Consider the following 56666-nt stretch of genomic DNA (forward strand, 5'->3'; position numbering starts at 1 on the left):
CTTCAGCACGCTTTTGCAATGCGGCAAAGGCCTCGATCAGTTCTTCGTCTTTGAGCTTCTGTTCTTTCTTGCCGACGGCATCTTCGATGCCCAGGGCCACGGCTTTGGAATCCAGGTCATCCATGCCTTCCTGGGCCAAGCTCTTGCCCATGTTCAGGCCGATGCCGTAGGAAGCTTTCTGAGCTGGGGTTTTCAGCTCTACGCTGGTCTGCGAGTCACAACCGGCGAGTACCAGGCTAACCAGGGCCACCGCCGCCGCCAACCGATGCTGTTTCATGCTATTTCCTTGTTCATGCGCCTAAAGGGCAATCGAATAAAGCCGCGAGCTTATCAGGCGGCCACGACCAATGGCTACCGGCATAAGAGCAGTAAACCGCTGATAAGTTCACGTCTTCAAACGCATTTCGTGGTGTGGGATATGCCCCGTCCGGATACATCGCGAGGCGTGTGAAAGAGCGCGAATAACCATAGCGCAAGTAATGGCTACTTGCCGCGTCAGATGCGCTCAGGCATAAGGAAGCGAAATTCGACAAGGAAGTACATCTTGCGCCTCATCTACCGTGTATTGCTGTTGATTGCCGTGCTGATCGGCATCGCCCTGGCCGTGGTCGCCTACTACACCGCCAATCCGAAGCTTCCCGACTATGTACCTGCCGAAAAAGTGCACTACCTGGACCAATGGGATGCAAAGGATCGCCAGGCGTATTACTTCACGCCCCAGGGCACCCAGGTCAAGGGCCTGCGCTATGACTGGTTCGTCGCCCTGGAACTGCCCTTTTCCGAGCAGTCCTTCGCCAATCCCGAATACCTGGCACGCTTCGGCTTCCTGGTGGAGCCTGGGCAAAAAGCCACGGCACAAAACCCCGGCAACCTGCCAGTAGGGTTCGCCCGCCACCAGAACCCGGGCAACCAGGAACAATACCTGGACATTACCTGCTCGGCCTGCCACACCGGCGAGCTGCGCTTCAATCACCAGGCCCTGCGGATCGACGGAGGCCCGGCCCAGCATGTGCTGCCATCGAGCGTGCCGACCCTGCGCGGCGGCAGCTTCGGCCAGGCCCTGGTGGCCAGCCTGGCGCTGACCTACTACAACCCGTGGAAATTCGAACGCTTCGCCCGCAAGGTGCTGGGGCCGGACTACGAGCAGCGGCACGAACAGTTGCGCAAGGACTTCAAGGTATCGCTGGACACCTTCCTGCGCACGGCCTGGAACGACACCCATCGCGGCCTCTACCCCACCGAGGAAGGCCCTGGCCGCACGGACGCGTTCGGTCGTATCGCCAACGCCAGCTTCGGTGATGCAATCTCCCCGACCAACTACCGGATCGCCAACGCTCCGGTGGACTATCCACAACTCTGGGATATCTGGACCTTCGACTGGGTGCAATGGAACGGTTCGGCGCAGCAACCCATGGCCCGTAACATCGGCGAAGCCCTGGGCGTGGGCGCGACCCTGAATCTGTTCGATGCCAACGGCCAGCCATTGACCGGTGAGGCGCGCTACCCCTCCAGCGTGCGCGTGCGCGATCTCAACCAGATCGAGGAAACCCTGCAACGCCTCAAGCCACCTGTGTGGCCGGAAGCCTTGCTGGGCAATATCGACAAACCCCTGGCCGCCAGGGGCCGTACCCTGTTCGCCAGCCACTGCGCCGGCTGCCATGTGCCCGCAGTCAGCGAGAACGACGGCCGACCGGTGCAACAGTTGAAGATGCTGCCGGTCTCGGTGATCGGCACCGACCCCAACTCGGCCAGCAACATCGCCGACCTGCGTTATGACCTGAGCGCCCTGCAATGGGACACCGCCGAGCTGGCCAAATCAAACGTCGAGCTGCATCCGGCCCCCACCGAGCCCCTGGACCTGCGGCAGATGTCGGCCGCCAAGGGCCTGGCATACATCACTGCTTTCGTCGAGGAGCGCGCCTATCGCGATGCCCAGGTCACGCCCGAGGAACGCCCAAGGCTGGATGGCTACGGCCTGCCGATCGGTGTACGCGAACTGCGTGCCTACAAGGCCCGTCCGCTGGCCGGAGTCTGGGCGACACCGCCCTACCTGCACAACGGTTCGGTGCCCAACCTCTATCAACTCCTGTCACCCCAGTCGGAACGCGCAACGACCTTCTACCGCGGGACCTTCGAGTACGACCCCAAGCACCTGGGCTATCGCCCGGAAGCGTTCAAGAACGGCTTCGAATTCGATACCCGAATCAGCGGCAACCACAACAGTGGCCACGAATTCCGCGCTGGCCAGCGGGGCAATGGAGTCATAGGCCCGCTATTGCAGCCTGAGGAGCGCTGGGCGCTGCTGGAATACCTGAAAGTGCTGGGCGGACCGCTGGAGTCGCAACTGCCATGAAACTCGATCTTGCAAGCAAACGCCCTTCCCTGCCGGGCCGGCTCTGGCTGCGCCTGGGCGCGCTACTGGGCAAGCTGCTGTTGCTGTCGTTGGTGCTCGGCCTCTCGGGCTGGGCCCTGGCCAGTATCTGGTTCGCCTGGCAGCACCGCGGCCCGGTCGCCGCACAGGAACAGATTCCCGCAGACGAGGCGGCGCGCACCCAGGACATCATCCAGACCGCCGTGCGTATCGTCGACCAGCATCGCGAGGGCACTCGCTACCTGCGCGACGCCCATGCCAAGGCCCATGGCTGCGTGAGGGCCGAAGTCCAGGTGCTCAAGGACCTGGCCCCGGAACTACGCCAGGGGGTCTTCGCCAACCCGGGGCAAACCTGGCAGGCCACGGTGCGCCTGTCCAATGGCAATGCCTACCCGCAGTTCGACAGCATTCGCGATGCGCGAGGCATGGCGCTCAAGCTGCACGAGGTCCCCGGACGGCAGTTGATGGCTTCGGAGGCAGCGCGCCAGGAACAGGATTTCGTGATGTTCAACCATCCGAACTTCTTCGTCAGCGACGTGGCCGAGTACCAGCAGAACATCGCGGCCCAGGCCGACGGCAAGAAAGTCGGCGCCTTCTTCCCCGCCTGGGACCCGCGCACCTGGCAGGTCCGCCATTTGTTCATCGCCCTGGCGACCCTGGCGCCAGCACCGGCCAGCCCGACCCAGACCACCTACTTCTCGGTCTCGCCCTACAAGTTCGGCAAGGCCAACGCGAAGTTCCGGGTGATGCCGGACCCAGATAGCTGCCCGACCTACAATTTGCCGGCACAGAACCAGGACCTGCCCAACTTCCTGCGCAGCGCCCTGGTCCAGCAACTGTCCACGGACCGCGCCCCTGCATGCTTCGTCCTGCAGATCCAGCGTCAGGATCCGAACCGTTTCATGCCGATCGAAGACACCAGTATCGAATGGAAGGAAGCGGACGCGCCCTTCGAAACCGTGGCGCGAGTGACGATTCCCGCCCAGGATTTCGACACTCCGGCGCAGAACCTCGCCTGCGACAACCAATCGTTCAACCCTTGGTTCGGCGTGGAAGCCCATCGCCCCATCGGCGGCATCAACCGCCTGCGCAAGTCGGTGTACGAGGCCGTCAGCGACTACCGCCATAGTCGCAACGCCGAGCAGTAGGCGCACAAACGAAAAAAGCGGCCCCAAGGGCCGCTTTTTTCATTCAAGCACTGGGTAAACCCCAGACAGCAAAAAGCCCGCGTTGAGCGGGCTTTTCGTGGTGACCTGGCGTTCAGTGTTCCAGGTTACCGAATATGGCGCAGCGGACGGGACTCGAACCCGCGACCCCCGGCGTGACAGGCCGGTATTCTAACCGACTGAACTACCGCTGCGCGTAGCGTTGAAAGTAAGTGGTGGGTGATGACGGGATCGAACCGCCGACATTCTGCTTGTAAGGCAGACGCTCTCCCAGCTGAGCTAATCACCCTTTACCTTCGTTGCGGGGCGCATTATGCCACAGAAATTCATAAAGTGTTGATTTAATTGATATTTTTATCAAAAAAATCTGAATCCCCATGGTTTGCCGCACTACCCGCAAAACCTCTTACAGCAAAAAGCCCGCGTTAGCGGGCTTTCCGTGGTGACCTGGCGTTCAGTGTTCCAGGTTACCTAATATGGCGCAGCGGACGGGACTCGAACCCGCGACCCCCGGCGTGACAGGCCGGTATTCTAACCGACTGAACTACCGCTGCGCGTAACACTATCGAACGAATGGTGGGTGATGACGGGATCGAACCGCCGACCCTCTGCTTGTAAGGCAGATGCTCTCCCGGCTGAGCTAATCACCCTTCTCGTTCGGTGTGGCGCGCATTCTACGGAGCAGCCTGCACTCTGGCAAGCACTTTTTATAATAATTTTTTCAGCCCTTCCAAAGGCTTAGCGAAGGGTTGGCCTGAGCGGCAGCGAAGAGAATAATGCCCTCCTTTGTATAAAGGAGAGATTCACCCCATGTGGTTCAAAAACCTGTTGATCTATCGCCTGACCCAAGATCTGCCCGTTGATGCTGAGGCGCTGGAAACTGCACTGGCGACCAAACTGGCGCGTCCCTGTGCAAGCCAGGAGTTGACCACTTACGGTTTCGTCGCCCCTTTCGGCAAGGGCGAGGATGCTCCTCTGGTGCACGTCAGCCAGGACTTCATGCTGGTGGCGGCACGCAAGGAAGAACGCATCCTGCCCGGCAGCGTGGTCCGCGACGCGGTCAAGGAGAAGGTCGAGGAGATCGAGGCCGAACAGATGCGCAAGGTCTACAAGAAGGAGCGCGACCAGATCAAGGATGAAATCATCCAGGCCTTCCTCCCCCGCGCTTTCATCCGCCGTTCTTCGACCTTCGCCGCCATCGCGCCGAAACAGGGCCTGATCCTGGTGAACTCGGCCAGCCCCAAGCGTGCCGAAGACTTGCTCTCCACCCTGCGCGAAGTACTCGGCACCCTGCCGGTCCGGCCGCTGACGGTGAAGACCGCGCCGACCGCGATCATGACCGACTGGGTCAAGACCCAGCAGGCCGCCGACGACTTCTTCGTCCTCGACGAATGCGAACTGCGCGATACCCACGAAGACGGCGGCATCGTGCGCTGCAAGCGCCAGGACCTGACCAGCGAGGAAATCCAGCTGCACCTGAGCACCGGCAAGGTGGTCACCCAACTGTCCCTGGCCTGGCAGGACAAACTCTCCTTCGTGCTGGACGACAAGATGGTGGTCAAGCGCCTGAAGTTCGAAGACCTGCTGCAAACCCAGGCCGAGGAAGATGGTGGCGACGAGGCCCTGGGCCAACTCGATGCCAGCTTCACCCTGATGATGCTGACCTTCGGCGAGTTCCTCCCGGCGCTGTTCGAGGCCCTGGGCGGCGAAGAGATCCCGCAGGGCATCTGACGCCCTGACCGGACAGCCCATCGCACCAGACGCCACCGCCTTCGGTGGCGTTTTCATATATATGAGGAACAGGCCATGCGCGCACTGGCTGCACTGAGTCGCTTCGTCGGCAACACCTTCGCCTACTGGGTGCTGGTCTTCGCGGTACTGGCGTTTTTCCAGCCGACCTGGTTCATCGACCTCAAGGCCGCCATCGTGCCGCTGTTAGGCGTGGTGATGTTCGGCATGGGCCTGACCCTGAAGCTCGAGGACTTCGCCGAAGTCGCCCGCCATCCCTGGCGAGTGGCCCTGGGGGTGGTGGCGCATTTCGTCATCATGCCCGGAGTGGCCTGGGCGCTTTGCCAGGTATTCGAGCTGCCACCCGAGATCGCCGTCGGGGTGATCCTGGTCGGCTGCTGCCCGAGCGGCACTGCGTCCAACGTCATGACCTGGCTGGCCCGGGGCGACCTGGCCCTATCGGTGGCCATCGCCGCCGTGACCACCCTGCTCGCGCCATTGCTGACGCCTGCCTTGATCTGGCTGCTGGCTTCGGCCTGGCTGCCGGTGTCCTTCATGGAGCTATTCTGGTCGATCCTGCAAGTGGTGTTGCTGCCGATCATGCTCGGCGTCATGGCCCAGCGCTTGCTGGGCCAGCGGGTACGGCATGCGGTGGAGGTGCTGCCGCTGGTGTCGGTGGTGAGCATCGTCATCATCGTCGCCGCGGTGGTCGCCGCCAGCCAGGCGAAGATCGCCGAGTCCGGACTGCTGATCATGGCCGTGGTGATGCTGCATAACAGCTTCGGTTTCCTGCTGGGCTATTTCACCGGGCGCCTGTTCAAGCTGCCGCTGGCCCAGCGCAAATCCCTGGCGCTGGAGGTCGGCATGCAGAACTCCGGTCTCGGAGCCGCCCTGGCCAGTGCGCACTTCTCGCCATTGGCAGCGGTGCCCAGCGCCCTGTTCAGCGTCTGGCACAACATTTCCGGCGCGTTGCTCGCGACCTTCCTGCGCCGCATGGACGAACCCGGCGACACCAAGGAGCAAGCACCAAACGCCAGTGCCTGAAAAACCTCCGCTACCCTGGTTGATTTGCGCAGTATAATGCGCAACGCGGGGACGACCCTGCAGCTCGAGTCGAGTGAGTATTTCCGGGGACGACCCCATCAACCAATGAGGTCAGCATGTCCTGGATCATTCTGTTTTTCGCCGGCCTGTTCGAAGTGGGTTGGGCGGTTGGCCTGAAGTACACCGATGGCTTCAGCCGCCCACTGCCCACCGCCCTGACCATCCTCGCCATGGCCATCAGCCTGGGCCTGCTGGGCCTGGCCGTGAAGGAGCTGCCGCTGGGCACCGCCTATGCCATCTGGACCGGCGTCGGTGCGGTGGGAACGGTGATCGCCGGCATCATCCTGTTCGGCGAGTCCATGGCCCTGGTGCGCCTGGTCAGCGTGGCCTTGATCATCCTTGGCCTGGTGGGCCTGAAAGTCAGCGCCGCCTGACAACCCCCGCACACAAACAACAACGCCCGCGACATCGCGGGCGTTGTTTTATCCACCGATCACTCAGCGTCGCGTGCCCCGCAGCTCGCCCACCACCGCCTGCAACTGGGCCGGTTCCGCCGCCTCCACCGTAACCGGCGAGCCAGCCACCAGGGTGATCCGCGACCAGAAACGATGGAAGAACCCCTTGTTCGGGTCGCGGCTGAAGAAGCTCCCCCACAGCCCCTGCAAGGCCAAGGGAATCACCGGCACCGGGGTTTCCTCGAGAATCCGCGTCAAACCACCCTTGAACTCGTTGATCTGGCCATCGGCGGTCAGCTTGCCCTCCGGAAAGATGCACACCAGCTCACCATCGCGCAGGTACTCGGCAATCTTCTTGAAGGCCTTTTCGTAGATCTCCAGGTCCTCATGGCGACCGGCAATGGGAATAGTCCCGGCAGTGCGGAAGATGAAGTTCAGCACGGGCAGGTTGTAGATCTTGTAGTACATCACGAAGCGAATCGGCCGACGCACCGCGCCCCCAATCAGCAGTGCATCGACGAAAGACACATGATTGCACACCAGCAACGCTGCGCCCTCATCGGGGATCTGCTCCAGGTTGCGATGCTCCACACGGTACATGGAATGGCTGAGCAGCCAGATCATGAAACGCATGCTGAACTCGGGCACCACTTTGAAGATGTAGACGTTGACCGCGATGTTGAGCAGCGACACCACCAGGAACAGATGGGGAATGCTCAGCTTGAGCATGCTCAGCAAGACGATGGAAACCAGCGCCGAGACCACCATGAACAGCGCATTGAGGATGTTGTTGGCGGCAATCACCCGCGCCCGCTCGTGCTCCGGAGTCCGCGACTGGATCAGGGCGTACAGCGGCACGATGTAGAAGCCACCGAAGATCCCCAGGCCCAGGACATCCAGCAATACCCACCAGGCATGGGCGAAGCCCAGGACCTCGAGCCAGCCATGGCCGGTGGCGCTCTCTGGAATACCGCCGGAATGCCACCACAGCAACAGGCCGAACACCGTCAGCCCCAGGGAACCGAACGGCACCAGGCCGATCTCGACCTTGCGCCCCGAGAGCTTCTCGCAAAGCATCGAGCCCACCGCGATGCCCACCGAGAACACGGTGAGGATCAGGGTCACCACCGTCTCGTCGCCGTGCATCCATTCCTTGGCATAAGCCGGGATCTGGGTCAGGTAGATGGCCCCGACGAACCAGAACCAGGAGTTGCCGACGATCGAGCGCGACACCGCCGGCGTCTGGCCCAAGCCCAGGCGCAAGGTCGCCCAGGACTGGCTGAAGATGTTCCAGTCAAGGCGCAGTTGCGCAGAGGCCGCGGCCGCCCGGGGAATGGCCCGACTGGCCAGGTAACCCAGCACCGCGACGCCGATCATGGCAGCCGAGACGATCGCCGCGTAATGCTCCGAGGACATCATGATCCCGGCGCTTATGGTGCCCGCCAGGATCGCCAGGAAAGTCCCCATCTCCACCAGGCCGTTGCCGCCCACCAGCTCTTCTTCACGCAGGGCCTGGGGCAGGATCGAATACTTGACCGGGCCGAACAGCGCCGAGTGAGTTCCCATGGCGAACAGCGCCAGCAGCATCAACGACAGGTGATCGAAGGCGAACCCCACGGCCCCCACCACCATGATCACGATCTCCCCCAGCTTGATCAGGCGGATCAACGCATCCTTGGCGAACTTCTCGCCGAACTGCCCGGCCAGCGCCGAAAACAGGAAGAACGGCAGGATGAACAGCAGTGCGCAGAGGTTGACCCAGATCGAGCGGTCGCCCTCGATGCTCAGCTTGTAGAGGATGGCCAGGATCAGCGACTGCTTGAAGATATTGTCGTTGAAGGCGCCGAGGGACTGGGTGATGAAAAACGGCAGGAAACGCCGCTTGCGAAGCAAGGTGAACTGCGAGGGGTGACTCATCTTCCGTGTTCCTGAGTGGCGAGGATACTGTTATTGGAATGCCGAACATCGATCCAGGCCACACCTTACCTGTGTTTGCCGATTATTTATGTAGGCCGGCAATGCATGGCGAGACAAATAGCTCTCCTTTATAGGCTCCCTGCAGCGTGCGCTTGGCGACGATCAGCCACATCACCGCCAGGGCCGCCACCAGCACCGCCCCCACCACATTGAAGAAACCCAGGTGCAAAGTGCTGCCCAGCTTGAGGGTCGCCAGCGAGTACACACCCAACGGGAAGGTGAAACCCCACCAGCCGAGGTTGAAGGGAATGCCTTCGTTCAGGTAGCGCCGGGTGATCAGCACTGCCATCAGCATCCACCACAGGCCGAAGCCCCACAGGGTCAAGCCAGCCACCAGCCCCAGTCCGGCGGCGATCTCACCGATGCCTGGCAAGCCATTGGCGGCGAAGATCGCCGGGGCGTCCGCACCCAGCACCAGCATGCCCAGGGCGCCGGTACCGATCGGGCCCAGGGCCAGCCAGCTGGAGGCGGCCATGCTTTCATGGGGCAGCTTGTGCAGTGCCATGCGCAGCAACAGGATGGTCAGGATGCTGAACGCCACCGGCAGCGAGAAGGCCCACAGTACATAGCTGGTGCTCAACATCACCAATTGCGCGTGGGTATCGGCCAGATGCGGAGCCAGCAACCCGCCGCTGGCCGCAGCCACCTCGGCCGCCACCACGGGCAGCAGCCAGACTGCGGTCATCTGGTCGATGCTGTGCTCCTGGCGGGTGAACATCATGTAAGGGATCAGCACTCCGCAAGCCAGGGACATGGCCACATCCAGCCACCAGAGCACTTGGGCCGGCAGCAGCACCGCATCGCCCCAATGGCCACGACCGAACAGCAACAAACCGTTGATGATGGTCGCCAGCCCCATGGGAATGGTGCCGAAGAACATCGAGACCGTGGAGTGTCCGAATATCCGCCGTGCCTCATCGAAGAACATCACCCAGCGTGCGGTGTACATCGCGCTGAACAACAGGAACAGGGCAATGGTCAGCCACCAGAAGCCCTCCGCCACCAGGCGCAGCCCAGGGACCTGGGCAGGCCATTGGGCCAGGGCCAGGGCCAGGACGCCGGTGCCCATGGTGGCGGCGAACCAGTTGGGGGTGAATTGGCGAATGGCTTCGCGGGGGTGTTGCAGATGGCTCAACGGCCGGCGGCCGGCCTTGACGCTTTGGCTACATGTCACGATGGGGTCTCCTGTCCTCGGAAGAGGTTGAGCCCATGGTAGAACCTAATCGAATATCTATATAACGGGTAATTTCTCTATCTGTTATCTATTTTATAGATATAGACCCTAGACGCTGCCTTCGGATTCGATCACCAGCACCCGAGCGACACCCTGAGGATGAGCCACGTGCTCAGTTCCCACACAGGCATGGAAGATATCGCCCACCTCCAGCAATACCGCCTGTTCCAGACCATTGTCGCGATAGCGCATCTGCACCCGGCCATCCAGCACCACGAAAACCTCCTCCCCCGCATTGACGTGCCAGCGGTAGGGCTGGTCGGTCCAGTGCAGGCGCGTACTGATGCCATTCATGCAGGCGATATCCAGGGCCGCCCAGGCGCGCTCGCCGACAAAGTCGACACTGCGAATGACCTTCATGAGCGGCCCTCCACACAAGCGGCGAAGCCCAGTCCGGGGCAATGCGAAAAGCAAAAGATCCAGGCCATGCCGGCCTCCTCGAGAGCAGGAAACGAGTGCCAATGCTGAGCCAGGGCAATGCGACAAAGTAGTGGCCCAATAGCCACGCTTCGATAGAATCAGGCCAATTTTTCCGAGCACCTGCGACATGCACAAGCCCATCCGCATTGCGGTGATCGCCTTTGACGGCATCAGCCCGTTTCACCTCTCGGTACCGTTGCTGGTGTTCGCAGAACAAAACCAGCAACTCGAGCTGCCGAGCTTCCAGGTGCGGGTCTGCGCATTTGAACAGCCGCCGCTGCGCACTTCGGCCGGCTTCGATATCACTGCCCACCATGATCTGGATGAACTGCACGAGGCCGATGTGATTGTCATGCCGTCCTGGCGCGATAGCCTCGAGCGACCGCCACAGGAGTTGCTCGACGCCCTGTACCACGCCCACGGGCGCGGGGCCCGGTTGCTGGGGTTGTGCCTGGGAGCCTTCGTCCTGGCGGAGACCGGTCTGCTGGACGGCCAGCCGGCCACGACCCACTGGCGCTGGGCGCCGGTCTTCGCCCAAAGGTATCCCCGGGTAGCCCTGGATGCCGATGTGCTGTACGCCGAAGCCGGCAACCTGCTGACATCCGCCGGCACTGTCGCCGGCCTGGATTGCTGTCTCTACCTGCTGCAACAGCTCTGTGGGGCGCAGACCACCCACAAGCTGGCCCGGCACCTGGTGATCGCCCCGCATCGCTCCGGCGGCCAGGCGCAGTTCATCGAACGCGCCATGCCCAAGGGTGGCGAACGGGATCGCATGGCGCCGCTACTGCAATGGCTGGAACAACACTTTGCCCAAGAGCACTCCCTTAACGACCTGGCCGCACGGGTGGCCATGAGCCGGCGCTCGTTCACCCGACACTTTCGCCAGCTGACCGGCACCACAGTCGGCCGCTGGCTACTCGGACGACGCCTGAGCCATGCCCAACGCCTGCTGGAAACCAGCCAGCAGGGCATCGAGGCCATCGCCCTGACTTCGGGTTTTACCAGCGCCCTGTCGATGCGCCAGCACTTCACGAGTGTGTTGCAGCTTTCTCCTTCGGCCTACCGGGCGCAATTTCGCCGCTCTTGAAATGCCGGGCTCATCACCCTGGTTCGCCACAAGCCACCACCGGGCGCTGGCGCAGCAAAACCAGCAAGGCCCCCAGGGACAAAAGGATCAGCACCGCGCCGTAACCATCGGTGGTGGCGACCAGGCCGAAGCTGCGGGCCAGCCCTCCAGCCAGCAATGCCGGCAGGCAGAACGCCAGGTAGCTCAGGACATAGAACGCCGACAGCAGCCCGGCTCGCTCGTGGGGCAAGGCCAGGGGCACCACACTGCGCAGAGCGCCGAGGAAACCGCCACCGAAACCGCTGCCCAGCACCAGGGTGCCGAAGAAGAACAGCGGCAGGCTGGCGCTGTGCACCGCCGCCAGGATCAGCGCCATGCCCAGGGCCAGCAACCCGGCCCCCAGGCGCAGGACCCCAGCGGGATGCCGTTCGCGCAGGGTGTAGATCATCACCGCACCGCTGAGCGTCAGCACGGCGACCAGGCCGCCGCCGATCAGGTTCGAGGTGGAACCGGTGGCGGCCCGCACCAGGGACGGCGCCAGGGATAGATAGAAGCCACCCACCGCCCAGACCGCCACATCCACCGGTAGCGCCAGCCATAGCGCGCGCCGCGCCTGCACCGGCACATGCAGGGTCGGGCGTAGCGAGGCCCAGGCTCCGGGTTGCGCGCTGACACTTTCCGGCAGGCGCCAGAGGTACAAGGCCTGCGCCACGAACAAGCCCAGGAGCAGCCAATAGCTCAATTGCAACGGCAGCGGCGCGAACTCCACCAGCACGCTGGCGCCCATGGCTCCGCAGGCCATGCCCAGCAACGGCGCAATGCTGTTGACCAAGGGGCCCTGCCGGCGATCGGTATCCAGCAGCGCGGCCCCCAGGGCACTGGTGGCCATGCCGGTAGCGAAACCCTGGACCATGCGTGCGGCGATCAGCCAGTACACGCTGCTTTCATTGATGAACAGCAGCATCGCCAGGATATTGAGCAGCAGGCCGGCAAAAATCACCGGCCGGCGCCCCAGGTAGTCCGATAACGAACCTACCGTCAGCAACGCCGCCAAAAGGCTCATGGCATAGACGCCGAAGACCAGCGTCAGCATCGCCGGAGAAAAATGCAGGCGTTGCTGGTACAGGTGGTACAAGGGAGTCGGCACGCTGGACGCAGCCAGGAAACCGAGCAGGGTCACGGCCAGGAACAACAGGCTGCAACGATTGGACACGCGAGTGTCGATAGCACCAGGCATAAGGCACGCTCCACTAAAGCTAATATTTTGCTTTTGCGGAGTGTGCTACTGCCAGGCGCTTAAAGCAAATTCTTTGTGTTAAGGTTCGACCCCATGGCTATCAAAGAAGGTTTACGCCCAGGCGGCCGCAGCGCCCGGGTCCAGGAATCCATCCACCGGGCAGTGCGCGAGCTTCTTGAAGAACAAGAACGCTCGACCCTGACCGTCCCGCAGATCGCCGCTCGCGCCGGCGTCACCCCCTCGACCATCTACCGACGCTGGGGCGACCTGGCAACCTTGCTCGCCGACGTTGCCCTGGCCCACATGCGCCCGGACAGCGAGCCGGCAAATACCGGCAGTTTGCGTGGCGACCTGCTGGCCTGGGCCGAACAGTACCTGGATGAAATGAGCTCCGAGCCCGGACGCAACATGATGCGCGACGTCCAATGCAGCGCCACCCCGGGTTATTGCGCGACCATCCTCGGCGGCCAGCTGCAGATCATCCTCGACCGTTATCGAACCAGCGCAGGCAAACTGCCGGACGTGGATCGGCTGCTGAACCTGATCGTGGCGCCCACGGTGTTCCGCATCCTGTTCGCCGCCGCGCCCCTCCAGGCCCAGGAGCTTCAAGAGCTGGTCGATATCGCCCTGGGTCCGGCTTGCGAAACCCGCTCCCAGCCAGGCTGAACCGCCCCTGCGACATCAGGCCGCGCTGATACCTTGGTCGACACTGACGACGACTCGACATCGTGCCAGACTGTCTGGCCGGGCTGACGTGCCCGGAGCATCTGTTTCGGAGTTCCCATGTCGTTGTCCAGCGGGCTGATTGCAGCCGTTGCCCTGGCCTATATGGCCATCATGTTCGCCATCGCCTTCTACGGCGACCGCCGCAGTGCGCCCCTTCCGCCGCGCGTGCGGGCCTGGGTGTACAGCCTGTCGCTGGCGGTGTATTGCACCAGCTGGACCTTCTTCGGCGCCGTGGGCCAGGCCACCGAACAACTCTGGGCTTTCCTGCCGATCTACCTGGGACCGATCCTGCTGCTGGTATTCGCCCCCTGGGTACTGCAGAAGATGGTGATGATCAGCAAGCAGGAGAACATCACCTCCATCGCCGACTTCATCGCCGCCCGCTACGGTAAATCCCAGTCCCTGGCAGTGGTGGTGGCGCTGATCTGCCTGGTGGGGGTGCTGCCCTACATCGCCCTGCAACTCAAAGGCATCGTGCTCGGGGTCAACCTGTTGATCGGCGCCGGCGCCGATACCATGGGCACCCGCGCCCAGGACACGGCGCTGATCGTGTCGCTGATCCTGGCCCTGTTCACCATCGTCTTCGGCACTCGCAACCTGGACGCCACCGAGCACCACCGGGGCATGGTGCTGGCGATCGCCTTCGAATCCCTGGTCAAGCTGTTCGCCTTCCTCGCGGTGGGAGTGTTCGTCACCTACGGCCTGTACGACGGTTTCGACGATCTGTTCAGCCAGGCCATGCTGGCCCCGCGCCTGGAGCAGTATTGGGAAGAAACCGTCAACTGGCCGTCGATGGTGGTGCAGACCGGAGTGGCGATGATGGCGATCATCTGCCTGCCCCGGCAGTTCCACGTCACCGTGGTGGAAAACATCGAGCCCCAGGACCTGCGCCTGGCCAAATGGGTTTTCCCGGCCTACCTGGCCCTGGCCGCGCTGTTCGTGGTGCCCATTGCCCTGGCTGGGCAGATGCTCTTGCCCAGCAGCGTGTTGCCGGACTCCTTCGTCATCAGCCTGCCCTTGGCCCAGGCCCATCCGGCCCTGGCTCTGCTGGCCTTCATCGGCGGCGCCTCGGCGGCCACCGGCATGGTGATCGTCGCCAGCGTGGCGCTGTCGACCATGGTCTCCAACGACATGCTGCTGCCCTGGCTGCTGCGGCACAACAATGCCGAACGTCCGTTCGAAGTGTTCCGCCACTGGATGCTCTCGGTACGCCGGGTGAGCATCGTCGTCATCCTGCTGCTGGCCTACGTCAGCTACCGCCTGCTGGGCTCCACCGCGAGCCTGGCCACCATCGGCCAGATCGCCTTCGCCGCCGTGACCCAGCTGGCGCCAGCCATGGTCGGCGCGCTGTACTGGAAACAGGCCAACCGCCGTGGCGTGTTCGCCGGCCTGGCCGCCGGCACCTTCATCTGGTTCTACACCCTGGTACTGCCGCTGGCGGCCCATAGCCTGGGCTGGTCGCTGAACAGCTTCCCGGGCCTGGCCTGGTTGCACAGCAACCCGCTGAACCTGCCGATCACGCCGCTGACCCAGGGCGTGGTGCTGTCCATGGCCGGCAACTTCACCCTGTTCGCCTGGGTTTCGGTCCTGTCGCGCACCCGGGTTTCCGAGCATTGGCAAGCCGGGCGCTTCATCGGCCAGGAAATCAGCGGTCGCCTGAGTTCGCGCTCGATGCTGGCGGTGCAGATCGACGACCTGCTAAAGCTGGCCGCGCGCTTCGTCGGCGAAGAACGCGCCCGCCAGAGCTTCATTCGTTTCGCCTACCGCCAGGGCAAGGGCTTCAACCCGAACCAGAACGCCGACGGCGAATGGATCGCCCACACCGAACGCCTGCTGGCGGGCGTACTGGGGGCTTCATCGACCCGGGCGGTGGTCAAGGCAGCCATCGAAGGCCGGGACATGCAGCTCGAGGACGTGGTACGCATCGCCGACGAAGCCTCCGAGGTCTTGCAGTTCAACCGTGCCCTGCTGCAAGGCGCGATCGAGAACATCAGCCAGGGCATCAGCGTGGTGGATCAGTCCCTCAAGCTGGTGGCCTGGAACCGGCGCTACCTGGAGCTGTTCAACTATCCCGAGGGGCTGATCAGCGTCGGCCGGCCGATCGCCGACATCATCCGCCACAATGCCGAGCGCGGCCTGTGCGGCCCCGGCGAAGCGGAAGTGCACGTGGCCAGGCGCCTGCACTGGATGCGCCAGGGCCGCGCCCACACTTCCGAGCGATTGTTCCCCAATGGCCGGGTGATCGAGCTGATCGGCAACCCCATGCCCGGCGGCGGCTTCGTCATGAGCTTCACCGACATCACCCCGTTTCGCGAGGCCGAACAGGCCCTGACCGAAGCCAACGAAGGCCTGGAACAACGGGTGGCGGAACGTACCCATGAACTGTCGCAACTCAACGCCGCGCTGATCGAGGCCAAGGGCACTGCCGAATCGGCCAACCAGTCCAAGACCCGTTTCCTGGCCGCGGTCAGCCATGACTTGATGCAACCGCTGAACGCCGCGCGACTGTTTTCCGCCGCCCTCTCCCATCAGGAAGACGGCCTGTCCGCCGAGGCCCAGCAACTGGTGCAGCACCTGGACAGTTCGCTGCGTTCGGCCGAAGACCTGATCAGCGACCTGCTGGACATCTCGCGCCTAGAGAACGGCAAGATCACTCCGGAACGCAAACCCTTCGCCCTCAACGAACTGTTCGACACCCTGGGCACGGAGTTCAAGGTCCTGGCCCAGGAACAGGGCTTGCAATTCCGGGTGCGCGGCAGCCATCTGCGCATCGACAGCGACAGCAAGCTGCTGCGCCGGGTGCTGCAGAACTTCCTGACCAATGCCTTCCGCTACGCCAAGGGTCCGGTCCTGCTGGGCGTGCGCCGCCGTGGCGACTCGTTGAGCCTGGAAGTCTGGGACCGCGGGCCCGGCATTCCGCAGGACAAGCAGCAGGTGATCTTCGAGGAGTTCAAGCGCCTGGACAGCCACCAGACCCGCGCCGAAAAAGGCCTGGGGCTGGGCCTGGCGATCGCCGACGGCCTGTGCAGGGTGCTGGGGCATCCGCTACAGGTGCGCTCCTGGCCCGGCAAGGGCAGCGTATTCAGTGTCAGCGTGCCCCTGGCGCGCAGCGGCACCGTGGCTCCGGGCAAGGTTGCGGAGATCAAAGGGCAGTCGCTCAACGGCGGGCAAGTGCTCTGCCTGGATAATGAAGACAGCATCCTGATCGGCATGAACAGCCTGCTGACCCGCTGGGGCTGCCAGGTCTGGACCGCCCGCAACCGCGAGGAGTGCGCTGCGCTGCTCAAGGAAGGCATCCGCCCGCAACTGGCCCTGGTGGACTACCACCTGGACGATGGCGAAACCGGCACCGAGGTCATGGCCTGGCTGCGCACTCAATTGGGCGAACCGGTACCCGGCGTGGTGATCAGCGCCGATGGCCGCCCGGAGATGGTCGCCCAGGTGCATGCGGCAGGCTTGGACTACCTGGCCAAGCCGGTGAAGCCCGCGGCCTTGCGCGCCCTGCTCAGCCGGCACCTGCCCCTGGGCTGAAGCGCGCCGGACGACTCAGTCCGGCAGTTCCAGCTCGCGGCCATCGGCATCGGTCATGGCCCGCTCCAGCAGGTCCGCCGGCAAGCTCTTGCTGGCACGCGCGCCGAGCAGCTTGAGCTGCTCGCTGCGGCTGATCAGGTTGCCGCGGCCCTCGGTCAGCTTGTTGCGTGCCGCCGCGTAGGCCTTGTCCAACTGCTGCAAACGATTGCCGACCTCATCCAGGTCCTGGATGAACAGCACGAACTTGTCGTACAGCCAGCCCGCCCGCTCGGCGATTTCCCGCGCGTTCTGACTCTGGCGCTCCTGTTTCCACAGGCTGTCGATCACCCGCAAGGTAGCGAGCAAGGTGGTCGGGCTGACGATCACGATATGCCGGTCGAAGGCTTCCTGGAACAGATTGGGCTCGGCCTGCAATGCCGCGGAAAAAGCGCCTTCGACCGGTACGAACAACAGCACGAAATCCAGGCTGTGCAAGCCTTCCAGGCGCTTGTAGTCCTTGCCGGCCAAGCCCTTGACGTGATTGCGCAGGGACAGCACGTGCTGCTTCAGGGCGGCCTGGGTGACCTGTGGGTCGTCACAGCCCACATACTGCTGATAGGCCGTGAGGCTGACCTTGGAATCCACCACCACCTGCTTGTCGCCGGGCAGCATGATCAGCACATCGGGCTGGAATCGCTCGCCATCCGGGCCCTTGAGGCTGACCTGGGTCTGGTATTCGCGGCCCTTTTCCAGGCCGGCATGCTCCAGCACCCGCTCGAGGATCAGTTCGCCCCAGTTGCCCTGGGTTTTCTGGCCCTTGAGGGCGCGGGTCAGGTTGGTGGCCTCATCGCTCAAGCGCAGGTTCAACTGCTGCAGGCGCTCCAGCTCCTTGGCCAGGGAAAACCGCTCGCGGGCCTCGGACTGATAACTCTCCTCCACGCGCTTCTCGAAGGCCTGGATACGATCCTTCAGCGGATCCAGCAACTGCCCCAGGCGCTGTTGGCTGGTTTCGGCGAAGCGCTGTTCACGCTCATCGAAGATCTTGCCCGCCAGCTCGGCGAACTGGGCGCGCAGTTCGTCGCGGGAGCCCTGCAGATCCGTGAGACGTTGTTGATGGCTGTCCTGCTGCTCGCGCAGCTCAGCGGCCAGCGATGCCGCCTGGGCATCCAGCCGGCGCAATTCGTGTTCCTTGGCAGCGCGCTCCAGGCTCCAGGCGTGGGCCGCATCACGGGCGTTGTCACGCTCGATCTGCAACAGCTCCACCTCACGGCCCAGAGCCGCCAGGTCCGCCTGCTTGAGGGCGTTGGCCTGGCTCAGATCGCTGACTTCATCGCGACTGGCATCCAGTTGCGCCATCAGCCCTTCCTGGGCCATCTGGGCAGTGGCCAGGCGTTCTTCCAGCAGGGACAGGTCGGCTTGGCTGGAACTGGCACGCCGCTGCAGTTGCCAGGCCAATGCCAGCAATGGCACCGCAGCCGCCGCCAGGCCAAGCAAGATGCTGGTCAAGTCCATAGCCATAGCGAGTCCTGACATCCAGAAAAGAAATGAAGGTTAACCAAGCCGCCAGGGGTTGGACAGCTCAGTCTTCGATCCGACCCAGCTCTTGCTGGGCGCTACGGTCGCCGGCGCGAGCCGCCTGGCGCAGCAGGTCATGACCGATACGGCGGTCCCGGGCATTACCGCATTCGCGGCACATCAACTGACCCAGCCGGCTCTGCGCGGCGACTACGCCTTGGCGGGCCGGCTGCTTGAGCAGGCGTCCGGCAAAGTGCTTGACGCTGGAGCTATGTCCAAGACGCGGATTGTCCAGCAACCACAGGGCAACCCGCAGGGAGAAACGCTTGGGTTCGGTAACACTTTCAGAGGTTGCGGTAACAGAGGGTGATACTGAGCGAAACTTCATAAAGCACTGTGGGGGCAGATCGGAAGGCGCGCCACTCTACTCCTTTTTTCGCCCGGGTAAAGCCCAAAAGACCCAGCACGCCCGTCCTAGAGCAAGCGCTTGGGACAATCCACAGAAGCTGTGGATAACTCAGTGGACAACCCCTCTTCAACCCTCGCAAAGCCCCATGAGACGGGCCTTCCAGTCAAACTGACGATTTTTTCACCAGCAAAAAAAAGCGATGTTTTTCATTGACTTAAATTCTCGAGACAGGCTAAGGGGCTAACTTCAGGCAAGGTGACAAGCGGGTGACAGGCTGCGCGATAAGTGTGCACAACCGTGCTGAAATTGACGCTGGCGGCGCACTCTTTTCGCACACGCCCCAAGCTGGGGGTTACACCGCCGGTTTCCCGACTCTCGATAAAAATTCACCTAGCACACTTGCGTTCCGCTCTTCAACTCAATACAATGCGCGCCGTTAGTACCAAGCTGAAAGTCAATTCTGGTCGAACAAGTCCCGTCGGCAGCACCTCGAAACGAGCAGCAAGCCAACATCCAGGACCGACCATCTCGCTGGTTTCCAGGTAAAACTCACCACTGCAGCGTCCTTGGAAAATTCTCCAGGCCGCGAGTGAGCTCCTTACTCTGACCGAACCAACCTGCAAATTGATCAGGATCTTCACCCTGGGCCCAGAACCTCTGCCCTTGTTGTGCTGCCTGACCTCCTAAGTACCTACCTGCCAGCCTTAGCGCAACTGTAATCAAAGCGCTGCAAACTGGCTGCTTTGTTCCAGACAGGTTCTTCGCCCGGCCCTTGGCGGCCAGCGTTACTGGAACGTTTTAACGTTGCACGGTTCTTATCCGTGTCATTTGTAGGAACAATAATTATGTCTAGTCAAATCCAGACTCAAAATGCCATTCGTACCCTGACCAACGCTTTTGCACCACTGAACTGCCTGATCATGGCAACCCGCAAAAACGGTTTCAGCTTCACCCTGGTCAACGAACATGGAATCGCCCGTCACAGCGAACGCTTGTATCCCGACCAGTACTCCAGCGCCGAGCCGCTGCAGGCCGTGATCGAGCGCACGCGCCAGGCCCTGGTGGCCTGATCCGGCAACCGCCGAAAAGCCCGAAGCCCCGCCACTATGCGGGGCTTTTTTATGACTTGTGATTTATCGGCGGCCTCGAGCGATCAAAGTACCAATCGATATAAGGTTTATAACAAGAGAACGGAAATATTTTAAAAACAGGCCTTTACAGCACAGATATGACACTACACTTCAACTCAAGCGGCCTGAACCGCTTCCGGCAAACCTGATCTTTCATTAGCTGCCAAGCGCCTTCAGGTTTCGCCGGCCATTTTCAATCCTCGAGGGCTTTATGGGTATCGCCGCCAGCGAGTTGTGCCGCTATGTGATACGCCCAACGCTGATGTACCTGGGTAGCCATAGCAAAACCGCTGAAGCCTTGTTATTGGGCATCGCCGCCAGCCAGTCAGAGCTGGGTTCGGCGCTGCACGATCGCCGTGGCCATGGGCTGTACCGCATCACCGAACCACGTCACCGGGCCCTCTGGGACCATTACCTGGCGCTGGACCCGGAACGAGCTAGTCTGGTTCGCGGATTGGCCAGCCAACATGCGTTTCTCAGCGGACCGCACCTGGAACTGACCGTCAACCTGCGCTACGCCACGGCGATCGCCTGGTTGCTGGTGGAAGAACAGCACACCGCGCTACCCGCTGCCGACGACTTGCTCGGCATGGCCCGTATCTGGAGGAAGACCTTTCAACCACAAGGACGCTTAAGAGACTTCACCTATGCCTGGCAAACCTGTGTTTCACCACTGAGCCAGGTGGCCTGCTGACGACGACTTTTACAAGATCAGAGAAAAAGCCTGATTTTGGTCGGATTGTCCTACAAAACCGCTCTAAATCAACTATTGCAGCCTATAGCGCCGGGGCAGAAATGTTGGTAGTTTTCGCCTCGGTGATCATCAGGAGTTCTAATAATGAAAAAAGTAATGCTCAAATCCACCATTGGCCTCGCCGTTGCGGTGGCGTCCAGCCAGATCTTCGCAAGCGGCTTCGCCCTTAACGAACAAAGCATCAGTGGCATGGGTACCGGTTTTGCCGGCCGTTCGTCTGCCGCCGATGACGCAAGCACTGTATTTGGCAACCCTGCCGGTATGTCCCGCCTAAAGAAGCAGCAGGTAACCGTGGGTGTGGCTGCGATCGACGCCTCCACTGACCTCAAGGACACCAGCGGCACTCAGAAAGGCAGCAACAAAGGTGACATGGTTCCTTTCACTGCCGTTCCGATGGGCTTCTACGTCAATCCAATCGATGAGCACTGGGCGTTCGGTCTGGGGGTCTACGCACCGTTCGGCCTCGTGACTAACTACGAGAGCAACTTCCAGGGCCGCAACTTCGGCAGCAAGAGTGAAGTCAAGGTCATCACCGTCCAGCCAACTGTCAGCTACGCCTTCAACGACAAAGTGTCGATTGGTTTCGGTCCTACCATCAACCGTATTTCCGGCGTACTGGAATCGGCCCTGACCACCCCTGTCTCCCCGTATGACGGCAACGTCAAGATCAAGGGCGACGACGTGGGCTACGGCTTCAACATCGGTGTCCTGGTGCAGGCAACCGACACCACCCGCGTGGGCCTGACCTATCACTCGAAAGTGAACTACAAGCTGGACGGCCATACAGAAGTCACTGCCGCTCCGGGTAGCCCAGCCCCATTCCTGAAAAGCAACCGCTATGACGCCTCGCTGAAGATCGAAACCCCAGAATCCTACGACCTGTCGGTCACTCAGGATCTGAACGACGCCTGGAAGCTCTATGCCGGTACAACCTGGACTCGCTGGAGCCGCCTGAAAGACATCACCGTCAACAATGATGGCGTTACTGCCGCAGCAGGTGGCGCGCTTTCGCCAATGCTGGGCCTGGGCACCATCAAGGAAGATCAAAACTGGCACGACACCTGGGCTTACGCCATCGGTACCTCCTACCAGTTGAACAAGGAATGGGTACTGCGTACCGGCCTGACCTTCGACCAAGCTCCGACCAACAACAAAGACCGCTCGCCACGTATTCCTACCGGCGACCGGACCATCTTCAGCATTGGCGCAGGCTGGACTCCAATCGAAGAGCTGACCATCGACGTCGCTTACTCCTACCTCAAGGAAGAGAAAGTCAACGTCAACCGCAGCAACGCACTTGGCCAGACTTACAACGCCAAGTATGAAAACAGTGCGAATGGTTTCGGCGTAGGCGCTACCTACCGCTTCTAAGCCTCGAAGCCAGGCAACACGCCCCACTGAAAAGCCCCGGCATCCTCACGGATCCGGGGCTTTCTACTTTGCCGAACGGCTAATCAAGACCCCGACGCCAATGCCTTCTCCACCGCCTCGAGCAACTCCGGGTCATCCGGCTTGGTCAAGCTGGAGAAATTGGCGACTACCTTGCCCTGGCGATCCACCACGTACTTGTAGAAATTCCACTTCGGCGCGCTGCTCTGCTGCGCCAACACCTTGAACAGGTGCACCGCATCCGCGCCCTTGACCTTCTGTGGCTCGGTCATGGTGAAGGTCACGCCGTAATTGACATAGCAGACCTTGGCGGTTTCGGCGCCGTCCTTGGACTCTTGCTTGAAGTCGTTGGACGGCACTCCCACTACCTCCAATCCCTGGTCCTTGTAGCGCTGGTACAAGGCCTCGAGCCCCTTGAACTGTGGGGCGAACCCACAAAAGCTCGCCGTGTTGACCACCACCAGCGGCTTGCCAGCGAACCGCTGGCACAGATCGATGGATTCCTTGGCGCGCAACTTGGGCAACGAGCCCTGCAACAATGCCGGACAATCGGCGGCCCAGGTGGAGCCGGCAAAGGCCGCGAGCAAAACTGGAACGGCAAACCAGCGCATAGCCATGTCAGGTGTCCTTGAAAAGTCGTCAGGCCTCGACGTTACTCGCCCCTGTCGGCGCCTAGCAAGCGCCCATGCCCAATTGCATCAGCGCCATTCCACTGCGCTGCCAGCCCCACCAGGCCAGCAGCAATGACAAGGCGACCAAGCCCAGGCCGACCCACCATCCAATGCGCGCCTTCATGCGGCGCTGGCCTGCAGGCGCGCCACCGGGCGCTCACGTACCGGCCAGTTGAGCGCCGCGGCCAGCAAGCTGAGGAGGATCGCCACCTGCCAGATCAAGTCGTAGCTGCCGGTCCGGTCGTACACCACGCCGCCCAGCCAACCACCTAAGAACGAACCCAGCTGGTGGAACAGGAACACGATCCCGCCAAGCATCGACAGGTTTCGCACCCCGAACAGGGTCGCCACCGTACCGTTGGTCAAAGGCACCGTGGACAGCCAGAGAAACCCCATGGCCATGCCGAACAGGTAGGCGCTGGCCTGGGTCACCGGCACCCACAAAAACAGCATGATCACCACCGCTCGCAGCAGGTACAGGCCCGTGAGCAAACGTGGCTTGGAGAGGCGCCCACCCAACCAGCCAGCGGTGTAGGTCCCGAAGATATTGAACAGGCCGATCAGCGCCAGCACCGTGGTGCCCACGGTAGCCGGCAAATGCTGGTCCACCAGGTAGGCCGGCAAATGCACACCGATGAACACCACCTGGAAACCACAGACGAAAAAGCCGAAGGCCAGCAACCAGAACCCTGAGTGGGAACAAGCCTCGCGCAATGCCTCCATCAGGCTCTGCTCATGCCCATGGGCGGGCAGAGGTTTGTCCTTGAGCATGCTCACCAGCGGCACGATCAGCGCCACCAGCACACCCAGCACCAGCAGCGCCGCCGACCAGCCCAGCCAGCCGATCAGGCCCAGGGTGCCCGGCAGCATGGCGAACTGGCCGAAGGAACCGGCAGCGCTGGCCAGGCCCATGCCCATGCTGCGCTTCTCAGGCGGCAGCGCGCGGCCAACCACACCCAGGATCACCGAGAACGAAGTACCGGACAGGCCAATACCGATCAGCAGCCCGGCGCTCAGGGACAGCGACAAGGGCGAGTCCGCCATCCCCATGCACGCCAGGCCCACGGCGTACAGCACGCCGCCGATAAGTACTACCTTCGCCGCACCGAAGCGATCGGCCAGGGCCCCGGTGAATGGCTGGGCCAGGCCCCAGATCAGGTTCTGCAAGGCAATGGCGAAGGCGAAGACCTCGCGCCCCCAACCGAACTGCGCACTCATGGGCGGCAGGAACAGGCCGAAGCCATGCCTGATCCCCAGCGACAGGGCCAGGATCAACGCGCTGCCAAGAAGTACCCAACTGCTGGTACGCCACATCGATGACATTTTTATTCTCCGTCTACGGGTATATACCCGCTTATGTTCGAACGAACCGACCTCAGGCCAGTTCATTCAGCAAGGCCAACAGGGTTTCACGCTTTTCCACCCCCAGGCGATCGATCAGTCGCTGCTGGGCCGCTTCCCAAGCCGGCAAGGCCGCAGCCAGGCATTCATGCCCCGCCTCGGTCAGTTGCACCAGGCGATTGCGCTGATCGTCACCCTCGATCAGGCGCACCAGGCCCGAGGCCTCCAATACCCGAACATTACGCCCCAGGGTGCTGCGATCCAGGCCCATGGCCTCGGCCAGGCTGGAGATACTCGGCTGCTCGAGGCGCAGCAGGTTGTTCAGCAAGGAATACTGGGCGACGTTGATCCCGAAGCCATCGAGGGCGCCGTCGTAGAACCTGCTGACGCCACGCGCGGCGCGACGCAGGTTGGTGCACAAACATTGGGAGGGAAGCATGATGCGTGTATATACCCGCGAAAATTCCAGGACAACTGTTTTCAATAAAAATGCTGCTCGGCGCTCGCCTCAGGATAGCGCCAGGGCCAGCAGTACCGCGGTCTCCAGCAACTCCAGCAAGGCGCCGGCGGTATCCCCGGTGGTACCGCCCAAGCGCTGCAGCATCAGTTGACGCAACCAGCAGAACACCACGAGGGCCAGCAACAGCGCCAACAAGCCGTGGTATCCCCCCAGCAACAGGCAACCCAGGACACTCAGGGCCAGCACTTGCCTGCCCGCCAGGCGCGGCAAATGATCGGCCAGGGCCTGGCCCAGACCGCCGGCACGCACATAGGGCGTACTGAGGAACAGGCCAAGCAAGGCCGCGCGTCCGATCAACGGCGCCAGTAGCAGTGCCACAGCTTGTTGCTGCTCGATCAGGGCCACCAGCGCCGCGAACTTGAGCAGCAGGACCAGGGCCAGGGTAACCACGGCAATCGGCCCGCTGCGCGGATCCTTCATGATGCTCAGGGTGCGCTCGCGATCACCGAAGCCGCCCAACCAGGCGTCGGCGCTATCGGCCAGGCCATCCAGGTGCAATCCGCCGCTGAGCAAGACCCAGGCAGCCAGCAACAAGGCTGCATGCAGTAGCGGCGCAGCGCCACTGAGCAAGGCATTCAGTGCCCACAGCAAGACACCGAACAACAACCCCACCAGCGGATAGAACAACAACGAGCGCCCCAGTTGCTCGGGCTGCGGCATGCCCGGCAGGCGGATCGGCAAGCTGCTGAGGAACTGCAAGGCAATCCAGAACGGCAGCATCTCAGCCCTCCTCGCTCATCCGTCCCGCAGCCACTGTCAGGCCGAACCAGGCACCATGGCCCACTTCGACATTCAGCAACTGCTCACGGGGCAGCCCGCGGGCCCTGGCCAACAACAAGCGCATCACACCGCCATGGCTGATCAGCAGCACCCTCCGCCCGGCATGGGCCTGGTACAGGCTGTCGATCGCTGCCAGCACCCGTTGTGAGAAGCGCTCTACCGGCTCGCCTCCAGGCGGGGTGAAACCATAGGGGTCGGACCAGAAACGCCCCAGGCCCTCGGCGTCGGTTTGCATCAGGGCTGCCGTGCTCCGCCCTTCCCAGTCGCCGAAATGCAGCTCCTTGAGACCCGGTTCCAGCACCAGCGGCAGTTGCAGGCGCGCCGTCAATTGCTCGGCAAAACTTGCGCAACGCTGCAACGGCGAGCTGACCACCAGGTCCCAGGGGCCGCGCCCCTCAACTCCGGCATGCATCTGCTGCCAGCCCCGCTGGGTCAAGGCGTCGTCCAGGCTGCCACGCAAGCCGCCACCAGACTCGGTCTCACCGTGGCGCAGAAGGCCCAGGCGCAAGGTCATGCCGGACGATCCGCCACGGCCGCTTCGGCGAAAGTCGCCATCTGCCCGTGCAGGTCGCAGGCCAGGCGCAGCAAGGGCACCGCCAGCGCCGCACCACTGCCTTCTCCAAGGCGCAGGCCCAGGTCCAGTAACGGATCGGCCTCGAGCACTTGCAGCACATGCCGGTGCCCAGGTTCGGCTCCCTGATGGGCGAACAGCAACCAGGGGCGGCAGCCTGGATTCAAACGCACCGCTACCAGTGCCGCGACACTGCAAATGAAGCCGTCCACCAGCACCGCGATGCCCTCCTGGGCACAGGCCAGGTAGGCGCCGGCCAAGGCCGCGATCTCGAAACCGCCAAGGTCTTGCAGCGCTTGCCAGGCATCACCGCGCGCCCCCTGGTGCAAGGCAAGGGCTCGTTCGATGACCTGAGCCTTGTGGCTGACGCCCGCGGCGTTCAGCCCGGTACCTGGCCCGGCCAGCTGCGTTACCGGAATGTCCAGCAAGGCGCAGGCGATGGCGCTGGCGGCCGTGGTATTGCCGATCCCCATTTCCCCACCGATGAACAACTGGGCGCCCTGCCCACGGGCACGTAGCGCACTATCACGACCGGCCTGCAGCGCCTGCTCGAGCTGGGCCCGGGTCATGGCCGGGCCCTGGAGGAAGTTCGCCGTGCCCAGCCCCAGGTTCAGGTGGCGCACTCCAGGCAGCTCCAGGTTCGGCGTCACAGTACCCAGGTCCACCACTTCCAGCTGCGCCGCCAACTGGCGGGCCAGGACGCTGATCGCGGCGCCACCATTGACGAAGTTCAGCAGCATCTGGCCGGTCACTTCCTGCGGATAGGCCGACACACCTTCGGCCACCACCCCGTGATCACCGGCGAAGATGGTGATCCACAACTGCTCGATGGCGGGCTTGAGCCGGCCTTGCAAGCCCGCCAGGCGCACGGCCAGCGGCTCCAACTGGCCCAGCGAGCCGGCCGGCTTGGTCAGCTGCTGCTGCCGTGCCAGGGCCTGCTCCACCACTTGGCTAGCGATGGACTTGCACGGGTTCTGCCACCAGGAATTGCTCATAACGCGGGTCCTTTCAAAGTCAGGGGCAGGCCAGCCACCGTCAGCACCACTCGCTGACAGCGCTCGGCCAGGGCTTGATGCAGCCAACCGGCTTCATCCACATAGCGGCGAGTCAATTCGCCCAGCGGCACGACACCCATTCCGGTCTCGTTGCTGACAAAGATAATGTCTCCCGGCAGCTCGGCCACGCATTGCAGCAAGGCCTCGCGCTCGGCAGAAAGGCGCTGCTGGTCTTCGAGCATCAGCAGGTTGGTCAGCCACAGGGTCAGGCAGTCCACCAACAGGCAGCGCCCCGGACTGGCCGCCTGGCGCAGTACCCGGGCCAGCTCCAGGGGCTCTTCGACCAGCCCCCAATGCGCCGGACGGCGTTCGCGATGATGGGCGATACGCTGGTTCATCTCGCCGTCCAACGGTTGGCTGGTGGCGATATAGGTCACTTCCAGCGCACTGTCGTTGGCCAGTTTCTCGGCCAGGCGGCTCTTGCCGGAGCGAGCACCACCGAGGATCAGTTGCAACATGCTTGGGCACCTCTGAAAAGAAAACCGCACACGGCTGCGTGCCTACAGACCACAAAGCCGGCGCAATGCGGCGGTATCCAGGTGGCGCTCCACCAGGTCCGCCAGGCGTTCGATATCGCGCTCGCGCAGGCCGTGGTAATCCACCTGCTGGACATCTTCCAGGCCGGCCCAGCGCAACAGCGCGCCGCAGGCCGCTGGCGTCTCGAACAGGCCGTGCAGGTAGGTGGCGAGGATCTGCCCGTCGGCACTGCGGGCGCCGTCGCTGCGACCATCGTCCAGGCGCACTGCCGCCTGTTCCAGGGCTGGGCCACGACTGACTCCGGCATGGATCTCGTAGCCGCTGACCGCAGCGTCTTCCAGGGTCAGGCGTCCACTGACGTTACGCAGCTGCTTTTGCGCCTCCAGCACGGTTTCGAAAGCCAACAGGCCAAGGCCCGGGCTGGAGCCCGCTGCACCTTCCAGGCCCAGTGGATCGTGCAATTGCTCGCCGAGCATCTGCAGGCCGCCGCAGATACCCAGGAGCTTGCCGCCGTAGCGCAGGTGCCGGGCGATGGCCTGCTCCCAGCCATTGACGCGCAGGTAGGCGAGATCGCCGCGCACGCTTTTCGAACCGGGGAGAATGATCAGGTCGGCGGCGGGTATCGCCTGCCCGGGCCCGATGAATTGCAGGTCTACCTGGGGATGCAGGCGCAGCGGATCGAAGTCCGTATGGTTGCTGATGCGCGGCAGCACCGGCACCACCACCTTGAGCAGCTGCTCGACCTTGCCGGCCTGGCGCTGGTCGATGCCGTCCTCGGCCTCCAGGTGCAGGTCCATGACATAGGGCAACACCCCGAGTACCGGCTTGCCGGTGCGCTGCTCCAGCCAATCCAGGCCCGGTTGCAGCAGGGCGATATCGCCGCGAAAGCGGTTGATGATGAAGCCCTTGACCCGCGCCTGCTCGCTGGGTGAAAGCAGCTCCAGGGTGCCCACCAGGTGGGCGAACACCCCGCCACGATTGATGTCGGCGATCAGCAGCACCGGACAATCCACCGCCTCGGCAAACCCCATGTTGGCGATGTCGCCGGCCCGCAGGTTGATCTCGGCCGGGGAGCCGGCGCCCTCGACCATCACCACCTGGTACGCCTGGCGCAGGCGCTGGTGGGAAGCCAGCACCGCCTGCATGGCGATAGCCTTGTAGTCGTGATAGGCCACGGCATTCATGGTGGTCACCGCACGGCCATGGATGATCACCTGGGAGCCCGTATCGCTGTTGGGCTTGAGCAGCACCGGGTTCATGTCGGTATGGGGCGCGAGGTTGGCGGCCTGGGCCTGGACCGCCTGGGCCCGGCCGATCTCGCCGCCATCGGCGGTCACCGCGCTGTTGAGCGCCATGTTCTGCGGCTTGAACGGCACCACGCTGATCCCCTGGCGCAACAGCCAGCGGCACAGCGCGGTCACCAGGGTGCTCTTGCCCGCGTCCGATGTGGTGCCCTGCACCATCAGCGTGGTCATGGGTAGTCCTTGCGATAAGCCAACAAGGCCTGTTCCAGGCGAGCGCACTCGGCCTCGTCGGCAGGCAGGCCGAAACGCAGGCTGCTGTTGTGGGCGAACAGGCGCAGGAGAATCCCGCGCCGGGCCATGAAGTGATAGAGCCGCTCAGCCTCGTCGGTGATCAGCCATTGGAACAACGCGCAACCGCCCTGGGGCTTGAAGCCGTAACGCTGCAGCACCTCCACCAACTGCTGGCTGGCGGCCTCGCTGCGCTGGCGCTGGCGGGCATGGCCGGCGACATCCCGCAGGCAAGCCTGCCCCAGGACCCGGGTCGGGCCACTGACAGCCCAGGGCCCCACCTGCTCGGCCAACAGCCGCAACAGCCGATGCTCGGCCAGGACGAATCCCAGGCGCACCCCGGCCAGGCCGAAGAACTTGCCGAACGAACGCAGGACGATCAACCCCACCTGGTGGGCATGGCTGGCCAGGCTCAGCTCAGGCGTGTTGTCCATGAAGGCTTCATCCACCACCAGCCAGCCACCGCGCTGGACCAGGCGTGCGTGCCACTCCAGCAGGCGCTCGGGGCTCAGGCTCAGGCCCGTGGGATTGTTGGGATTGACCACCACCAGCACATCGAGACTGTCGAGAAAGAAGTCGACTTCCTGCTCCAACACCTCGCGTACCCGATAGCCACTGCGCCGCCAGGCTTCGGCGTGCTCGGCATAACAGGGCGACAGCACCCCGACCTTGCCGGTGCGACGCAAACGCGGCAGCAGTTGGATCGCCGCCTGGGAACCGGCTACCGGCAATACTTCATTGGCGCCGTAATAGGCACAGGCCGCCTGCTCCAGGCCGTCGTCGGTTTCCGGCAGGCGGGCCCAGGCACGCAGCGGAATCTGCGGCAACGCGAAAGGCCAGGGGGCCAGGCCGCTGGACAGATCCAGCCAGTCCTCTTCGGCGATGCCATGTTCCTGGGCCGCCCTGCGCAAACGCCCACCGTGCTCAAGCATAGAATTGCGCCCCCAGGCAAAGAATCAGCAACCACAGCCATACCCCACGCTGCACCAGCTGCCAGCCACCATCGATGGACCCGGCGCTGGCCGCTTCCCCCTCGCCCAATTGCGGGCGCTGGTGCAGTTCGCCGTGATAGATCGCCGGGCCGCCCAGCTCTACCCCGAGGGCTCCAGCACCGGCGGCCATCACCGGACCGGCATTGGGGCTGTCCCAGGTCGGCCCCTGGCGATACCAGCATTTGAAGGCCAACCGGGTCTTGCCCAGCAAGGCATAGGTCAGGGCCACCAGGCGCGCCGGAATATAGTTGAGCAGATCATCGATCCGCGCGGCAGCCCAGCCGAAACGCTCGAAGCGCTCGTTGCGGTAACCCCACATCGCATCCAGGGTGTTGCTCAGACGATAGAGCACCACCCCTGGCGCACCGGCCACGGCGAACCAGAACAAGGCGGCGAATACCGCGTCGCTGCCGTTCTCCAGCACCGACTCGGTGGCCGCGCGCGCCACGGCGGGGGCATCCAGCTCGCTGGTCTGGCGGCTCACCAGGAACCCCACCCGCCGCCGCGCCTCATCCAGGTCATCGCTACGCAGGGCCTGGGCCACCGGCTCGACATGCTCGCCAAGGCTGCGCAGCCCCAAAGCGCAATACAGCGCCAGGACTTCCACCAGCCAGCCGATATAGGGGAACCAGGACAAGGCCGTGGCCAACAGGGTGAGGGGCAGGACCGCCAGCACCCAGGCCGTGACGCCATGACTGCGCCAACCCCGCCCGCCGGCGTTGAAACGTTGCTCGATGCGATCCGCCAAACGCCCGAAGGCCACCAGTGGATGCCAGCGCTTGGGCTCGCCCAGCAGCGCATCCAGCGCCACCCCGGCGACACTCAGCAACGCCACGCTCATTGACTCACTCCCCAGTAATTTTCATACAGCAATTCATTCAATGGCCGGGGCTGGGCCCAGCCCTCCAGCGCGAGCATCGGCGCCGCATAGAACTCGGTGACCGGCCCCAGGCACAGCACGGCCAGGGGCTTGGCACCTTCGGGCAAGCCCAGGAGATTGGCCAGGGCCTGGGGCTCGAACAGCGATACCCAACCCATGCCCAACCCTTCGCTGCGCGCCGCCAGCCAGAGGTTCTGGATCGCGCAGGACAGGGATGCGAGGTCCATTTCCGGCAGGGTCCGGCGACCGAAGACATGCCGTTCCCGGCCGTCCATCAACGCGGCCACCAGCAGTTCGGCGCACTCGTTGATGCCTTCGACCTTGAGCTTCATGAACTCGTCGGAACGCTCCCCCAGCGCCTCGGCGGTACGTACCCGCTCTTCTTCCACCAACTGCCGGATGTTGTCCCGCAGCGCACGGTCACTGATGCGGATAAACCGCCAGGGCTGCATCAGGCCAACGCTGGGGGCCTGGTGCGCGGCCTCCAGCAGGCGCTGCAACAACTCGGGGGCAACGCTGCCGCCGGCGAAATGACGCATGTCACGACGCTCGGCAATAGCGCGATAGACCGCCTCGCGCTCGGCCGCGGAAAACGCCTGTTCAGTCACACGCCAGGCCCTCGGCAACCCCTGGCCGGGGCGCGAACAACGCCGCCACCGCCACAGGATTGGATGGGAAGTAGAAGTGCACATAGGAGGCGGTCATGCGCCCGTCGCGATACACCGCCTCGGCACCCCGGCCACCATTGGGGCTCGCCCCCCGGGCGATGGGCGCAAGCTCGGTACTGGTCAGGGAATGATGGTAGGTATGCCCGCGCAGACTGCCCTCCGGCAGGTCCACCGCCTGCAAGGCCAGGGCCGCCAGGCGCTTCTGCATTACAGCCTCGCCGGGCAACAGCCCCAGGAGTTCGGCACGCTGGCCTTCGACATCGGTCAGGGCATCGAGCAGGTACAGCATCCCGCCGCATTCGGCGAGCAGCGGCTTGCCGGCGGCGTGATGGGCGCGGATGGCCGCGAGCATGCCGCTATTGCTGGCGAGTGCCTGATGGTGCAGCTCGGGGTAACCCCCGGGCAGGTACAGACTGTCGGCCACCGGCAACTCACTATCGTGGATCGGCGAGAAGAAACTCAGTTGCGCACCCATGGCCCGCAGCAGGTCGAGGCTGGCGCCGTAGGTGAAGGCGAATGCCTCATCCCGCGCCACGGCGATCCGCACGCCCTCCAGCAGCGGCTCGCAGGCCACCGGGGCCGGCGCGGCAAACCCCACCGCTGGCGGCAGCGCCACCTGGCAACTGCTGGCCAGGGCCTCGGCAGCGGCATCCAGACGCAGATCCAGGTCATTGAGTTCATTGGCCTGGACCAGGCCCAGATGGCGGCTGGGCAGCTCGATCGAGGTTTCCCGGGACAAGGCTCCATACCAGCGCAACCCCTCGGTCAGGCTGCCTTCGAGCAGTTGCGCATGGCGCAAGGTCCCCACCCGGTTGGCCAACACGCCGGCGAACGGCAGGTCCGGCTGGTAGCGCGCCAGACCCAGGGCCAGGGCGCCGAAAGTCTGGGCCATGGCGGCGCCATCGATCACCCCCAGCACCGGCACGCCGAAATGCCGTGCCAGGTCCGCGCTCGATGGCGTGCCATCGAACAATCCCATGACGCCCTCGATCAGGATCAGGTCGGCCTCGCCGGCGGCCTCCCACAGCAGGCGGCGACTTTCCTGCTCGCCCACCATCCACATGTCCAGCTGGTACACCGGGGCACCGCTGGCATGCTCGAGAATCATCGGATCGAGAAAGTCCGGACCGCACTTGAACACCCGCACCTTGCGCCCCTGGTTACGGTGCAGGCGCGCCAGGGCGGCGGTCACGGTGGTCTTGCCCTGGCCGGATGCCGGAGCGGCGATCAATACCGCCGGGCAATGACGAACATCATTCATGGGTTCACGCTCACAGCTCGATGCCCTTCTGCGCCTTGATACCGGCCTGGAAGGCGTGCTTGACCATGCCCATTTCGGTGACGGTGTCGGCCAGTTCGAGCATTTCCGGCTTGGCCCCGCGCCCGGTCACCACCACGTGCTGCATCGGCGGACGGGCCTGCAGGTCGCTGAGCACCTGATCCAGGTCCAGGTAACCATGCTTGAGGGCGATGTTCAGCTCATCGAGTACCACCAGGCCGATCTGCGGATCGCGCAACAGCTCCCGGGAAACCGCCCAGGCGGCCTCGGCGGCGGCGATGTCACGCTGGCGATCCTGGGTCTCCCAGGTGAAGCCCTCGCCCATCACATGGAACCGCACCTGCTCGGGAAAGCGCCGGAAGAACAGCTCTTCGCCGGTGCTTTCGCGGCCCTTGATGAACTGCACCACGCCACAATGCATGCCATGGCCCATGGACCGTGCCAGCATGCCGAAGGCCGAACTGCTCTTGCCTTTGCCGTTGCCGGTCAGGACCAGCAACAGCCCGCATTCATTGGGCGAGTTGGCGATACGCTCGTCGATCACCGCTTTTTTGCGCAGCATGCGCGCCAGATGACGTTCGTCACGCTCGAGGGATTCACTCATGGAGCAGCTCTCCGTTGGGGCTTGGGGAACGGGGGGCAGGAATGGAAATGGACGGCGCAAGCCTGGCATCGCCCTCCGTGATGCCGTTGGATGAATCAGGCCGGTCTCCGGGCTCGTGAGCGGCACCACTGCCGGACTGCGCGCCTTCCCATGCCTGCTTCGACACAGTGGCACTTGCGCAATCTTGACTCACCTACCGTTGCGGGGGCAGCGCCGGAATCGTCGCCGGCTCCATCGCTGGAACGGGCCCTGACCGGCTTCCCTGTTTCACTCTGTCGACCCGGGAGTCACAGAGCACCTGAAACAAGTCGCGAAGGTTAGAGGGTTGGGAATGGAGCGTCAATGAAGCGGCCCGCCGCACCCAACGGAAAACTGCACTGCATCAACAAACTGACGCCAATCTTGTGCCACACTGAAAGCAGTGATATCAAATAGCCACTTTCAGGACATGACGTCCCGTCACAACAATAAGGGGTGAGTTCGATGCAAGGCATGATCATCAGCAATCCAAGACTGGAATTCCTGCGACCGATGCTGGAGCGCTGGTTCGATTGCATTGACCGCTACAACGCGATTCGCGGCGATAACGAAACCCCTTACTGGTTCGACGAACAGGCCAACCTGGGACTGCTTTCGGCCGCGGCCTGGATGGCCGAGATGGTGACCCTGGAACACAGCCCCAGCAAGAAGCAGCTCGAAGAAGGTGCGCGCAATGCCCGTACCGACCTGTACCTGGCCACCAAGGAAGAACGCACCTACATCCAGGCCACCCAGCGCTGGCCACGGGTCAACAACCTGGCCCTGACCCAGGCCCTGCAGGATATCGCCAATGCAGCGAAGACCATCAGCCACGCCAGCGACCTGAAGCTTGGCTGCCTGTTCGTCGCACCTCAAAAGGCCCAGCACAGCGCGACTCCCGAGGAACTGCAAGACATGCTCGACGACCTACAGAAGGAACACTGCTGTGCCGTGGCCTGGTACTTCCCGTATGCCTACCGCAAGCTGCACAACGAAGCCGGCCACTACCACCCCGGAGTGGCGGTATTGTTCAAGGAAGCTCGCTGAACACAAGGAACCCCAGGGCGCCCATGCTTCTCTATGATTGAACGTTCGCGCACTCATAGGGATATCAGCATGCTCAAGCCTCGCCATACCTTGCTCATCGCCATCGCCGCCGGCCTCGCCGCCTGCGGCGAAACCTCCAGCCTGCAGGTTGCGGACGGCACCGGCCCGAACCCCAAGCTGCCGGAACCCAACCCCACCCTGATCCCCACGCTGAACATCGCTCCGGCCATCGGGTGGCCCGAGGGAGCGAAACCGCTGGCCGCCAGCGGAACCCAGGTCAGTGCCTTCGCCGAGAATCTCGATCATCCACGCTGGCTCTATGTACTGCCTAACGGGGACGTGCTGGTGGCGGAAACCAACGCCCCGCCCAAACCGGACGACAGCCGGGGCATCCGCGGCTGGGTAGCCGGCAAGGTGATGGGGCGCGCCGGGGCCACGGTTCCCAGCGCCAACCGCATCACCCTGTTGCGCGATGCCGACCACGACGGCGTGGCGGAGACTCGCAGCGTCTTCCTGGAGAACCTCAACTCCCCCTTCGGCATGACCCTGGTGGGCAACGATCTGTATGTAGCCGATACCGACAAGCTGCTGCGCTTCCCCTACCAGAGCGGTGACACCAGGATCAGCGCCGGAGCCACCAAGGTAGTGGACCTGCCCGGCGGCACGCTGAATCACCACTGGACCAAGAATGTCATCGCCAGCAAGGATGGCAGCAAGCTGTACGTCACCGTCGGCTCAAACAGCAATGTCGGCGAAAACGGCCTGGACAAGGAAGAAGGCCGGGCAGCGATCTGGGAAGTGGACCGTGCCAGCGGCCAGCATCGCTTGTTCGCCACTGGGCTGCGCAACCCCAACGGCCTGGCCTGGGAGCCAGTCAGCGGAGCCCTCTGGACAGCGGTGAACGAACGGGACGAGATCGGCAGCGACCTGGTGCCCGACTACATCACATCGGTCAAGGATGGCGCTTTCTACGGCTGGCCCTTCAGCTACTACGGCCAGCACGTGGACGTACGGGTCAAACCCCAGGATCCGGCACTGGTGGCCAAGGCAATTGCCCCGGATTACGCCGTGGGACCGCACACGGCCTCGCTGGGCCTGGCGTTCGCCACTGGCAGCAAGCTGCCCGCGCCCTTCACCGAAGGCGCGTTCATCGGCCAGCACGGCTCCTGGAACCGCAAGCCCCACAGTGGCTACAAGGTGCTCTTCGTGCCATTCAGCGGCGGCAAGCCCCAAGGACAGCCGATCGACCTGCTCAGCGGCTTTCTAGATGCCGACAAGAACGCCATGGGGCGCCCGGTGGGAGTGGTGATCGACCAGCAAGGGGCCCTGCTGGTCGCCGATGACGTCGGCAACAAGATCTGGCGTGTGAGCGCTGCCAAGAAGCCCTGAGTTCAGCGCTTGCGGCACAGGGTCAGGCCATCCCCCAGGGGCAGCAGCGACAGATCGATACGCGGGTCATCCTTGAGGGCACGATTGAGCGCCTGGATGGCCCGGGTATCCTCGCTGGCAGGAGCCACCTCCAACACCCGCCCGCTCCACAAGGTGTTATCGAACACGACCAGGCCACCGGTACGCAGCAAGCGCAGCGCGAACTCCAGGTAAGCCGGGTAATTGGCCTTGTCGGCATCGATGAAGATCAGGTCGAAGGAGTTACCCTGCCCCTGCTGCTCCAGGCTGGCCAGGGTTTCCAGGGCAGGTGCCAGACGCAGATCGATAAGCTGCTGGACTCCAGCCTCCTGCCAGTAACGGCGGGCAGTGGCGTTGTAGTCGCCGGGAAGATCACAGCAGACCAGCGAACCATCCCCAGGTAGCACCTGAGCCATGCACAAGGCGCTATAGCCAGTGAAAGTGCCGACCTCCAGTATCCGGCGGGCACCGATCAGCTTGACCAGCAGGGCGAGGAATTGCCCCTGCTCCGGCGCAACCTGCCAGCGCGCGGTGGGCAAGGCCTGGGTTTCATCCCGCAGGCGACGCAGCAAAGGCGTGTCACGCAGGGACACATCCAGCAGGTATTGATACAGGGCGTCGTCGAGGTTGAGCGTACGAGCAGTCACGAACACCTCGACAAGAAAGGATTATGGATTGCGCGCCAGGTGTTCCGGCTGCAGTACGCGCTTGGCGCTCAGGTAGGCTTTCTGCCAGTAGGCCTTGGACAGGCTGTCGAGCTTCACCGTGCCGCCAGTGGCCGGTGCATGCACGAAGCGCCCTTCGCCGACGTAGATGCCGGCATGGCTGACCTGGGAGCCGCCATTAGTGGCGAAGAAGATCAGGTCGCCGGTCTGCAAGGCATTCTTGCCGACGTCCGGCGCCTGCATGCCGATCATTTCCCGGGTCGAGCGTGGCAGCGAGATACCTGCGGCATCGCGATACACGTAGCCGATCAGGCCACTGCAATCGAATCCGGAGTCCGGAGTGTTGCCACCCCAGCGATAAGGCGTGCCCACCAGGCCCAGGGCGCGGAACAGCACGTCTTCGGCAACCGGTGAAAAGGTCTGGGCAGGGCTGAATACCGGAGCTCGCACCACGGGCGCAGGTGGCGGAGTACGGCTGGCGCAGGCGCTGAGCAGCGCGGCGAGGACAACAAGAGCGATACGGGCCGAGGTCGACATAAGCTGGACAATCCTGATCGGGATGCGGCTTTCTCTGCCGTGGTACTGAAAACAAAACCGCGTAAGCAGGGCTTACGCGGTTAGTTTCAACAATAGATCAGGATTCTAGCGCCTACACGCCAAACTTCAAGTAAGACTTTAACTTCGCCCTACAAATAGCCTGTTTATTTGCGTGCGGTGACCACGGTCGGAGCCATGGCGAGTGCACGCTTGGCTTCGATGAAGGTCTTGCTCCAGTAGCTGTCGCCCAGGCTATCGACCCGCACGCCGCCACTGCGACGGCTGCTGGAGTGGATGAACTGGTCGTCCCCCAGATAGATACCGGCATGGCTGACGCGCCCGCGGCCATTGGTGCTGAAGAACAGCAGGTCACCTGGTTTGAGGTTGTTGCGCGCGACCAGCGGGGCCTTGACGTTGATCATCTCGCGAGTGGAGCGTGGCAGGTTCATGCCAGCCTCTTCGCGGAACAGGTAGCCGATGAAACCGCTGCAATCGAAGCCGGCTTCGGAGCTACCACCGAAACGGTAGCGGGTACCGATCAGGGACATGCCGCGCTCGAGGATGCTGTCAGCCAGAACTGGCAACTGGTAAGGCTTGCTGTCAGCGAATTCTGCCAGTTCCTTTTCAGTTGCCAGCTCTTCCTGGTAGACCGCGGAAGACTGGTTGGTAGTGGTGACTTTAGCCTGCTGTACGACTTGCTGCTGCGACACCGGGGCATGAGAGGCGCAGCCAAACAACAGGGTAACGAGTGCGAGAGGCACGAGGGGTGCGAAGCGATTTAGCATGGGCACGACCGTGGCTTGTTATAAAAGAAGAAGCGACTATGCCTTTTATCGCTCTCATTTGCAAATTCAATCGATCAGAATGTGACTTATGAGTTTCTTCAGTACATCTAAGGCTTTAAGCCCATTTAAACGCCACCTGCCTGTGGAAACCCTTCCAAAGGCGCGTTTTCTGGCGCCTGGAATATGCCAAAACCCGACCAAAGGTCGTTTCTAACCGCTGGAGTCACCAGCCCAGGGTTTCCTTCAGGAAAGGAATGGTCAGCTTGCGCTGGGCCTGGAGCGAGGCCTGATCGAGGCGCTCCAGTAGCTCGAACAAGGCACTCATGCTCCGCGTACCCCGGGTCAGAATGAAGTGCCCGACCTCGTCGGTCAGGTGCAAGCCACGCCGGGATGCACGCAACTGCAAGGCACGCAGCTTGTCTTCATCGGAAAGTGGGCGCATCTGGAAGATCAGCGCCAGGGTCAGGCGCGACTTGAGGTCCGCCAGCTTCACCGGCAACTCCCGCGGAGATGTCGAGGCTGCGATCAACAAGCGTCGACCGCTGTCGCGCAAACGATTGAACAGATGGAACAAGGCCTCTTCCCAGTCGGCCTTGCCAGCCACCACCTGAAGGTCGTCCAGGCATACCAGCTCGTATTGCTCGAGGTGGTCGAGGATCTCGATCCCGCGATCCAGCAGTTCCGCTAGCGGAAGGTATACAGCAGGCTCCCCCAATTGCTCGAAACGCAGGCAAGCCGCTTGCAGCAAATGAGTACGCCCCACACCATCCTTGCCCCAAAGGTAGATCAGGCTCTCGGTCCAGCCGGCATCGGCTTCGCAGAGGCGCTCGACATAGCCGAGTGCTGCGGCATTGGCGCCTGGATAGTAGTTGATGAAGGTGGCGTCATCACGCAGACGCACCCCCAGGGGCAGCTGAATCGGTTTCATGCTGGCTGAACAGTTCCAAACGAACCGTTAGTGGCCTCTGTGTAAATTTTGCAAAGTTTATACCCGTGACGCCGAGCGCACAATCCGGCAGACCACAAGCAAAATCAAAGGTTTGCGTGAGCCGAAAGCCCTGCCAATGGCTTCCTTGACAACTCGGGATCGCTGCACGACCGCCGAAATGAAGGAGCGCCAACCTCTGGCGCCCCTGCCGCTCGCGCTACAAGTCGGGGTCTTGCGCCCCACTATAGAGGTTCGAGTCCTTGTACAAGTCATGTACATGACGTACCAGTACCATGATTACCGCCGCCACCGGCAAGGCCAACAGCACCCCGGTGAAGCCGAACAGCTCGCCGCCGGCAAGGATGGCGAAGATCACGGCCACCGGATGCAGGCCGATGCGGTCGCCAACCAACAATGGAGTGAGCACCATCCCCTCCAGCGCCTGCCCCACCATGAACACCGCGACGATGCCGATCATGGGATACAAGTCGCCACCGAACTGGAACAGGCCCGCGATCAACGCCGCACCGATACCGATGATGAACCCCATGTAGGGCACGATGGCCGCGAGTCCGGCGATCAAGCCGATCAGCAGGCCCAACTCAAGCCCCACCAGCATCAACCCGGCGGCATAGATCATGCCCAGAGCCACCATGACCAGCAGCTGGCCACGAACAAAGGCCCCCAGCACCTCATGGCACTCCCCAGCCAGGGACACCACCTGCTCTTCACGATCCCGTGGCAACAGGCTGCGGACCTTGGCCATCATCAGGTCCCAGTCACGCAGCAGATAAAAGCTGACCACCGGAATCAATACCAGGTTGGCCAACCAGCCGATCAGCGCCAAGCCAGAGGCCGTGGCCTGGCTCAGCACCACGCCGACGATGTCGGTGGTCTGCCCCATATGCTCGCTGATGGCAGCCTTGACCTTGTCGAACTTCCAGAAACCATCCGCCAGCCCCAACCGGGATTGGACCCAGGGCATGGCCGTGTGCTGGACCCAGTCGAGCATTTGCGGCGCCAACTCATAGAGGCGCACCAACTGCTTGGCCAGCATGGGCACCAGCACCAGCAACAGGGCCATCACGATCAGGGTGAACAGGGCGAAGACCGCCACCACCCCCCAGGTGCGCGACAAGCCCCACTTCTCCAGGCGATCCACCAAGGGATCGAACATGTACGCCAGTAATAGCGCGACCAGGAACGGGCTGAGGATCGGATGCAACAGGTAAAGGAACCCGCAGACCAACAGCGCCACGCCCAACCAGACCCAACGACGGGTATCACCCATAAAGCACTCCTGCTTCTATATAGAAGGAAACCACCCGCTACCAGCGAAAACGCAACTGCGCCCCGGAGTCTGGAGCGGCCGCCGGCGTACTACCTTCGACTCCTGCGGCAGGCAACGGCTGCGCCTGCCCGGCGGGAATTTCCTGCAACTTGGCCAGGGACAATTGCGCACGCAACTGCTCGGCGCTGCCATTGACTCGATAAACGATCCGATCGCCGTCGACGCTGCGCAACTGCGCACCAAAAGGCTCCAGCAAATGGCCCAGACTCGCATAACGTTCCAGGTTCATGCCTTGCACCTCCAGCAACTGCTCGCTGGAAACACCCGGACGCGTGACGAAGCGCGGCGCCAGGCGCTGGCTCACGGCCAGCAACACCGCATCGGCCAAGGCGCCAGTGTCAGCTCCCTGGACCGTCCCCTGCTCCTTCTGATCGCCCAGCCACAACCGCCACTTGGCCTGCCACTGGCCGCCCTCTTCACGGGCATGCACCGCCAGCAGCGCATCCGCGCCATATCGTTCCGACGCCTCGCGCAATGGCGCTGGGTCGGCCCCCTCGAGATTAGGCGCAGTGGCGACGATCTGTTCGTCCAGATCCCCCAGCGGCAGGCGCAGCGGCAATCCGCGATGCTGGGCGGCTCGCCGCAAAGGCTCGGCACTGGCCTGGCCATCGCCCACCAGGGTCGAGCCCTCGGTGGAGTCGCTCAGCCACCAGCCGAGGATCGACGGCCGATTGCTCCCCCACAGCGACAAGCCGGCCTGGCGCAAGGCGCGGTCGGTACTGGCCGGATCGAAGTCCACCTGCAGGCTCTCCGGCGGTCCGGCGTCGTAGCCGTACTGGCTGATAATCTGCTGCGGATCCTTGCGGACTTCCGCCAGCCCCGGCCCCTGGGCCGCCTTGGCATCGCCGGTGAGGCGCAGCACCAGGGTCTCCAAGGCTCGCTGGGTAGCCTGGTCACGCTCCTGGGGCGACTGGCTGCTCACCGGTTCGCGGACCTGATACAAGCCATTGAGGGTTTCGGCATGACTCGCCAGGCTGACCAATGACAAGCAGCCCACAAATAGAAATTGACCCAGACGCATGGAAGATTCTCGATGACAAAAACGATTGAAACAGCGCGCATGCATCGCTGCGGACAAGGCTGTGACCACAAGCCCCGGCAAAACATTCACCGTCGCCGGACGGTTTTCGCACTGTCATGACGACAACCAATCAAGCGCTATACCTTATACAGACAAGGGCGCAACCACCAACATGGGCGATCCTGGTTTTTTTAGCAGGATATGCCTCTACCCGTCGGCCCGAGGATGGCCGCTGCCCCTCAAGCCTGATAAAATCGCGCGCCTTCGCAGACCGCCATCAGCGGGTCCCTTGAAGCACAGTCCCAGTGTTTCAGCGGCCTCATTGGTTCGGTCGATATCCCTGAATCCCCTTAAAGGCCTGGATCAATGAGCAAGCAACCCTCCCTGAGCTACAAAGACGCCGGTGTAGACATCGACGCCGGCGAAGCACTGGTCGAACGCATCAAGGGCGTCGCCAAGCGCACCGCACGCCCTGAAGTCATGGGTGGCCTGGGCGGCTTCGGCGCCCTCTGCGAGATCCCGGCCGGCTACAAGCAGCCAGTACTGGTCTCCGGCACCGACGGCGTCGGCACCAAGCTGCGCCTGGCGCTGAACCTGAACAAGCACGACAGCATCGGCCAGGACCTGGTCGCCATGTGCGTCAACGACCTGGTGGTGTGCGGCGCCGAGCCGCTGTTCTTCCTCGACTACTACGCCACCGGCAAGCTCAACGTCGACGTGGCTGCCACCGTGGTCACCGGCATCGGCGCCGGCTGCGAGCTGGCCGGCTGCTCCCTGGTCGGTGGTGAAACCGCCGAGATGCCAGGCATGTACGAAGGCGAGGACTACGACCTGGCAGGCTTCTGCGTCGGCGTGGTGGAAAAGGCCGAGATCATCGACGGTTCGAAAGTGGTCACCGGTGATGCGCTGATCGCCCTGCCCTCTTCCGGCCCGCACTCCAACGGCTACTCGCTGATCCGCAAGATCCTCGAAGTGTCCGGCACCGACATCGACAACACCCAGCTGGACGGCAAGCCACTGGCCGACCTGCTGATGGCGCCGACCCGCATCTACGTGAAACCGCTGCTCAAGCTGATCAAGGACACCGGCGCGGTCAAGGCCATGGCCCACATCACCGGCGGCGGCCTGCTGGACAACATTCCACGCGTACTGCCAAAAGGCGCCCAGGCCGTGGTCGACGTGGCCAGCTGGCAACGTCCGGCGGTCTTCGACTTCCTGCAGGAAAAAGGCAACGTCGACGAGCATGAAATGCACCGCGTGCTGAACTGCGGCGTGGGCATGGTCATCTGCGTAGCCCAGGACCAGGTCGACAACGCCCTGAACGTGTTGCGTGCAGCCGGCGAGCAGCCTTGGGTCATCGGCCAGATCGCCAATGCCGCCGAAGGCGCGGCCCAGGTCGAGCTGAAGAACCTCAAGGCTCACTGATGCAAGAGCGGAAGTCGCCGACCTGTGATGTTGTGGTGCTGTTGTCCGGCACCGGCAGTAACCTGCAAGCACTGATCGACAACGTGCGGACCGACGACAGTCCGGTCCGCATCGCTGCAGTGATCTCCAATCGCGCCGACGCCTACGGGCTGCAGCGCGCCAAGGAGGCGGGCATCGCTACCCGCTTCCTCGATCACACCACCTTCGAGGGCCGCGAGGCCTTCGACCAGGCGCTGATCGAACTGATCGACACCTTCCAACCGAAGCTGGTAGTACTGGCCGGATTCATGCGCATCCTCAGCGCAGGTTTCGTCCGCCACTACCAGGGTCGCCTGCTGAATATCCACCCTTCGCTGCTACCTAAATACAAAGGGTTACACACTCACCAGCGGGCCCTGGAAGCCGGAGACCCGGAACACGGCTGCAGCGTGCACTTCGTCACCGAGGAACTCGATGGCGGGCCTCTGGTCGTACAGGCTGTGATCCCGGTAGAGTTGCACGACTCGCCCCAGAGCCTGGCGCAGCGAGTGCATGTCCAGGAACACCGGATTTACCCAATGGCCGTACGCTGGTTTGCCGAAGGTCGGCTGGCCCTCGGCGACCAAGGTGCTTTACTGGACGGCAAATTACTGGCCGCCAGCGGTTACTTGATTCGAACCTAGGAGATTTTATGCGTCGCGCCCTGCTCTTCGCTTGTGCTCTGTTCGCCCTGCCGGTTGTGCAGGCGGCAGATCTTCACCCGTTCTCCGCCAGCTATACCGCCGACTGGAAGCAACTGCCCATGAGCGGCACTGCCGAGCGCAGCCTGGAAAAAACCGCCAGCGGCGCCTGGAAACTCAGCTTCAAGGCATCGATGATGATCGCCAGCCTGACTGAGGAAAGCACCCTGACCCTGGAGAAGGACACCCTGGTGCCCCAGTCCTACCACTTCGAACGTGGCGGCCTGGGCAAAGCCAAGAAGTCCGACCTGGACTTCGACTGGACTGCCAAGATGGTCACCGGCACCGACCGCGGCGACGCGGTGAAGCTGCCCCTGAACACCGGGATGGTGGACAAGTCGACCTACCAGCTGGCCCTGCAGCATGACGTCGCCGCTGGCAAGAAGACCATGAGCTACCAGGTGGTGGACGGCAGCGATGTCGATACCTATGACTTCCGCGTCCTGGGCTCGGAGAAGGTCGACACCAAGGCCGGCCAGATCGACGCCATCAAGGTCGAGCGCGTTCGCGATCCGACGCAGAGCAAACGCACCACCGTGATGTGGTTCGCCAAGGATTGGGATTACCTGCTGGTGCGCCTGCAGCAGGTGGAAACCGACGGCAAGGAGTACAACATCATGCTCCTCAACGGCACCGTCGATGGCAAGGCCGTCAAGGGCAACTGAAGCTACCAACGAAAAGCCCCGCTCATGCGGGGCTTTTTTTTGCCCGAAATCCGCCATCACTTCGACCTGCAAGGCGAGAAAGATGAAACTTTTTTCATGAAACTTCCGGCCCTGCGACCGAATGTCACGGTTTTCGGGGGCTGTGGAATTGTCTTCATTTTTGCAAAGGTCTATTGCAAACCAGGTCGATTTACTTAGCTAGCTAACAAAATATATAACAGAGGCCTGCACACGCCTTGCTGCAGATCAACAGAGATTGGAGCTAGCAGATGACTGTAAAAGTGACTGAACGCGACGATTCACACATGTCCCATGAAGGCGTAGCCGCGGGCATACGTATCTGGGACGTGCATCAACAAGACATGCTGGTGGGCATGTTCCACTCCGAAAGCGAAGCCCACAGCTACAAGGCAGAACTGGAAAAACTCGAACAGCAGCGCACCCTGCTGGGCTCCTGAGTCAAGGCCGATCCGCAAGGCGGGAATCTCCACGCCGGTCCCCGCCCTTGCAACAACGACAAACCCCGCTCATGGCGGGGTTTGTCGTTGTTGCCGGTTACCACATCAGATCGTCGGGGATCTGGTAGGCCGCGTATGGATCATCCTCGTCCGGTGCTTCGGTCGGGGTATTGAGCTGCACGATGCGGCTGGGGTCACGCTCCTGGATCTTCAGCGCCGCCTCCCGGGGAATCACCTCGTAACCACCACCATGGTGAACGATGGCCAGGGAACCGCTGCTCAGCTTGTTGCGCATCAGGTTGTTCACCGACAGGCGCTTGACCTTCTTGTCGTCGACGAAGTTGTAGTAGTCCTCGGTGGTCAGCTTTGGCAGGCGCGACACCTCGATCAACTGCTTGATCTGGGCGGTCCGGGCCTTCTGCTCGGCCTTCTCCTGCTGCTGGCGGTTGAGCTCCTGGTCACGCTTGACCTTCTCGGCCATCGCCTCCTGGGCGGCGCGTTGTTGGGAGTCGTCGAGCACGACCTGCCCCTTGTGGGCCAGACGCTGCTGCTTCTGCTTGTCCTTGCCGACCTGCTTGGCCTGCTTTTGGTTGACCAGGCCTGCTTTGAGCAACTGGTCGCGAAGGGAAAGGCTCATGGTGCTTACTCACTTGGGCTACGGCTTGCGCCGCAGTTGGGCAAAATCTTTTCCTGGCGCTTGGCCTCGCCCCACAGGGCATCCAGCTCTTCCAGGGTGCAATCTTCCACGGGACGACCGTTATCGCGCAATGCCTGCTCGATGAATCGGAAGCGGCGATCGAACTTGCCATTGGCACCGCGCAGCGCGGTCTCCGGGTCGACCTTGAGCTGCCGGGCCAGGTTGACCACCGCGAACAACAGGTCGCCGATCTCGTCGGTGATGGCTGCGGAGTCATTGTCGGCCATGGCTTCCAGCACCTCGTCCAACTCCTCGCGCACCTTGTCCACCACCGCCAGTGGTTCTGGCCAGTCGAAACCGACCTGGGCCGCACGTTTCTGCAACTTGGCCGCACGGGACAAGGCGGGCAGCGTCGCCGGCACATCGTCCAGCAACGACAACTGCTGCGGCACGACAGCCTTCTCGGCACGTTCCTCGGCCTTGATCTGCTCCCAGCGCTCCTTGACCTGCTCTTCGTCGAGGCGCGGGATGTCCAACGGTGCATACAGGTCCCCGGTCGGGAACACATGGGGATGACGGCGAATCAGCTTGCGAGTGATGCCATCCACCACCGAAGCGAATTCGAAGCGCCCCTCTTCCCGGGCCAGCTGGCTGTAGTACACCACCTGGAACAACAGGTCCCCCAGCTCGCCTGGCAAGTGATCGAAATCGCCGCGCTCGATGGCGTCGGCCACTTCGTAGGCTTCCTCGAGGGTATGGGGGACGATGCTGGCGTAGCTCTGCTTGAGATCCCAGGGGCAGCCGTATTGCGGATCCCGCAGGCGCGCCATGAGGTGAAGCAGGTCGTCGAGGCTATACATCGGTTCGTTCATGTCCTGGGCTGTCATGGAGTCCGGTTGCGCCGGGTCTCGATGATATTCGGCAACTGCGAGATCCGCCCCAGCAAGCGCCCCAGCGCATCCAGGCCGGGGATCTCGATGGTCAGGGACATCAGCGCGGTATTGTCTTCCTTGTTCGAGCGGGTGTTGACCGCCAGCACGTTGATCCGCTCGTTGAGCAGTACCTGGGATACGTCACGCAGCAATCCGGAGCGATCGTAGGCCCGGATGATGATATCCACCGGGTAGGTCAGCACCGGCACCGGCCCCCAACTGACCTGGATGATCCGTTCCGGCTCGCGTCCGGCCAACTGCAGGACCGAGGCGCAGTCCTGGCGATGGATGCTGACGCCGCGGCCCTGGGTGATGTAGCCAACGATGGCGTCGCCCGGCAATGGCTGGCAGCAACCGGCCATCTGGGTCATCAGGTTGCCCACGCCCTGGATCTGGATATCGCCACGCTTGCCCGGCTTGTAGCCCGCGGCCTTGCGTGGAATCAGCTCCAGTTGCTCGTTGCCGCGCTCGGGCTCCACCAGTTGCTGGGCCAGGTTCACCAGTTGCGCCAGGCGCAGGTCACCCGCACCCAGGGCGGCGAACATGTCCTCGGCGATCTTCATGTTGGCCTTCTCGGCCAGCTTGTCGAAGTCCACCTGGGGCAGGCCCAGGCGGCTCAGCTCGCGCTCCAGCAGGGTCCTGCCGGCAGCGACGTTCTGGTCGCGGGCTTGCAGCTTGAACCAGTGGACGATCTTCGCCCTCGCCCGGGACGTGGTGACATAGCCCAGGTTGGGGTTCAGCCAGTCGCGGCTCGGAGTGCCGTGCTTGCTGGTGATGATCTCCACCTGCTCGCCGGTCTGCAGGCTGTAGTTGAGCGGTACGATCCGGCCGTTGATCTTCGCGCCACGGCAGTTGTGGCCGATCTCGGTGTGCACCCGGTAGGCGAAGTCCAGTGGCGTGGCGCCCTTGGGCAGATCGATGGCGTGGCCATCGGGAGTGAAGATGTAGACCCGGTCCGGCTCGATATCCACCCGCAGTTGCTCGGCCAGGCCACCGATATCGCCCAGCTCCTCGTGCCATTCCAGCACCTGGCGCAACCAGGAGATCTTCTCTTCGTAATGGTTGGAACCGGACTTGACGTCGGTGCCCTTGTAGCGCCAGTGGGCGCAGACTCCGAGCTCCGCTTCCTCATGCATCGCATGGGTGCGGATCTGCACTTCCAGCACCTTGCCCTCGGGACCGATCACTGCCGTATGCAGCGAGCGATAACCATTTTCCTTGGGGTTGGCGATGTAGTCGTCGAATTCCTTGGGAATGTGTCGCCACAAGGTGTGCACGATACCCAGCGCGGTGTAGCAGTCGCGCATTTCCGGCACCAGCACCCGCACGGCACGCACGTCGTAGATCTGGCTGAACTCCAGGCCCTTGCGCTGCATTTTGCGCCAGATGGAATAGATGTGCTTGGCCCGGCCGCTGATGTCGGCATTGACGCCAGTGGCCTGCAACTCGCTCTGCAACTGGTTCATCACATCGCTGATGAAGCGCTCGCGATCCAGGCGCCGTTCATGCAACAGCTTGGCGATCTGCTTGTACTGCTCGGGCTCCAGGTAACGGAAGGACAGGTCCTCCAGCTCCCACTTGATATGCCCGATCCCCAGGCGATGGGCCAGGGGCGCGTAGATATCGAAGACTTCCCGGGCGACCCGGTTGCGCTTCTCCTCGTCGGCGCCCTTGACCGCACGAATGGCGCAGGTCCGCTCGGCCAGCTTGATCAGGGCCACGCGCACGTCGTCGACCATGGCCACCAGCATCTTGCGCAGGTTTTCCACCTGGGTCTGGGTGCCCAGCACCAAAGACTGCCGTGGGCTGAGGCTGGCGGTGATCGCCGCCATGCGCTGCACGCCATCGATCAGCTTGGCCACCACCGGACCGAAACGCGGGCCGACCGCCGTCAACGGGATCTGCCCTTCACGAACGCCGCGGTACAACACCGCGGCGACCAGCGAGTCCTGGTCCAGCTTGAGGTCGGCGAGGATCTCCGCGATCTCCAGCCCCGTGCTGAAGCACGATGCCTCCTCGGGATCGAGATTCTTCGCCGCGATGTATTGCTGTTCCGCCTCGCGAGCGAACTCGCAGGCTTCCTTCAAGGCTTCACGGTCCAGTGCCATGTCGATACTGACCGTATGATCGAGCCATGCCTCGAGATTGATACTGCCGTCGGTGTTGATCGGCTGGTGCGCTCTCACCTGTACCATCTTGCTTTACCTTCCCTACGACGCACGTTCAGTGCGTCAAATCGCTGACCTTCACAACACTCAGGTCTCGCTCGCAGGGCCCGCGAGCCGGACCTTGAGGACCAGTCGGATTAGACAAGCCATCCTAGCTCGCTTCGAATAACGCCATGGCCTCGACATGCGCCGTCTGAGGAAACATATCGAGAATCCCGGCACGTTTTAACCGATAGCCCTGCCTGGTCAGTTCGACCGTGTCACGGGCCAGAGTCGCCGGGTTGCATGACACATATACCAACCGCTTGGCGCCCAGGGCCGCAAGATTGCGAACCACCTCGAAAGCACCGTCGCGGGGTGGGTCCAAGAGTACCGCAGAAAAGCCCTCGGCGGCCCACTCGGCAGCACCCAGGGGCTGGGATAAATCGGCTTGAAAAAAGCGCGTGTTATGCAAATTGTTGCCGGCGGCATTTTCCGCAGCCCGCGCCACCATGGTTGCCACGCCTTCCACCGCCACCACTTCCCGCACCTGGCGAGCCAGCGGCAGGGCGAAGTTGCCCAGGCCGCAGAACAGGTCCAGGACCCGCTCGCCAGCCTGTGGCGCCAACCACTCCAGGGCCTGGGCAACCATCGCCTCGTTGACCCCGGCATTGACCTGGACGAAGTCTCCCGGCCGGTAGGCCAGGTGCAGGTCCCAAGCCGCCAGGCGATAGCCCAGGGCCTGCGATGGGTCGAAAGGCTGCGGCTCGCCTTCGCCCTGCAACCACAACTGCGCCTGATGGAAATCGCAGAAATCCTTGAGGATCCCCAGGTCGCTTTCCGACAGCGGCGCCATATGCCGCAACAGCACCGCCAGGGCCGAGCCGCTGAACAGCTCCACATGCCCCAGCGCCTGGGGCTTGCTCAAGCGCCGCAACATGGCGGGCAAACGCTGCATGATCGGCTGCAACTCAGGCACCAGCACCGGGCAGTCGTCGATGGCGACGATGTCCTGGCTGCCGGCCGCGCGAAAGCCCACTTCAAGCTGGCGGGCCTTGCTGTCCCAGCGCACCGCCACCCTGGCCCGGCGTCGATAGCCGAACTCGGGGCCACTCAAGGGCTCGGCCCAGGCCTCGGGCTCGATGCCGGCCACCTTGGACAGTTGCTCGGCGAGCATGCGTTGCTTAAGGGCCAGTTGCTCTTCGTGGGACAAGTGCTGGACGCTGCAGCCACCGCAGCGCCCGGCGTGGGCACAGGGCGCAGGGCGCCTCAACTGGCTGGCGCTGAAGATCCGCTCGGCGCGGGCCTCGACCACCTTGCCGTGGGCACCCAGGACCCGGGCCTCGACTTCCTCGCCAGCCAGGGCACCGTTGACGAACCAGGTGCGCCCTTCGACGAAGGCGATACCGCGACCGTCGTTGGCCAGGCGCTGGATGCTCAGGCGCTGCTTCTTGCCCACCGGAATCTGTGGCGCCCGGCTGCCGCCCGCAGGCTGGAAGCGCAGGCCTCTCTCGTGCTTAGCCATCAGTTGGGAGCATCGAAGATGCCGGTCGACAGGTAGCGATCGCCACGATCACAGATGATCGCGACCATGACCGCGTTTTCCACTTCACGGGACAAACGCAGCATCGCAGCCACCGCGCCACCGGACGACACGCCGCAGAAGATGCCCTCTTCCCGGGCCAGGCGCCGGGTCACGTCCTCGGCTTCGCTCTGGGCCATGTCGACGATCCGGTCGACCCGACTGGCCTGGTAGATCTTCGGCAGGTATTCCTCGGGCCAGCGGCGGATGCCGGGAATGGCCGAGCCTTCCATGGGTTGCAGGCCGACGATCTGCACACCGGGGTTCTGCTCCTTCAGGTAGCGCGAGGTCCCCATGATGGTGCCGGTAGTGCCCATCGAACTGATGAAGTGCGTGATGCTGCCCTGGGTCTGGCGCCAGATTTCCGGGCCGGTGCCGGTGTAGTGGGCCTCGGGATTGTCACCATTGGCGAACTGGTCGAGCACCTTGCCGCGACCTTCGGCCTGCATCCGCTCGGCCAGGTCCCGCGCACCTTCCATGCCCTCCTCCTGGCTTACCAGGATCAGCTCGGCGCCATAGGCGGTCATCGCCGCCTTGCGTTCGGCGCTGGAGTTGTCGGGCATGATCAGGATCATCTTGTAGCCCTTGATCGCCGCAGCCATGGCCAGGGCGATCCCGGTATTGCCCGAGGTCGCCTCGATCAGGGTATCGCCGGCCTGGATCTGCCCGCGCAATTCGGCACGGGTGATCATCGACAGTGCCGGGCGGTCCTTGACCGAACCCGCCGGGTTGTTGCCCTCGAGCTTGAGCAGCAGGGTATTGCTGGTGGTGCCGGGCAGGCGCTGCAAACGAATCAGCGGGGTGTTGCCGACGCAATCGGCGATGGTTGGGTATTGCAAGGTCATGGCGTATTCGCAATCCAGACTGCGGGGGCGCCTATCATACCGGCAAACCTCCTGACGCCATATCACGCAAAGTGAGGGTCTTATGGCTTATTGGCATAAGGCCGACTGACGATCCTCAGACGACGGCCGGCGGTTGTGCCGCCAGCAAGCGCAGATGGATGCGCAAGCCCTGCTCGGTGTTCTGTGCCCATATCTGCCCCCCCTGGCGTCCCACGGCATTGCGCGCGATGCTCAGGCCCAGGCCGAACCCGCCGTCCCCGGGACGCGAGCCATCCAGGCGGGTAAAGGGTGCGAAAATCCGCTCCAGGTCCTGTTCGGCGACTCCCGGCCCCTGGTCGTCCAGCCACAGGTGCCAGTACTGGTCTTCACGCTGACCGTCCAGGGTTACCCGGGCGCCAGGCGGAGAATGCCGGATCGCGTTGCGCAGGACGTTTTCCAGGGCCTGGGCCAAGGTATTGAGATGCCCCCGCACCCAGCAGTCGGCCACCAGCTCGCAGCGCAACTGCGCGCTGGACCAGCCGCTTTCGAAACAGGCGTTTTCGCTGAGCATCTCCCACAGCGCCTGGACCTGGATCTGCTCCTCGGCCAGGGGCGACCGCTCGGTATCCAGCCAGGCCAGTTGCAGACTGTCTTCCACCAGGCGCTGCATGCCGTCGACTTCGCGCCCCAGGCGCTCGCGCAGGGCGACAAGACTCTGCTCGCTTTCGCTGGCGACCCGCAGGCGGCTCAAGGGTGTGCGCAATTCATGGGACAAGTCCCGCAGCAACTGCTGCTGAGTGGCCACGGTGCTTTGCAGGCGCTCGGACATCTGGTCGAAAGCCCGCCCCAGTTCCCCCAGCTCATCCTTGCGCAAGGTGGTCTCGGTGGACAGCCGGGCATTCAATTGCTCTGCCCGCCAGGCATTGGCCTGCTCACGCAGCTGGTTGAGCGGCACCACCAGCAATCGGTACAACCCCACGCACAGCAACAAGGTAAAGAGCCCGGGGATCACGCCATTGGTCATGATCTGCCAGAACAACCGGTAGCGGCCGGGCATGAAGCGCTGTGGCAACTCCATCACCAGGCTGCCGGCAGAGGGCTCTTCGGGGAAGGGAATCTTCAACCAGGGCAAGTTCCGGGCATGCCGGCTCACCGGCCAGTCCGGCCCACGCAGGAAGGTAAGGCGCTGGGCCTCCATGGGTTTGAGGGGGTAGCTGCCGAGGGACTGCAAGTCGCTGCCGATGACCCCGACCCAACTCTTCTCGCGACTGGCCATCTGCTGGACCCAGGCATCGACCCCCGTCTGCTGACCGCTCTTCCAGGCTTCTTCGGCTTCCCGCGCATAAGCGTGAAGAGTGGTCCTGGCTTCATCGGACAGGTACAGGTTCTTCTGTTCGACATAACGGCCCCAGGACCAGCTCAGCCAGATCATCAGCAGACAGAAGGCCACCAGCAGGAATGCCAGCTTCCAGAACACCGAATGCCGCCCGGGCAGCTCAGGCCAGGTCATCGGCGCTCAACACATAACCCTTGCCCCACACGGTGCGCAGTTGGCGTTCGCTGTAGCCCAGCGCCTTGAGCTTGCGGCGGATCTGGCTGACATGCATGTCCAGGCTGCGATCGTGGGCGGCATATCCACGCTGCAGCACATGCTGGTAGAGAAAGGCCTTGCTCAGCACTTCGTCGGCATTGCGATGCAGGGTCTCCAGCAAGCGGTATTCGCTGCGGGTCAGCCCGGCCCATTGCTCGGCGAAGAACACGTCGCACAGCTCGTCGTCGAACCGCAGGCTCTGCTGCTGGCTGACGGGCACCGGCGGCATCGGGCGCCGGTCCAGGGCCACCCGACGCAGGATCGCCTCGATCCGCACCCGCAACTCGGCGATGCTGAATGGCTTGGGCAGGTAGTCGTCGGCGCCCAGGCGGAAACCGCTGATGCGATCGGCTTCCGCCCCCAGGGCCGACATCAGCAGCACCGGAGTGGAATGGCTCTGGCGCAGGTGCGTGAGCACCGTCAGGCCGTCCATTCCGGGCAGCAGGATATCCATCAGCAGCACGTCGAATGGCTGCTGGCGGGCGATGCCCAGTCCTTCCTGGCCATTACGGCACCAGGTCACGGCAAAACCGCAGCGCTGCAGTTGCTCATGGACATAAGCACCGAGCACCGGGTCGTCCTCGATGGCCAGGACACGGGGGGAGTCAATAGATACGGGAGTCATTGGCTTGTGCAAGTGATTCTCAGTTGGCCGATTATTCAAGATTGCCCGAGGCGCGGCAACCGATGCCTTGGTCGCACCCGCCCGCGCCGACCACCGGCTCCTCCCAGCGAGGCCAGCCATCGGCGCAGGCGAAACAATTTGCCAAGATTGGCCACCGGCAAATCGTTACACTGCGCAAGTGGCGCATCACGGACGTGCCCGTTCACCTATCGAAATCGCGTGGAAGCAGGAGAGTTGCGTGCTCAAGAAACTGGGAATCAAAGGCCGCGTACTGTTGCTGACCTTGCTGCCCACCAGCCTGATGGCCCTGGTGCTGGGTGGTTATTTCACCTGGATGCAGCTATCGGAGCTGCAGACCCAACTCCTGCAACGCGGTGAAATGATCGCCGAACAACTGGCCTCCCTGGTGGCCCCGGCGATGGGCAACCGCAACACCCAGATGCTCGAGCGCATCGCCACCCAGGCCCTGGAACAACAGGACGTGCGCGCAGTGTCGTTCCTCGCTCCGGATCGCACGCCCCTGGCCCATGCCGGCCCCACCATGCTCAACCCGGCACCCATGGGCGACAACACCCAGATGGTGCAACGCAGCGGCAACGACGCGACCCGCTACCAGTTGCCGGTCTTCGGTCGCCATCGCAACCTCGCGGGCGACCTGATCCCCGATGAGTCCGACCGATTGTTGGGCTGGGTGGAACTGGAGCTGTCCCATAGCGGCATGTTGCTGCGCGGCTATCGCAGCCTGTTCGCCAGCCTGCTGCTGATCGCCTCCGGCCTGGCCGTCACGGCCCTGCTGGCGGTGCGCATGGGACGGACCATCAACAACCCGCTGAGCCAGATCAAGCAGGCGGTGACCCAGCTCAAGGACGGCAACCTGGAAACCCGCCTGCCGCCCCTGGGCAGCCAGGAGCTGGACGACCTGGCCTCGGGCATCAACCGCATGGCCAGCACCCTGCAAAATGCCCAGGAAGAACTGCAGCACAGCATCGACCAGGCCACCGAGGACGTACGCCAGAACCTGGAGACCATCGAGATCCAGAACATCGAGCTGGACCTGGCGCGCAAGGAGGCCCTGGAAGCCAGCCGGATCAAGTCCGAGTTCCTGGCCAACATGAGTCACGAGATCCGCACACCACTCAACGGCATCCTCGGCTTCACCCACTTGCTGCAAAAGAGCGAGCTGACCCCGCGCCAGCTGGACTACCTGGGCACCATCGAGAAATCCGCCGACAGCCTGCTGGGGATCATCAACGAGATCCTCGACTTCTCGAAAATCGAAGCCGGCAAGCTGGTGCTCGACAGCATCCCGTTCAACCTGCGCGACCTGTTGCAGGACACCCTGACCATCCTCGCCCCGGCGGCCCACGCCAAGCAGCTGGAACTGGTGAGCCTGGTGTACCGCGATACGCCGTTGTCGCTGGTCGGCGATCCGCTGCGGCTCAAGCAGATCCTCACCAACCTGGTGAGCAACGCCATCAAGTTCACCCGCGAGGGCACCATCGTCGCCCGGGCCATGCTCGAAGAAGAGCACGAAGACAGCGTGCAACTGCGCATCAGCATCCAGGATACGGGCATCGGCCTGTCGAACCAGGATGTGCGTGCCCTGTTCCAGGCCTTCAGCCAGGCCGACAATTCGCTGTCGCGCCAACCTGGCGGTACTGGCCTTGGGCTGGTGATTTCCAAGCGCCTGATCGAACAGATGGGCGGCGAGATCGGGGTCGACAGCACGCCCGGCGAAGGCTCGGAGTTCTGGATCAGCCTGAGCCTGCCCAAGACCCGCGACGACGCCGAGGACCTGCCCGCGCCACCGCTGCTGGGCCGGCGCGTGGCGGTGCTGGAAAACCACGAGCTGGCGCGCCAGGCCCTGCAGCACCAGTTGGAAGACTGTGGCCTGGAAGTGACGCCGTTCAACACCCTGGAGGCCCTGACCAACGGCATCACCGGTGTCCACCAGAGCGACCAGGCCATCGACCTGGCGGTACTCGGCGTGACCGGCAACGACATGTCGCCCGAACGCCTGAGCCAGCACATCTGGGATCTCGAACACCTGGGCTGCAAGGTCCTGGTGCTATGCCCGACCACCGAACAGACGCTGTTCCAGCTTTCGGTCCCCAACCCCCACAGCCAGTTGCAGGCCAAACCGGCCTGCACCCGCAAACTGCGCCGGGCGCTGTCCGACCTGGTCACCCCGCGAAGGGTCCGCAGCGAACCCGATGAAGCGCTTTCCAGCCGTGCGCCACGGGTTTTGTGCGTCGATGACAACCCGGCCAACCTGCTGTTGATCCAGACCTTGTTGCAGGACATGGGCGCCAAGGTGCAGGCGGTGGACAACGGTTATGCCGCCCTGAACGCTATCCAGCACGAGCCCTTCGACCTGGTGATGATGGACGTGCAGATGCCCGGCATGGACGGCCGGCAGAGCACCGAGGCGATCCGCCAGTGGGAAAGCGAACGCCAGGGGCCGCCATTGCCGATCGTGGCCCTGACCGCCCACGCCATGGCCAATGAAAAACGCGCCCTGCTGCAAAGCGGCATGGACGACTACCTGACCAAGCCCATCAGCGAGCGGCAACTGGCCCAGGTGGTACTCAAGTGGACCGGGCTGGCCCTGCGCAACCAGGGCTCGGACCGCAGCGGCGAACGCCCTGAGCTGGGCCTGGAACTGCAGGTGCTGGATCAGGACGAAGGCCTGCGCCTGGCCGCCGGCAAAGCCGACCTGGCCGCCGACATGCTGGCCATGTTGCTGGCCTCGCTGGAGGCCGACCGCGAGGCGATCAACGCCGCCCGGGCCGCCAACGACCACAGTGCCCTGATCGAACGGGTTCACCGCCTGCACGGCGCCACCCGCTATTGCGGAGTGCCACAGCTGCGAGCGGCCTGCCAGCGCAGCGAGACCCTGCTCAAGCAGGAGGACGCCAAGGCCTTCGCCGCCCTGGACGAACTGGACCACGCCATCGATCGCCTGGCCAGCGAAGCACGGGTCAAGGCCTGACCCAGGGCAACCCCAGCCCGGCGCCCTGCCCCCATGCTGGGCGCCCTCCCCGAACAAGGATGCAGCCATGCGTACGATTCTTTTCAGCAGCCAGAACTACGATCGCGAGAGTTTTCTCGGTGCCCGCCTGCCCCAGGGCCTGGAGCTGCAGTTCCAGGCCGCCCGCCTGAGCCAGGACACCGCGGCCCTGGCCGAGAACCATGAAGTGGTCTGTGCCTTCATCAACGACGATCTGGGCGCACCGGTGCTCGAGCGCCTGGCGGCCGGCGGCACCCGCCTGATCGCCCTGCGCTCGGCCGGCTACAACCACGTCGACCTGGCGGCGGCCAAGCGCCTGGGCCTGGACGTGGTCCGAGTCCCGGCCTACTCGCCCCACGCCGTGGCCGAACATGCCGTGGCCCTGATCCTGGCACTCAACCGCCGCTTGCACCGGGCCTACAACCGCACCCGCGAAGGTGACTTCAGCCTGCACGGCCTGACCGGCTTCGATCTGGTGGGCAAGACCGTGGGCATCGTCGGCACCGGGCAGATCGGCGCCACCTTCGCCCGCATCATGGCCGGCTTCGGCTGCCAGCTGCTGGCCCATGACCCTTATCCGAATCCGGCCGTGCAGGCCTTGGGGGCCCGCTACTTGAGCCTGGCGGAACTGCTGGAGCAGTCGCAGATCATCAGCCTGCACTGCCCCCTCACCGACGACAGCCGCTACCTGATCAACCAGCAGAGCCTGGCCCGTATGCAACCCGGGGCGATGCTGATCAACACCGGCCGCGGCGGCCTGGTGGACACCCCGGCGCTGATCGACGCCCTGA

The 56666-nt window shown here is 63.3% G+C and carries 53 protein-coding genes, 4 tRNA genes and 1 riboswitch (2 of these 58 only partly in view); of the genes, 19 read left to right on the forward strand and 38 right to left on the reverse strand.

Going from position 1 to position 56666, the window contains the following annotated elements:
* Window positions 1–277: the start of an FKBP-type peptidyl-prolyl cis-trans isomerase gene (locus C4K40_RS22695; protein ID WP_053133296.1), read on the reverse strand. Its footprint begins 446 nt before the window's first position; the window shows 277 of its 723 coding nt (coding positions 1–277); it begins with the start codon at window positions 275–277; the stop codon falls past the left edge of the window.
* A gap of 267 nt (window positions 278–544) precedes the next feature.
* Between C4K40_RS22695 and C4K40_RS22700 the strand changes: the two genes are divergently transcribed.
* Together C4K40_RS22700 and C4K40_RS22705 are read left to right on the forward strand one after the other, a co-directional pair.
* Window positions 545–2353 (forward strand): di-heme-cytochrome C peroxidase, encoded by a 1809-nt coding sequence (locus tag C4K40_RS22700; protein ID WP_172681650.1) that lies wholly within the window; start codon window positions 545–547, stop codon window positions 2351–2353.
* On the forward strand, window positions 2350–3519 hold the full coding sequence (locus C4K40_RS22705) for a catalase family protein (RefSeq protein WP_053133299.1): 1170 nt from the start codon (window positions 2350–2352) through the stop codon (window positions 3517–3519). Before C4K40_RS22700 ends, C4K40_RS22705 begins: the two co-directional genes overlap by 4 nt.
* A gap of 135 nt (window positions 3520–3654) precedes the next feature.
* Here the strand turns inward: C4K40_RS22705 and C4K40_RS22710 are convergent.
* The 4 genes from C4K40_RS22710 to C4K40_RS22725 form a co-directional block, all read right to left on the reverse strand.
* Window positions 3655–3731, reverse strand: a tRNA-Asp gene (locus tag C4K40_RS22710).
* A 19-nt stretch (window positions 3732–3750) separates the two neighbouring features.
* Window positions 3751–3826, reverse strand: a tRNA-Val gene (locus tag C4K40_RS22715).
* A gap of 188 nt (window positions 3827–4014) precedes the next feature.
* Window positions 4015–4091: transfer RNA gene (locus tag C4K40_RS22720), tRNA-Asp, on the reverse strand.
* Between the two features lie 20 nt (window positions 4092–4111).
* Window positions 4112–4187: transfer RNA gene (locus C4K40_RS22725), tRNA-Val, on the reverse strand.
* A gap of 160 nt (window positions 4188–4347) precedes the next feature.
* On the opposite strand from C4K40_RS22725, the gene rdgC reads away from it, so the two are divergent.
* The 3 genes from rdgC (at window position 4348) to sugE (ending at window position 6743) form a co-directional block, all read left to right on the forward strand.
* Window positions 4348–5268 carry a recombination-associated protein RdgC gene (rdgC, locus tag C4K40_RS22730; RefSeq protein WP_022640197.1) on the forward strand — a complete coding sequence of 307 codons (921 nt, stop codon included), beginning with the start codon at window positions 4348–4350 and terminating at the stop codon, window positions 5266–5268.
* Window positions 5269–5343: 75 nt separating this feature from the next.
* A complete protein-coding gene (locus tag C4K40_RS22735) occupies window positions 5344–6309 on the forward strand; it encodes a bile acid:sodium symporter family protein (RefSeq protein ID WP_053133302.1) in 966 nt (321 codons plus the stop codon).
* Window positions 6310–6425: 116 nt separating this feature from the next.
* A complete protein-coding gene (sugE, locus tag C4K40_RS22740) occupies window positions 6426–6743 on the forward strand; it encodes a quaternary ammonium compound efflux SMR transporter SugE (protein WP_053133305.1) in 318 nt (105 codons plus the stop codon).
* Between the two features lie 63 nt (window positions 6744–6806).
* Here the strand turns inward: sugE and C4K40_RS22745 are convergent, their stop codons facing one another.
* The 3 genes from C4K40_RS22745 to C4K40_RS22755 form a co-directional block, all read right to left on the reverse strand.
* Window positions 6807–8681 carry an MFS transporter gene (locus tag C4K40_RS22745; RefSeq protein ID WP_053133308.1) on the reverse strand — a complete coding sequence of 625 codons (1875 nt, stop codon included), beginning with the start codon at window positions 8679–8681 and terminating at the stop codon, window positions 6807–6809.
* 82 nt (window positions 8682–8763) lie between these two features.
* A complete protein-coding gene (locus tag C4K40_RS22750) occupies window positions 8764–9915 on the reverse strand; it encodes a TDT family transporter (RefSeq protein ID WP_022640201.1) in 1152 nt (383 codons plus the stop codon).
* A gap of 108 nt (window positions 9916–10023) precedes the next feature.
* Window positions 10024–10335, reverse strand: coding sequence for a cupin (locus tag C4K40_RS22755; protein WP_022640202.1), 312 nt, complete (start codon window positions 10333–10335; stop codon window positions 10024–10026).
* Between the two features lie 187 nt (window positions 10336–10522).
* On the opposite strand from C4K40_RS22755, the gene C4K40_RS22760 reads away from it, so the two are divergent.
* Window positions 10523–11482, forward strand: a complete 960-nt coding sequence (locus tag C4K40_RS22760; protein ID WP_053133311.1) for a GlxA family transcriptional regulator — start codon at window positions 10523–10525, stop codon at window positions 11480–11482.
* Window positions 11483–11495: 13 nt separating this feature from the next.
* On the opposite strand, the gene C4K40_RS22765 is transcribed toward C4K40_RS22760, so the two are convergent.
* A complete protein-coding gene (locus tag C4K40_RS22765) occupies window positions 11496–12698 on the reverse strand; it encodes an MFS transporter (protein ID WP_053133314.1) in 1203 nt (400 codons plus the stop codon).
* A gap of 93 nt (window positions 12699–12791) precedes the next feature.
* On the opposite strand from C4K40_RS22765, the gene C4K40_RS22770 reads away from it, so the two are divergent.
* Both C4K40_RS22770 and C4K40_RS22775 read left to right on the forward strand, forming a co-directional pair.
* Window positions 12792–13364, forward strand: a complete 573-nt coding sequence (locus tag C4K40_RS22770) for a TetR/AcrR family transcriptional regulator (protein ID WP_022640205.1) — start codon at window positions 12792–12794, stop codon at window positions 13362–13364.
* A 117-nt stretch (window positions 13365–13481) separates the two neighbouring features.
* The gene (locus C4K40_RS22775) at window positions 13482–16955 is read left to right on the forward strand and encodes a PAS domain-containing hybrid sensor histidine kinase/response regulator (RefSeq protein WP_053133317.1); all 3474 of its coding nucleotides are present in this window, start codon (window positions 13482–13484) and stop codon (window positions 16953–16955) included.
* Window positions 16956–16970: 15 nt separating this feature from the next.
* Here the strand turns inward: C4K40_RS22775 and rmuC are convergent, their stop codons facing one another.
* Both rmuC and C4K40_RS22785 read right to left on the reverse strand, forming a co-directional pair.
* Window positions 16971–18338 (reverse strand): DNA recombination protein RmuC, encoded by a 1368-nt coding sequence (gene rmuC / locus C4K40_RS22780; protein ID WP_172681656.1) that lies wholly within the window; start codon window positions 18336–18338, stop codon window positions 16971–16973.
* A 175-nt stretch (window positions 18339–18513) separates the two neighbouring features.
* Complete coding sequence (locus tag C4K40_RS22785) at window positions 18514–18837, reverse strand: sel1 repeat family protein (RefSeq protein ID WP_083456928.1); 324 nt, start codon at window positions 18835–18837, stop codon at window positions 18514–18516.
* Between the two features lie 866 nt (window positions 18838–19703).
* Between C4K40_RS22785 and C4K40_RS22790 the strand changes: the two genes are divergently transcribed.
* From C4K40_RS22790 to C4K40_RS22800, 3 genes are all read left to right on the forward strand, one after another.
* Complete coding sequence (locus C4K40_RS22790) at window positions 19704–19928, forward strand: hypothetical protein (RefSeq protein ID WP_053133323.1); 225 nt, start codon at window positions 19704–19706, stop codon at window positions 19926–19928.
* Window positions 19929–20199: 271 nt separating this feature from the next.
* Window positions 20200–20682: a hypothetical protein gene (locus C4K40_RS22795; protein ID WP_053133326.1), complete on the forward strand. Its 483-nt coding sequence runs from the start codon at window positions 20200–20202 to the stop codon at window positions 20680–20682.
* A gap of 144 nt (window positions 20683–20826) precedes the next feature.
* Complete coding sequence (locus C4K40_RS22800) at window positions 20827–22113, forward strand: OmpP1/FadL family transporter (protein WP_053133330.1); 1287 nt, start codon at window positions 20827–20829, stop codon at window positions 22111–22113.
* An 83-nt stretch (window positions 22114–22196) separates the two neighbouring features.
* Here C4K40_RS22800 and C4K40_RS22805 read toward each other — a convergent pair whose 3' ends face one another.
* From C4K40_RS22805 to cobO, 14 genes are all read right to left on the reverse strand, one after another.
* Window positions 22197–22748 carry a glutathione peroxidase gene (locus C4K40_RS22805; RefSeq protein ID WP_022640211.1) on the reverse strand — a complete coding sequence of 184 codons (552 nt, stop codon included), beginning with the start codon at window positions 22746–22748 and terminating at the stop codon, window positions 22197–22199.
* A gap of 55 nt (window positions 22749–22803) precedes the next feature.
* Window positions 22804–22926, reverse strand: coding sequence for a hypothetical protein (locus tag C4K40_RS32005; protein ID WP_022640212.1), 123 nt, complete (start codon window positions 22924–22926; stop codon window positions 22804–22806).
* Entirely contained in the window at window positions 22923–24125 is a 1203-nt protein-coding gene (locus tag C4K40_RS22810) for an MFS transporter (protein WP_031320305.1), read from the reverse strand. Before C4K40_RS22810 ends, C4K40_RS32005 begins: the two co-directional genes overlap by 4 nt.
* A gap of 52 nt (window positions 24126–24177) precedes the next feature.
* The gene (locus C4K40_RS22815; RefSeq protein WP_022640214.1) at window positions 24178–24582 is read right to left on the reverse strand and encodes a MarR family winged helix-turn-helix transcriptional regulator; all 405 of its coding nucleotides are present in this window, start codon (window positions 24580–24582) and stop codon (window positions 24178–24180) included.
* Between the two features lie 69 nt (window positions 24583–24651).
* On the reverse strand, window positions 24652–25383 hold the full coding sequence (locus C4K40_RS22820; RefSeq protein WP_053133334.1) for an adenosylcobinamide-GDP ribazoletransferase: 732 nt from the start codon (window positions 25381–25383) through the stop codon (window positions 24652–24654).
* Window position 25384: 1 nt separating this feature from the next.
* Window positions 25385–25957: an alpha-ribazole phosphatase family protein gene (gene cobC, locus C4K40_RS22825; RefSeq protein ID WP_053133338.1), complete on the reverse strand. Its 573-nt coding sequence runs from the start codon at window positions 25955–25957 to the stop codon at window positions 25385–25387.
* Window positions 25954–27009: a nicotinate-nucleotide--dimethylbenzimidazole phosphoribosyltransferase gene (cobT, locus tag C4K40_RS22830; RefSeq protein WP_053133341.1), complete on the reverse strand. Its 1056-nt coding sequence runs from the start codon at window positions 27007–27009 to the stop codon at window positions 25954–25956. Before cobT ends, cobC begins: the two co-directional genes overlap by 4 nt.
* Window positions 27006–27527 (reverse strand): bifunctional adenosylcobinamide kinase/adenosylcobinamide-phosphate guanylyltransferase, encoded by a 522-nt coding sequence (cobU, locus tag C4K40_RS22835; RefSeq protein ID WP_022640220.1) that lies wholly within the window; start codon window positions 27525–27527, stop codon window positions 27006–27008. Before cobU ends, cobT begins: the two co-directional genes overlap by 4 nt.
* A 42-nt stretch (window positions 27528–27569) precedes the next feature.
* Entirely contained in the window at window positions 27570–29021 is a 1452-nt protein-coding gene (locus C4K40_RS22840; protein ID WP_053133344.1) for a cobyric acid synthase, read from the reverse strand.
* The gene (gene cobD / locus C4K40_RS22845) at window positions 29018–30010 is read right to left on the reverse strand and encodes a threonine-phosphate decarboxylase CobD (protein WP_053133347.1); all 993 of its coding nucleotides are present in this window, start codon (window positions 30008–30010) and stop codon (window positions 29018–29020) included. Before cobD ends, C4K40_RS22840 begins: the two co-directional genes overlap by 4 nt.
* Complete coding sequence (gene cbiB / locus C4K40_RS22850) at window positions 30003–30911, reverse strand: adenosylcobinamide-phosphate synthase CbiB (RefSeq protein WP_053133350.1); 909 nt, start codon at window positions 30909–30911, stop codon at window positions 30003–30005. Before cbiB ends, cobD begins: the two co-directional genes overlap by 8 nt.
* A complete protein-coding gene (gene bluB / locus C4K40_RS22855; RefSeq protein ID WP_022640222.1) occupies window positions 30908–31558 on the reverse strand; it encodes a 5,6-dimethylbenzimidazole synthase in 651 nt (216 codons plus the stop codon). The genes cbiB and bluB overlap by 4 nt, the downstream gene beginning before the upstream one ends.
* The gene (locus C4K40_RS22860; protein ID WP_053133353.1) at window positions 31551–32879 is read right to left on the reverse strand and encodes a cobyrinate a,c-diamide synthase; all 1329 of its coding nucleotides are present in this window, start codon (window positions 32877–32879) and stop codon (window positions 31551–31553) included. Before C4K40_RS22860 ends, bluB begins: the two co-directional genes overlap by 8 nt.
* A gap of 10 nt (window positions 32880–32889) precedes the next feature.
* Complete coding sequence (gene cobO, locus C4K40_RS22865) at window positions 32890–33501, reverse strand: cob(I)yrinic acid a,c-diamide adenosyltransferase (protein ID WP_022640225.1); 612 nt, start codon at window positions 33499–33501, stop codon at window positions 32890–32892.
* A gap of 80 nt (window positions 33502–33581) precedes the next feature.
* Window positions 33582–33818, reverse strand: a riboswitch (cobalamin riboswitch).
* Window positions 33819–33984: 166 nt separating this feature from the next.
* On the opposite strand from cobO, the gene C4K40_RS22870 reads away from it, so the two are divergent.
* Both C4K40_RS22870 and C4K40_RS22875 read left to right on the forward strand, forming a co-directional pair.
* Complete coding sequence (locus C4K40_RS22870; protein WP_053133356.1) at window positions 33985–34566, forward strand: hypothetical protein; 582 nt, start codon at window positions 33985–33987, stop codon at window positions 34564–34566.
* A gap of 69 nt (window positions 34567–34635) precedes the next feature.
* Window positions 34636–35955, forward strand: a complete 1320-nt coding sequence (locus C4K40_RS22875) for a sorbosone dehydrogenase family protein (RefSeq protein WP_053133360.1) — start codon at window positions 34636–34638, stop codon at window positions 35953–35955.
* Between the two features lie 2 nt (window positions 35956–35957).
* Here the strand turns inward: C4K40_RS22875 and C4K40_RS22880 are convergent, their stop codons facing one another.
* The 6 genes from C4K40_RS22880 to C4K40_RS22905 all read right to left on the reverse strand — a co-directional run bounded on the left by C4K40_RS22880 (window position 35958) and on the right by C4K40_RS22905 (window position 41260).
* On the reverse strand, window positions 35958–36620 hold the full coding sequence (locus tag C4K40_RS22880) for an O-methyltransferase (protein ID WP_031320310.1): 663 nt from the start codon (window positions 36618–36620) through the stop codon (window positions 35958–35960).
* A 21-nt stretch (window positions 36621–36641) separates the two neighbouring features.
* On the reverse strand, window positions 36642–37175 hold the full coding sequence (locus tag C4K40_RS22885; protein ID WP_022640229.1) for a C40 family peptidase: 534 nt from the start codon (window positions 37173–37175) through the stop codon (window positions 36642–36644).
* Between the two features lie 164 nt (window positions 37176–37339).
* Window positions 37340–37960, reverse strand: a complete 621-nt coding sequence (locus C4K40_RS22890; RefSeq protein WP_031320311.1) for a C40 family peptidase — start codon at window positions 37958–37960, stop codon at window positions 37340–37342.
* A gap of 223 nt (window positions 37961–38183) precedes the next feature.
* Complete coding sequence (gene hda / locus C4K40_RS22895; RefSeq protein ID WP_022640231.1) at window positions 38184–38888, reverse strand: DnaA regulatory inactivator Hda; 705 nt, start codon at window positions 38886–38888, stop codon at window positions 38184–38186.
* Window positions 38889–39105: 217 nt separating this feature from the next.
* Window positions 39106–40179: an AI-2E family transporter gene (locus tag C4K40_RS22900; protein WP_053133363.1), complete on the reverse strand. Its 1074-nt coding sequence runs from the start codon at window positions 40177–40179 to the stop codon at window positions 39106–39108.
* 37 nt (window positions 40180–40216) lie between these two features.
* Complete coding sequence (locus C4K40_RS22905) at window positions 40217–41260, reverse strand: DUF2066 domain-containing protein (protein WP_053133366.1); 1044 nt, start codon at window positions 41258–41260, stop codon at window positions 40217–40219.
* 366 nt (window positions 41261–41626) lie between these two features.
* On the opposite strand from C4K40_RS22905, the gene purM reads away from it, so the two are divergent.
* The 4 genes from purM (at window position 41627) to C4K40_RS22925 (ending at window position 44527) form a co-directional block, all read left to right on the forward strand.
* Window positions 41627–42685, forward strand: coding sequence for a phosphoribosylformylglycinamidine cyclo-ligase (gene purM, locus C4K40_RS22910; protein ID WP_022640234.1), 1059 nt, complete (start codon window positions 41627–41629; stop codon window positions 42683–42685).
* A complete protein-coding gene (gene purN / locus C4K40_RS22915; RefSeq protein WP_053133369.1) occupies window positions 42685–43347 on the forward strand; it encodes a phosphoribosylglycinamide formyltransferase in 663 nt (220 codons plus the stop codon). The genes purM and purN overlap by 1 nt, the downstream gene beginning before the upstream one ends.
* Before the next feature lie 8 nt (window positions 43348–43355).
* Window positions 43356–44069 (forward strand): DUF3108 domain-containing protein, encoded by a 714-nt coding sequence (locus tag C4K40_RS22920; protein ID WP_053133372.1) that lies wholly within the window; start codon window positions 43356–43358, stop codon window positions 44067–44069.
* 269 nt (window positions 44070–44338) lie between these two features.
* Complete coding sequence (locus C4K40_RS22925) at window positions 44339–44527, forward strand: hypothetical protein (protein WP_031320314.1); 189 nt, start codon at window positions 44339–44341, stop codon at window positions 44525–44527.
* 97 nt (window positions 44528–44624) lie between these two features.
* Here the strand turns inward: C4K40_RS22925 and C4K40_RS22930 are convergent, their stop codons facing one another.
* The 7 genes from C4K40_RS22930 to C4K40_RS22960 form a co-directional block, all read right to left on the reverse strand.
* Window positions 44625–45164, reverse strand: a complete 540-nt coding sequence (locus tag C4K40_RS22930; RefSeq protein WP_022640237.1) for a DUF2058 domain-containing protein — start codon at window positions 45162–45164, stop codon at window positions 44625–44627.
* A 5-nt stretch (window positions 45165–45169) separates the two neighbouring features.
* The gene (gene mazG, locus C4K40_RS22935; protein ID WP_053133375.1) at window positions 45170–46024 is read right to left on the reverse strand and encodes a nucleoside triphosphate pyrophosphohydrolase; all 855 of its coding nucleotides are present in this window, start codon (window positions 46022–46024) and stop codon (window positions 45170–45172) included.
* A gap of 23 nt (window positions 46025–46047) precedes the next feature.
* Window positions 46048–48291: a GTP diphosphokinase gene (gene relA / locus C4K40_RS22940; RefSeq protein WP_022640238.1), complete on the reverse strand. Its 2244-nt coding sequence runs from the start codon at window positions 48289–48291 to the stop codon at window positions 46048–46050.
* A 124-nt stretch (window positions 48292–48415) separates the two neighbouring features.
* Window positions 48416–49768 carry a 23S rRNA (uracil(1939)-C(5))-methyltransferase RlmD gene (gene rlmD / locus C4K40_RS22945; RefSeq protein ID WP_053133379.1) on the reverse strand — a complete coding sequence of 451 codons (1353 nt, stop codon included), beginning with the start codon at window positions 49766–49768 and terminating at the stop codon, window positions 48416–48418.
* Window positions 49768–50670: a cysteine synthase CysM gene (cysM, locus tag C4K40_RS22950; RefSeq protein WP_022640240.1), complete on the reverse strand. Its 903-nt coding sequence runs from the start codon at window positions 50668–50670 to the stop codon at window positions 49768–49770. Before cysM ends, rlmD begins: the two co-directional genes overlap by 1 nt.
* 115 nt (window positions 50671–50785) lie before the next feature.
* Complete coding sequence (locus C4K40_RS22955; protein ID WP_053133382.1) at window positions 50786–52159, reverse strand: sensor histidine kinase; 1374 nt, start codon at window positions 52157–52159, stop codon at window positions 50786–50788.
* Complete coding sequence (locus C4K40_RS22960; protein WP_022640242.1) at window positions 52146–52865, reverse strand: response regulator transcription factor; 720 nt, start codon at window positions 52863–52865, stop codon at window positions 52146–52148. Before C4K40_RS22960 ends, C4K40_RS22955 begins: the two co-directional genes overlap by 14 nt.
* Window positions 52866–53103: 238 nt before the next feature.
* On the opposite strand from C4K40_RS22960, the gene C4K40_RS22965 reads away from it, so the two are divergent.
* Together C4K40_RS22965 and C4K40_RS22970 are read left to right on the forward strand one after the other, a co-directional pair.
* Window positions 53104–55857 carry a response regulator gene (locus C4K40_RS22965; RefSeq protein ID WP_053133385.1) on the forward strand — a complete coding sequence of 918 codons (2754 nt, stop codon included), beginning with the start codon at window positions 53104–53106 and terminating at the stop codon, window positions 55855–55857.
* A 67-nt stretch (window positions 55858–55924) separates the two neighbouring features.
* Window positions 55925–56666 carry the 5' portion of a 2-hydroxyacid dehydrogenase gene (locus C4K40_RS22970; protein WP_053133388.1) on the forward strand. 248 nt of this gene lie beyond the right edge of the window, so only the first 742 of its 990 coding nucleotides appear in the window; the start codon lies at window positions 55925–55927; its stop codon lies beyond the right edge, outside the window.

Source organism: Pseudomonas sp. CMR5c, assembly GCF_003850545.1.
GTDB lineage: Bacteria > Pseudomonadota > Gammaproteobacteria > Pseudomonadales > Pseudomonadaceae > Aquipseudomonas > Aquipseudomonas piscis.

Coding starts and splice junctions, on each gene's coding strand:
- C4K40_RS22705 (WP_053133299.1), top strand. CDS start 2,350: ATGAAACTCGATCTTGCAAGCAAACGCCCTTCCCTGCCGGGCCGGCTC.
- rdgC (WP_022640197.1), top strand. CDS start 4,348: ATGTGGTTCAAAAACCTGTTGATCTATCGCCTGACCCAAGATCTGCCC.
- C4K40_RS22735 (WP_053133302.1), top strand. CDS start 5,344: ATGCGCGCACTGGCTGCACTGAGTCGCTTCGTCGGCAACACCTTCGCC.
- sugE (WP_053133305.1), top strand. CDS start 6,426: ATGTCCTGGATCATTCTGTTTTTCGCCGGCCTGTTCGAAGTGGGTTGG.
- C4K40_RS22745 (WP_053133308.1), bottom strand. CDS start 8,681: ATGAGTCACCCCTCGCAGTTCACCTTGCTTCGCAAGCGGCGTTTCCTG.
- C4K40_RS22755 (WP_022640202.1), bottom strand. CDS start 10,335: ATGAAGGTCATTCGCAGTGTCGACTTTGTCGGCGAGCGCGCCTGGGCG.
- C4K40_RS22760 (WP_053133311.1), top strand. CDS start 10,523: ATGCACAAGCCCATCCGCATTGCGGTGATCGCCTTTGACGGCATCAGC.
- C4K40_RS22765 (WP_053133314.1), bottom strand. CDS start 12,698: ATGCCTGGTGCTATCGACACTCGCGTGTCCAATCGTTGCAGCCTGTTG.
- C4K40_RS22770 (WP_022640205.1), top strand. CDS start 12,792: ATGGCTATCAAAGAAGGTTTACGCCCAGGCGGCCGCAGCGCCCGGGTC.
- C4K40_RS22775 (WP_053133317.1), top strand. CDS start 13,482: ATGTCGTTGTCCAGCGGGCTGATTGCAGCCGTTGCCCTGGCCTATATG.
- C4K40_RS22785 (WP_083456928.1), bottom strand. CDS start 18,837: ATGAAGTTTCGCTCAGTATCACCCTCTGTTACCGCAACCTCTGAAAGT.
- C4K40_RS22790 (WP_053133323.1), top strand. CDS start 19,704: ATGTCTAGTCAAATCCAGACTCAAAATGCCATTCGTACCCTGACCAAC.
- C4K40_RS22795 (WP_053133326.1), top strand. CDS start 20,200: ATGGGTATCGCCGCCAGCGAGTTGTGCCGCTATGTGATACGCCCAACG.
- C4K40_RS22800 (WP_053133330.1), top strand. CDS start 20,827: ATGAAAAAAGTAATGCTCAAATCCACCATTGGCCTCGCCGTTGCGGTG.
- C4K40_RS22805 (WP_022640211.1), bottom strand. CDS start 22,748: ATGGCTATGCGCTGGTTTGCCGTTCCAGTTTTGCTCGCGGCCTTTGCC.
- C4K40_RS32005 (WP_022640212.1), bottom strand. CDS start 22,926: ATGAAGGCGCGCATTGGATGGTGGGTCGGCCTGGGCTTGGTCGCCTTG.
- C4K40_RS22810 (WP_031320305.1), bottom strand. CDS start 24,125: ATGTCATCGATGTGGCGTACCAGCAGTTGGGTACTTCTTGGCAGCGCG.
- C4K40_RS22815 (WP_022640214.1), bottom strand. CDS start 24,582: ATGCTTCCCTCCCAATGTTTGTGCACCAACCTGCGTCGCGCCGCGCGT.
- C4K40_RS22820 (WP_053133334.1), bottom strand. CDS start 25,383: ATGCTGCCGTTCTGGATTGCCTTGCAGTTCCTCAGCAGCTTGCCGATC.
- cobC (WP_053133338.1), bottom strand. CDS start 25,957: ATGACCTTGCGCCTGGGCCTTCTGCGCCACGGTGAGACCGAGTCTGGT.
- cobT (WP_053133341.1), bottom strand. CDS start 27,009: ATGAGCAATTCCTGGTGGCAGAACCCGTGCAAGTCCATCGCTAGCCAA.
- cobU (WP_022640220.1), bottom strand. CDS start 27,527: ATGTTGCAACTGATCCTCGGTGGTGCTCGCTCCGGCAAGAGCCGCCTG.
- C4K40_RS22840 (WP_053133344.1), bottom strand. CDS start 29,021: ATGACCACGCTGATGGTGCAGGGCACCACATCGGACGCGGGCAAGAGC.
- cobD (WP_053133347.1), bottom strand. CDS start 30,010: ATGCTTGAGCACGGTGGGCGTTTGCGCAGGGCGGCCCAGGAACATGGC.
- cbiB (WP_053133350.1), bottom strand. CDS start 30,911: ATGAGCGTGGCGTTGCTGAGTGTCGCCGGGGTGGCGCTGGATGCGCTG.
- C4K40_RS22860 (WP_053133353.1), bottom strand. CDS start 32,879: ATGAATGATGTTCGTCATTGCCCGGCGGTATTGATCGCCGCTCCGGCA.
- cobO (WP_022640225.1), bottom strand. CDS start 33,501: ATGAGTGAATCCCTCGAGCGTGACGAACGTCATCTGGCGCGCATGCTG.
- C4K40_RS22870 (WP_053133356.1), top strand. CDS start 33,985: ATGCAAGGCATGATCATCAGCAATCCAAGACTGGAATTCCTGCGACCG.
- C4K40_RS22875 (WP_053133360.1), top strand. CDS start 34,636: ATGCTCAAGCCTCGCCATACCTTGCTCATCGCCATCGCCGCCGGCCTC.
- C4K40_RS22885 (WP_022640229.1), bottom strand. CDS start 37,175: ATGTCGACCTCGGCCCGTATCGCTCTTGTTGTCCTCGCCGCGCTGCTC.
- C4K40_RS22890 (WP_031320311.1), bottom strand. CDS start 37,960: ATGCTAAATCGCTTCGCACCCCTCGTGCCTCTCGCACTCGTTACCCTG.
- hda (WP_022640231.1), bottom strand. CDS start 38,888: ATGAAACCGATTCAGCTGCCCCTGGGGGTGCGTCTGCGTGATGACGCC.
- C4K40_RS22900 (WP_053133363.1), bottom strand. CDS start 40,179: ATGGGTGATACCCGTCGTTGGGTCTGGTTGGGCGTGGCGCTGTTGGTC.
- C4K40_RS22905 (WP_053133366.1), bottom strand. CDS start 41,260: ATGCGTCTGGGTCAATTTCTATTTGTGGGCTGCTTGTCATTGGTCAGC.
- purM (WP_022640234.1), top strand. CDS start 41,627: ATGAGCAAGCAACCCTCCCTGAGCTACAAAGACGCCGGTGTAGACATC.
- purN (WP_053133369.1), top strand. CDS start 42,685: ATGCAAGAGCGGAAGTCGCCGACCTGTGATGTTGTGGTGCTGTTGTCC.
- C4K40_RS22920 (WP_053133372.1), top strand. CDS start 43,356: ATGCGTCGCGCCCTGCTCTTCGCTTGTGCTCTGTTCGCCCTGCCGGTT.
- C4K40_RS22925 (WP_031320314.1), top strand. CDS start 44,339: ATGACTGTAAAAGTGACTGAACGCGACGATTCACACATGTCCCATGAA.
- C4K40_RS22930 (WP_022640237.1), bottom strand. CDS start 45,164: ATGAGCCTTTCCCTTCGCGACCAGTTGCTCAAAGCAGGCCTGGTCAAC.
- mazG (WP_053133375.1), bottom strand. CDS start 46,024: ATGTATAGCCTCGACGACCTGCTTCACCTCATGGCGCGCCTGCGGGAT.
- relA (WP_022640238.1), bottom strand. CDS start 48,291: ATGGTACAGGTGAGAGCGCACCAGCCGATCAACACCGACGGCAGTATC.
- rlmD (WP_053133379.1), bottom strand. CDS start 49,768: ATGGCTAAGCACGAGAGAGGCCTGCGCTTCCAGCCTGCGGGCGGCAGC.
- cysM (WP_022640240.1), bottom strand. CDS start 50,670: ATGACCTTGCAATACCCAACCATCGCCGATTGCGTCGGCAACACCCCG.
- C4K40_RS22955 (WP_053133382.1), bottom strand. CDS start 52,159: ATGACCTGGCCTGAGCTGCCCGGGCGGCATTCGGTGTTCTGGAAGCTG.
- C4K40_RS22960 (WP_022640242.1), bottom strand. CDS start 52,865: ATGACTCCCGTATCTATTGACTCCCCCCGTGTCCTGGCCATCGAGGAC.